Below are 56037 nucleotides of genomic sequence, written 5' to 3' on the forward strand. Positions count from 1 at the left end.
CAGTCCGCTGCTGGCCGAACTGCTCGGCGTGCTGTCCGACGCGCTCTATCAGCACATTGCCGCCAACGAGGACTACACCCTCGGCGATGTGGTCGACCGCGAACCCGTCGAGGCGCTGCTGGCGAAGATCCTGTCCATGCACGCCACCCAGGAGCGGCTGCTGGATCGTCTCAGCGAGGCGCCCACCGCGGGACCGGTCGCCGCCAAGTTCACCGATATGCTCATCGACGACATCCTCGAGGCGAACAAGAAGCTCGCGGGCAAGGTGCCGGGGGTGAACTCGCTGATGACCCTCGGGCAGTCCGCGGTGAAGACGGCGCGCAAGGCCGCCGAGGGCAGCCGGGTCGGCGACCTCGCCGCCAAGGGCACGCTGTATGCGCTCAAACGAGTGACCAACGCGATCCGCGAAACCCTGCGCGAGGCGCCCGTACACGGTGCGGCCATGGAGTTCTGGGATCTGCACTCCGGGGAGCCGGTCGCCGGACTGCGCGACTACCTCACCCAGGCCGAGCTGCGCGAGCTGGTGCTGCTGGTCCACGAGATCGTCCGGACCACCCGCAACAAGGAATACGTCGGCCTGCTGCTCGACGAGTCGGTGGAGGTCTTCTTCACCAAGTACGGCGACCACACCCTCGCCGCCCTGCTGCCCGAACTGGCGATCACTCCCGACGACATCGCCGAGGAGATCCTGCGCTACGGCCCGGCCGTCGTCGAGGCCGCCAAGCGAAACGGCGTGCTGGCCAAGCTGATCCGCGAGCGGCTCGAGCCGTTCTACACCTCGGAGCAGGTGCTGGGAATTCTCGCCGACGCCTGAGCGAAGCGCTCAGTCCGCTATCGCGAGCGCGTCGATCTCCACCAGCATCTCCTCGCGGGGCAATCCGGTGAAAACCGTGGTGCGGCTGGGCAGGACGCCACTGGCGGTATAGGCCTCGACGAATTTGCCGTAGGCCTCGTTCATGATCGGGAAGTCCTCGCGCTTGGTGAGGTAGACGCGCAGCATCACCACGTCCTCGAAGCTGGCCCCGGCCGCCTCGACGATGGCCTTGACATTCTCGAGGGTGCGGGTGGTCTGGGCGGCGACGTCGCCGGGGTGGAGGTATTCGCCGGTGGCCGGGTCGACCGGGCCCTGGCCGGAGACCTGGATGAACGGGCCCTTGCGGACGCCCTGGGAGAAGGTGTGGGCGGGCGCGGGGGCGTCGGAGGTGCGGACGGCGATCTTCTCAGTCATGGAATGCCTTTCGGGGATCGGGGGCCGGGCTCCAGCCCAGCGCGGTGGAGATGGCCTCGGTGGTGGCGCGCAGGCGGGGCAGCAGAGCCAGGACCTGCTCGTGGTCGAGGAGCATGTCGGGGACCGAGACCGATACGGCCGCGACGACCGTGCCGGTGCCGTTGCGGACGGGTACGGCGACGCAGTTGACGAAGCTCTCGTGTTCCTCGTGGTCCTCGGCGAAGCCCTGGGCGGCAACGGTTTCCAGCTCGGCCACATAGCGTTCGGGACCGCGGATGGTGCGCTCGGTGAAGGGGTGGTAGTCGATCTTCTCGGCGATGGTGCGCCATTGCCCGCGCGGCTGCGCGGCGACCAGCACCTTGCCGACGGCGGTGCAGTGCAGCGGCGCGGGCCGCCCGACGCGCGAGTACATCCGTACGCTCTGGGTGGCGTCGAGCTTGTCGATGTAGACGGCCTCGCCGGATTCGTAGGTGGCCAGGTGGACGGTCTGCCCGGTGGCGGCGTTGAGCGCCTCGAGGTGCGGGCGGGCGACGGTGCGCACGTCGCGCCGCTCCAGCGAGCGGTTGGCCAGCTCGAACAGCCGGGCGCCGAGGGTGTATCGATGATCGTTGCCGTGGGTGACGAACCGCTGCGCCTCCATGGTCTGCAACAGGCGCAGCACGGTCGACTTGTGCACGCCCAGCCGGGTGGCCAACTGATCGAGTGTTCTGGCGTCCTCGCCGAGTTCGGTGAGGATGATCAAGGCCCGCTGCAGGCTCTGACTCATGCTGTTCCCTTCACGACGCGGCGACCGCGCCGTAGTGTATCCGCGCCCATGCCGAAGCCGTTGCGGCGGCATGGGATTCGAGCCGGTCCAGCGGCGGCAGGTCGGCGACGTCGCCGGTGCCGGTGAGCGCGGCGGCCGCGCACAGGTGGCCGAAGCGCAGCAGTTGTTCGTGCGGGCGGCCGTGCAGCAGCGCGGCCAGATAGCCACCGGCGAACGCGTCGCCCGCGCCGATCGCCTCGGTGACCTCCAGTCGCAGCGCCGGAACCTCCACCCGGGCGTCGCCGAGGAAGCCGGTGACCGAATGGCCGCTGTTCTTGACCACCAGATGCCGTGGCTGCGGGAACATCTCGCGCAGCCGGGCCGGATCGCCGGTGCCGAACACCTCCTCGGCCTCGTCGGCGCCGACGAACACCACATCGGCGCGGCGCACATGGGCGGCCAGGATGTCGGCCGCCGACTCGGTGCGCCGAATCCACAGCGCCGGACGGTAATTCAGGTCGAAGCCGATGATCCGGCCGCGCCGGGGCAGCGTCAGCAGCGCCTCGGTGAGCTCGGTGGCCGAGGGCGACAGGGCGGTCGTGATGCCGGTGAAATGGATCAGCTCGCAGCGATCCAGCAGACCCGACGCCGCGGTCAGATCGGCGGGGGACAGCGCGCTGGCCGCCGATCCGGCGCGGTAGTACAGCATGCGGCTCGCCCCCGCCGCCAGATCGGTGGGTCGTCCGGAGCCGCCGCCGCGTTCCTTGACATACAGCCCGGTCGGCCGGACCGGATCGGTGCGGACCGCGCGCGTGTCCACGCCGCGCTCGTCCAGATGTCGCACCAGATAGCGGCCGAAGCCGTCGTCGCCGACGCGTGAGATCCAGGCGGTGTCGATGCCGAGCTGGGTGAGCACGGTCGCCACATTGGCCTCCGCGCCGCCCGCGGTGCGCTCGAAGGCCGCGGAGTCCTCGAGCGGGCCCGGATGCGCCACCAGGACGGCCAGCCCCTCGCCGACGGTCACCGCACGCGGATGGGTCGGCGTAGGACGGGTCACACGAATCTCCTTGGAATGCTTGCGGGTACCGGTGGTCCTGTGCAGAATAACCACCGTAAACACGTTATGCAATAAGAGTTGCGAAATACGCAATAGCCGAAATGTATGGCGGCAGTGCGCGAGAGGAGTGCCGTGACCATCGAAAGTGGCAGCGCCCAGCCGGGTTGTATTGATACCGGCGCGGTGGCGGCGCTCGGCGATATGGTCATCGGGCCCGAACACAAGGCGCTGCCGCCCGCCGCGTGGGGGCGCACCGTGCGGGAGTTCGTTTCCGGCGCACCGCATCTGGACGAGCTGCAGACGCCGGTGTTCACGTTGGACCGCGCCGCGCTGGATACCAATATCGCCGTCATGGCCGACTGGGCGGCGACGGCGGGGGTGCGGCTGGCTCCGCATGGCAAGACCACGATGGCGCCGCGGCTGTGGGCCGAGCAGCTCGCCGCGGGCGCGTGGGCGATCACCGTGGCCACCGGCTGGCAGGCGCAGGTGGCGCGGTCGTTCGGGGTGAACCGGATCGTGCTGGCCAACGCGTTTCTCGATCCGATCGGATTGCGTTGGGCCGCAAGTGAATCGGCGCTCGATCCGGACTTCGAACTGATCAGCTGGGTCGACGGTGTCGATGCGGTCGCGCTGATGGAGCGCGCGCTGGCCGACGCGCCGGACGGGGTGCGGCTGCCGGTGCTGGTCGAACTCGGTGGGCCGCACGGGCGTACGGGGGCCCGGAGCGTCGAGGAGGCGCTGGCGGTGGCCGCGGCGGTACGGAGCTCGACGCGGTTGGAGCTGACCGGGGTCGGCGGTTACGAGGGGGTGTTCGCGCACGACCGGGCCGTGGAATCGCTGAGCGCCGTGGACGATTATCTGGAGAATCTGGCGCGGCTGCATCGCGCGCTGGCCGGGAGCTATGCGCGCCGGGCCATCGTCTCCGCGGGTGGCAGCGCGTTCCCGGATCTGGCGGTCGAACACCTCGCGCCGCTGGCGGACGAGCACGGGGTACATGGGGTGCCGACCTCGGTCGTGCTGCGGTCGGGGGCCTACGTCATTCACGACGACGGCTACTACGCCGGGATCTCACCGTTGTCCGAGGGCCGGGGGCTGCGCTCGGCCATGCACGCCTGGGCGCGGGTGCTGTCGCGGCCCGAGCCCGGCCTGGCGCTGCTGGACGCGGGTAAGCGGGATATGCCCTTCGATGAGGGACTGCCGGTGCCGCAACGGCTTTCGGATGCGCACGTCTCGGCGCTGGCCGATCAGCACGCCTTCCTGCGACTGTCCGGCGACAGCGCGCTCGCGGTCGGCGATGTGGTGCGGCTGGGACTGTCGCATCCGTGTACGGCCATGGACAAGTGGCGGCTCATTCCCGTCGTCGACGATGCGGACGCCGAGCGGCCCCGGGTCGTCGATCTGGTGCACACCTTCTTCTGAGCGTACGGAATACCATGAGTTACTTGCTGTTCCGGAACGTCGACATCGTCGACGGCACCGGGGATCCGCGCTACCGCGGCGATGTCGCGGTGCGCGACGGGCGCATCGCCGAGATCGCCACACCCGGCACGCTCGCCGCGCCCGATCGCGTCGTCGACGGTGAAAATCTGGTGCTGGCACCGGGTTTCATCGATATGCACGCGCATTCGGATCTGCATCTGCTCACCGAGCCGGAGCATCTGCCGAAGATCAGCCAGGGCGTCACCACCGAGGTGATCGGGCAGGACGGGCTGTCCTACGCGCCCGTCGACGACGCCACGCTGGCCGTGCTGCGCCGCCAGATCGCCGGGTGGAACGGCAATCCCGTCGAGCTGGACTTCACCTGGCGCACCGTCGGCGAGTACCTGGATCGGCTCGACAAGGGCATCGCGCCCAACGCCGCCTATCTGGTCCCCCAGGGCACGCTGCGGCTGCTGGTCGTCGGTTCCGAGCGGCGCCCGGCGACCGCGGCCGAGATCGACCGCATGTGCGAGCTGTTGGCGGCGGGTCTGGCCGAGGGCGCGGTCGGCATGTCGAGCGGGCTGACCTATCCGCCCGGAATGTATGCCGACACCGCCGAACTGGCGGCGCTGTGCGAGGTGGTCGCCGAGGCGGGCGGGTTCTACGCGCCGCACACCCGCTCCTACGGCGCGGGCGCGCTCGAGGCCTATGCGGAGATGATCGAGCTGTCGCGTCGGACCGGTTGCGCGCTGCATCTGACCCACGCCACCATGAATTTCGGCGTGAACCGCGGCCGCGCACCGGAACTGCTCGCGCTGATCGACGCCGCGCTGGCCGACGGCTGCGATATCAGCCTGGACACCTATCCGTATCTGCCCGGCGCGACGACGCTGTCGGCGCTGCTGCCGAGCTGGGCGATGTCGGGCGGACCGGACGCCGCGCTGGCACGGCTGGCCGATCCCGGTGAGCGCGCGCGAATCGCGTTGGACGTCAACGTGAACGGCTCGGACGGCTGCCACGGGGTGACCGTGGAGTGGGACACCATTCAGATCAGTGGTGTCGCGAACCGCGACCTGGACCGGCACGTCGGGCGCACGGTCGCCGAGATCGCCGCCGCGGACGGCCTGGCTCCCGAGGAGGTGTTCTTCGAACTGCTGCGGCGCGACGAACTGGCCACCACGATCCTGCAGCACGTCGGGCACGAGGAGAACGTGCGCGCCATCATGCGGCACCGCCGGCATATGGGCGGCAGCGACGCGTTGCTGGTCGGTGAGCGGCCGCATCCGCGGGCGTGGGGCACCTTCCCGCGCTATCTCGGCCATTACGTGCGCGAACTCGGGGTGCTCGGACTCGAGGAGTGCGTCCATCACCTGACCGGCCGCCCCGCGCGGCGGCTGCGGCTGCGCGGGCGGGGGCTGGTACTGCCGGGGTACGCGGCGGATCTGGTGCTGTTCGATCCGGCCACCGTCGCCGACACCGCGACCTTCGAGCACCCGAAACAGCAGGCGCGCGGCATCGTGCACGTGCTGGTCAACGGGGAATTCGCGATCTTCGACGGCAGACCGACGGGTCGACTGGCCGGGCGGGCGCTGCGGATGGACCCGGAACGGAAGGAGACCCGGTGACCACCGCCCTGGAGGTGATCCGCGCCGACCGCGTGCTGACCGTGGTGCGCGCCCCGCGCATTCCGGACCCGCACGCCCTGGCCGACGCGCTGGCGGGAGCCGGAATCCGGGCCGTGGAGCTGACATTCACCACCCCGGACGTACTCGACGCGCTGCGCGAGGCGAGCGCGTGCGAGCGGGCGGTGATCGGCGCCGGAACGGTGCTGACCGGTGCGCAGGCCGCCGCGGCCATCGACAGCGGCGCCCGGTTCCTGGTCACCCCCGGTCTTCGGGAGGAGGTCGCGCGGGTGGCCGCGCGGCACGACATTCCGGTCGTCATGGGCGCGTTCACGCCGAGCGAGGTGCTGACCGCTCTGGATCTCGGCGCGGCGGCGGTGAAGATCTTCCCCGCCCGCGCCCTCGGACCCGGATATCTGCGGGACCTGCGCGGCCCGTTCCCGGATGTCGCGCTCATCCCCTCCGGCGGGGTCAACGCCGGAAATGCCGCGGAATTTCTCGCCAATGGCGCGGCCGCCGTCACGGCCGGTACCGATGTCGTGGCACCTGCCGATGTCGTCGCGGGCCGTTGGTCCGAAATCGCCTCGCGCGCGGCGTCTTTCGTTCGATCCATGGATTGAGGTACATCATGGGGTCCGCCGTCGACTGGTTGCGTACCACTACGCCGGGACTGCTGGTGCTGTGCGGGCTGGCCATCGCCGTACTGCTCGTGGCCATCATCCGGTTCAAGCTCGAGCCGTTCATCGCGTTGCTGCTCACCGGGCTGGCGTTGGCGCTGGCGGCCGGGCTACCGGTGGAGAAGATCGTCGGTACCGTGCTGAAACCCGGTGATTCACTGCTGGAGACCGGATTCGGCGGGATTCTGGGGCATATCGCGGTCATCATCGGGCTCGGCACCGTGCTGGGGGCGATTCTCGAAAGGTCCGGGGGCGCGGACGTGCTCACCGAGCGGCTGTTGAAGTTGTTCGGGCCCAAGGGGGCTCCGCTGGCCATGGGACTGCTGGGGTTGATCTTCGGAATTCCGGTGTTCTTCGATATCGGGATCTTCGTGCTGGCCCCGCTGATCTATGTGGCGGCCAAGCGGGGCGGACGTTCGCTGGTGCTGTATGTCATGCCGATGGTGGCCGGGCTGTCCATGACGCACGCGTTCCTGCCGCCGCATCCGGGACCGGTCGCGCTGGGCGGGCTGCTGGGGGTGAGCCTGGGGTGGCTGATTCTGATGGGATTGGTCTGCGGGCTGCCCGGATTCGTGGCCGCGGGCATCGTGTGGGGCAGCTTCATCGGCAGGCGAATTCATGTGGAGGTGCCCGACGAGTTCCTGGTGCGGCCCGAACCCGCGCAGCGCGGCGACGGACCCGGCACACCCGCGGAACCGGTGGTGACACTGGAGAAGTCGCGGCCGTCGGCGACGCTGATCGGGGTGATCATCGCGATCCCGCTGGTGCTGATCCTGGGCGCGACCTTCGGAAGTCAACTGCTGGCCAAGGGCTCTCGCCCGCTGCAGGTGCTGACCTTCCTGGGCACGCCCGCGGTGGCGCTGCTGATCGCCGTGCTGGTGGCGTTCTATGTGCTGGGCCTGCGCCGGGGTTCGACGGTGCAGGAGCTGAGCGTCCTCACCGCCGAATCCCTGCGCCCGGTGGGCATGCTGCTGCTGGTGGTCGGCGCGGGCGCGTTCTTCGGCAAGGTCATCTCCGCCACCGGCATCGGGAACGCCTTGGCGCAGACCATGTCCGACGCCGGTCTGCCGGTGATCGTGCTGGCCTATCTGATCAGCTGCGGCCTGCGCATCGCCCAGGGCTCGGCCACCGTCGCCATCGTCACCACCGGCGGCATCGTCTCCCCGCTGCTGGCCGGGAACGACTACTCCCAGCTCTCCCTGGCCCTGGTGGCCATGGCCATCGCCGCGGGTTCCATCATCCTCAGCCACGTCAACGACGGCGGCTTCTGGATCATCGCGAAGTTCTTCAACCTCACGGTGAAACAGACCCTGCAGACCTGGACGGTGCTCGAGACCATCCTGTCGGTGGTCAGCTTCGCGGTCGCGGCGGTGCTGTTCGCGCTCGTCACCTAGTGACGAGCGACTGAATATCTGTGTAGCTGGGCAGATTCGGCGGTAGTGGCCGCCCGTCGCGGATGGTGCGGGCGGCCTCGACCGTGGCGGCGACGGCCGCGCGGAACAGCAGCCCGCCGGTGCTGATGCGGCGCACGCCGAGGGTCGCGAGGTCGGGGACCGTGGGACCGTCGGGGAGGACCAGGACGTTGAGGGGGCGGGTGAGCGCGGCGGCGAGGGTGCGGATTTCGTCGCGGTCGCGGAGGCCGGGGATGAAAATGCCGTCGGCGCCGGCGTTTTCGTATTGCCGGGCGCGGGTGAGCGTGGTGTCGCGGTCGATGCCGAGCCAGTGGGTGTCGGTGCGGGCGTTGACGAACAGGGTGGGGGCGTGGGTCTTGATGGCGGCGATGAGGTCGGCCTGGTGGGCGGGATCGGCGAGGGCCGGGCCGGAGCGGCCGTCTTCGAGGTTGATTCCGGCCACGCCCATGGCGGACAGGGTGACGGCCAGGTCGACGATGTCGGCGGGGTCGTCGCTGAAGCCCGCCTCGATGTCGACCGTGATGGGCACGGGCAGGCGCACGAGGCGGCGGGCCAGCTGGAGGGTGTCCTCGCGGGCCAGGCCGGCCGCGTCGGGGAGGCCCGCGGCGGCCGAGACGCCCAGGCTGGTGGTCGCCACGGCGGGGAAGCCCGCGGCGGCCAGGGCGGCGGCGGAGGTGAAGTCCCAGGCATTGGGCAGAACCAGGGGACGGTCGCCGTGGTGCAGGTCGCGGAACAGTTCGCACGGGGTCATCGGGTTGCCTCCAGGACTCCGGCGGCCAGGGCCAGGGCGTGCGAGCGGCCGGGGCATTCGTGCGGGCCCGCACCGAAAGGCATTGTGGTGAGGTCGATTTCGGTGACGATACCGTCGACGAGTCGACGGGTGCGGCGTACCGGTGGGTCGGTGCGCAGGACTTCGGTGAGGGCGTCGGGAGCGTCGGCCACCCGGGCGCGCTCGATCAGGGCGGCGGTGGCGGCGCAGGCCTGGATGAGGATGCTCACCCGTGCGGCCGTCATCTCGTCGGCGGCCGGGCCGCACGCCCGGACGAGGTCGGCCACCGCGCGGTCCACGGCGGGCGTCACCGGCGCGGGCGGCAGATAACCGCTCGCGGCGATCGCGACGGTCTGCGCGGAAACAGCGGGCAGACCCATCGCCTCGGCGAGCGCCTGGACCTGCGGATGGGGCTCGCAGGCCAGCTCCCGGGCGCGCTCGCGCAGCCGGTCGAGCGAAAGCCGCCGCAGTTCGGCCAGGATCAGCGCACGCCGCCGCCGATGATCGGGCCCGTCGCAGAAGCGCGCGACGGTGGCCCGCAGCCAGGCCATGCCGAGTTCGGCCGGCGGCACGGGCGGTATCGGGGAGGTGACCAGGGCGTTCCGGGCGCGCTCGGGGTCGCTGACGGTGGTGAGCTCGGGCATGGTCGAACCATAGAAGCGGAATACTTCGGTGGTGGCCGAAGTGTTCAGCGCCGGGTCGGGTGCGCGTCATCCACCCGTCGTCCACCCAACCGTGTATGAGCTTGCACGATCGTGCATAATCATCACATGGTGGAAACCTCGAGTGGGCCCGCATTGCGGGTCGCGGTGGCCGGCGCGAGCGGATACGCGGGCGGTGAGGTGCTGCGCCTGCTGCTGCAGCATCCGGCGCACCGATCCGGGCGCCTCGAGATCGGGGCGCTGACCGCCGGATCCAATGCTGGTACCCCGCTCGGACAGTCGCAACCGCATCTGCTGCCGCTAGCGGATCGGATGCTGGTCGAGACGACCCCGCGGACCCTCGCGGGCCACGATGTGGTCTTCCTCGGGCTGCCGCACGGGCAGTCGGCGGATCTCGCGCGAGCGCTGCCCGACTCGACGGTGATCATCGACTGCGGCGCGGACTTTCGGCTCACCGACGCGACCGCCTGGGAGAAGTACTACCAGAGCCCGCACGCGGGCACCTGGCCCTACGGCCTACCGGAACTGCCCGGGGCGCGCGAGCGGCTGCGCGGGGCGACCCGGATCGCGGTGCCGGGCTGCTACCCCACGGTCGCGAGCCTGGCGCTGGCACCCGCGGTGGCCGCCGGAATCGTGGAGCCGCGCGTGCACGTCGTCGCGGTGAGCGGAACCTCGGGCGCGGGCCGCAAACTCGATGTGGGCCTGCTCGGTTCGGAGGTGATGGGTTCGGCGCGTGCCTACAACATCGCGGGCGCGCACCGACACACCCCCGAGATCGTCCAGAACCTCACGGCCGTGGGCGATTGCGAGGTGAATGTCTCCTTCACCCCGGTGCTCGCGCCGATGCCGCGCGGCATCCTCGCCACCTGCACCGCGCCGATTCGGGTGGACGCCGCCCAGGCCCGCGCGGTATACGAAAAGGCCTATGCCGACGAGCCTTTCGTGCACCTGCTGCCCGAAGGCGTCCTGCCGCAGACCGGTTCGGTGCTCGGCTCCAACGCCGTCACCCTGCAGGTGGCGGTGGACGCCGACGCGGGACTGCTGGTGGTGATCGGCGCGATCGACAATCTGACCAAGGGCACCGCGGGCGCCGCGGTGCAGTCCATGAATCTGGCGCTCGGTTTCGACGAGACCGCCGGACTTTCCACCGTAGGAGTGGCACCGTGACATCCTCCGACCCCACCGGCGGAAAACTGGTCCGTAATCAGGGCGTGACCGCACCGCTGGGCTTCCGTGCGGCCGGTATCGCCGCGGGCATCAAGGCCAGCGGAAGGCCCGATCTGGCCCTGGTTTTCAGTGAGGGGCCGGAGTATTCGGCCGCCGGTGTGTTCACCCGCAACCAGGTCAAGGCCGCGCCGGTGCTGTGGTCGCAGCAGGTGCTGAAGGGCGGCCGGGTGCGCGCGGTCATCCTCAATTCCGGTGGCGCCAACGCCTGTACGGGGCCGGGTGGATTCCAGGACACTCACACCACCGCCGAGGAATTGGCGAAGGCGTTGAGCAACTGGGGAACCGAGACCGGCGCGGGCGAGATCGCGGTCTGCTCCACGGGTTTGATCGGCGATCGGCTGCCGATGGACAAGCTGCTGCCCGCGGTCACCGAGATCGTGCACGAGATGGGCGGCGGCCTGTCCGGCGGCACCGACGCCGCGCACGCCATCATGACCACCGACACCGTGCCCAAGGAGGCCGCGTTCCACCACCGCGACAAGTGGAACGTCGGTGGCATGGCCAAGGGCGCGGGCATGCTGGCCCCGTCGCTGGCGACCATGCTGGTGGTGCTCACCACCGATGCCGTGGCCACGCCGGAACAGCTGGATCGGGCGCTGCGCAATGCCACCCGGCGCACCTTCGACCGGCTCGACGTGGACGGTTCCTGCTCCACCAACGACACGGTGCTGCTGCTGGCCAACGGCGCCAGCGAGGTGGTGCCCACCCAGGAGGAGCTGGACGCGGCCGTGCTCGCGGTATGCGACGATCTGGCCGCCCAGCTGATGGCCGACGCCGAGGGCGTCACCAAGCGGGTGCTGGTCACCGTCACCGGCGCGGTCGACGAGGATCAGGCGCTGGTGGGAGCCCGTGCGGTGGCGCGTGATTCGCTGGTCAAGACGGCGTTCTTCGGTTCGGATCCGAACTGGGGACGGGTGCTGGCGGCCATCGGCATCGCGCCGATCACCCTGGATCCGGATCGGATCTCGGTGTCGTTCAACGGCAGTCCGGTGTGCGTGAACGGCATGGGCGCGCCCGGGGCGCGGGAGGTCGACCTGTCCGGGGCCGATATCCACGTCGTGATCGATCTGGGCCTGGGCGAGGGGAGTGCGACCATTCGCACCACCGACCTGTCGCACGGCTACGTCGAAGAGAATTCGGCCTACAGCTCATGAACCTGACCGCCCTGGACAAGGCCCACGTGCTGGCCGACGCGCTGCCGTGGCTGCAGAAGTTCCGCGACAAGGTCGTGGTCGTCAAATACGGCGGCAACGCCATGGTCGACGAGCAGCTCAAGCGCGCCTTCGCCGCCGATATGGCGTTCCTGCGCACCGTCGGCGTGCATCCGGTGGTCGTGCACGGCGGCGGGCCGCAGATCACCTCGATGCTGACCCGGCTCGGCTTGCAGGGAGAATTCCGCGGCGGCTTCCGCGTCACCACGCCCGAGGTGATGGAGGTCGTGCGGATGGTGCTGTTCGGCCAGGTCGGCCGGGAACTGGTGGGCCTGATCAATGCGCACGGCCCGTACGCGGTCGGCATCTCCGGTGAGGACGCGCATCTGTTCACCGCCACTCGCCGCAATGTCATCGTGGACGGCGAGGCGATCGATATCGGCCTGGTCGGCGACGTCACCACCGTGAATCCCGAAGCGGTGCACGACCTCATCGCCGCCGGGCGCATCCCGGTCGTCTCGACCATCGCGCCCGACGCCGAGGGCGTGGTGCACAACATCAACGCCGACACCGCCGCCGCGGCGCTGGCCGAGGGCATCGGCGCGGAGAAGCTGGTGGTGCTCACCGATGTCGAGGGCCTCTACACCGACTGGCCCGACCGTTCGTCGCTGACCACCCGCATCGATACCGACGAGCTGGCGAAGCTGCTGCCGCGTCTGGACGCGGGCATGGTGCCGAAGATGGAGGCCTGTATGCGGGCGGTGGAGGGCGGCGTGCCCACCGCCCACGTCATCGACGGGCGAGTGCCGCACGCGGTGCTGCTGGAAATGTTCACCGGGGAGGGCATCGGAACGATGGTCACCCCACCGGAATCAGGAAGTGCCTCATGAGTACCGAACAACTGCGGCAGCGGTGGTCGGCCGCGCTGATGAACAACTACGGCACCCCGAAGGTGGCGCTGGTGCGCGGCGAGGGCGCGGTGGTCTTCGACGCCGACGGCAAGCGCTACCTCGACTTCCTCGGCGGCATCGCCGTCAACATCCTGGGCCACGCCCATCCGGCGATCATCGAGGCGGTCACCCAGCAGCTGGGCACCCTCGGGCACACCTCGAATCTGTATGCCAACGAACGGACCATCGAGCTCGCCGAACGCCTGCTGGCCCAGTTCGGCGACGGGCACGGGCGGGCGTTCTTCTGTAATTCGGGCACCGAGGCCAACGAGGCGGCGTTCAAGATCTCGCGGCTGACCGGGCGTACCAAATTGGTCGCGTGCGAGGAGGCGTTCCACGGCCGAACGATGGGCTCGCTCGCGCTGACCGGGCAGCCGTCGAAGCGGGAGCCGTTCGACCCCATGCCGCCGGGTGTGGTGCACGTGCCCTACGGCGACGCCGACGCACTCGCCGCGGCGGTCGACGACGAGACGGCCGCGGTATTCCTCGAGCCGATCATGGGCGAGAGCGGGGTGGTCGTGCCGCCCGCGGACTATCTGGCCCGGGCCCGGGAGATCACCGCCGAACACGGCGCGCTGCTGATCCTCGACGAGGTGCAGACCGGCATCGGCCGCACCGGCCACTTCTACGCCCATCAGGCCGCCGGGATCGTGCCCGATGTCATCACGCTGGCCAAGGGCCTGGGCGGCGGGCTGCCGATCGGCGCGGTGCTGGCCCAGGGCCGGGCCGCCGAGCTGCTCACCCCGGGCCTGCACGGCACCACCTTCGGCGGCAATCCGGTGTGCGCGGCCGCGGCGCTCGCGGTGCTACGGACCATCGACGAGACCGAACTGCTGGCGCATGTGCAGGCTCTCGGCAAGACGCTGGTCGACGGCATCGCCGAACTCGGCCACCCCCTCGTCGACCAGGTGCGCGGCGCGGGCCTGCTCATCGGAATCCAACTGACGCAAGAGGTTTCGACGCGCGTGGAGGAGGCCGCCCGGGAGGCCGGATACCTGGTGAATCCGGCCAAGCCGAATGTGATCCGGCTGGCCCCGCCGCTGATCCTCACCGAGGAGCAGGCGCACGGCTTCGTGACCGACCTACCGGGCATCCTGGATGCCGCCCTGGCGAAGGGAGACCAGTGACCATTCGGCACTTTCTGCGAGACGACGATCTGTCCCCGGCCGAGCAGCTCGAAGTCCTCACGCTCGCTGCGGAATTGAAGGCCGCGCCGTTTTCGCACCGGCCGCTGGAGGGGCCGCGCGGGGTCGGGGTGATCTTCGAGAAGAACTCCACTCGCACCCGCTTCTCCTTCGAGATGGGTATCGCCCAGCTCGGCGGGCACGCGGTCGTGGTGGACGGGCGCGACACCCAGCTCGGGCGCGAGGAGACCCTCGCCGACACCGGGCGGGTGCTGTCGCGATATGTCGACGCGGTGGTGTGGCGCACCTTCGAGCAGTACCGGCTCGACGAGATGGCCACGGCCGCAACGGTTCCGTTGGTCAACGCGCTGTCCAACGAATTCCACCCATGCCAAGTGCTGGCGGATCTGCTGACGCTGCGCGAGCGCAAGGGCGAGCTGCGCGGGCGCAGCCTGACCTACCTCGGCGACGGCGCCAACAATATGGCGCATTCGCTGCTGCTGGGCGGGGTGACGGCCGGACTGAACGTGACCATCGCCGCGCCTTCGGGTTTCGAGCCCTACGAGTGGGTGGTGGAGGCCGCGCGCAAGCGTGCGGCCGAGACCGGCGCGAGCGTGTGCGTGACCGACGATCCGATCGCCGCGGCCACCGGCGCCGACGCGCTGGTCACCGACGCGTGGACGTCCATGGGGCAGGAGAACGACGGCCGGGACCGGGTGAGCCCGTTCCGCCCGTACCAGGTGAACGAGCGGCTGCTGGCGCATGCCGCACCGGATGCCGTTGTGCTGCACTGCCTTCCGGCGCATCGCGGCGAGGAGATCACCGACGAGGTGATCGACGGGCCGCACAGTGTGGTGTGGGACGAGGCGGAGAACCGCCTGCACGCGCAGAAGGCGTTGCTGGTGTGGTTGTTGGCCAAACGGGCGGAGGCGGCGTGAGCGCTGCGGGTAGATCCGACCCAGCCAAGTCCGGCCCGGCCATCGCACGCACCCGAGCGGGCCGCCAGCAGCGCATCGTCGAGCTGCTGTCCGCCCATGCCGTGCGCAGCCAGACCGAGCTGGCCGCCCTGTTGGCCGCCGAGGGCATCGAGACCACCCAGGCGACGCTCTCGCGCGATCTGGACGAGCTGGGCGCGGTGAAGCTGCGCGCGGCCGACGGCGGCGCGGGCATCTATGTGGTGCCCGAGGACGGCAGTCCCGTGCGCGGGGTCACCGGCGGCACCGCCCGGTTGTCCAAACTCCTGGGCGATCTGCTGGTCTCGACCGACCACAGCGGCAATATCGCGGTGCTGCGTACCCCGCCCGGCGCCGCGCACTTCCTGGCCAGTGCGCTGGACCGCGCGGCTCTGCCGGAGATCGTCGGGACGATCGCGGGCGACGACACGATCGCGGTGATCGCCCGCGAACCGCTCACCGGGGCCGAATTGGCCGCCAAGATCGAGGAGTTGGCTTAGCCGCGGCACTTGGACCGTGACTACCATGCGGAGGAGCGCGGCAGCACGCCTGCCGCGGACGAGTCCCAGGAGGAGGCCGGTGCCGCCGTGGTGAATCGCCGTATGCCCAGACCTCGGGAGCTGGCTCCGCTGGTGCGATTCGAGCGGCCGTTCCCGGGCCTCGCGCGCAGACTCGCCCGGGCGCAGACGATCTGGGATCTGCGCGAGCTGGCGCGCAAGCGGACGCCGCGGGTGGCGTTCGACTACACCGATGGGGCCGCGGACGAGGAGATCACCTTGCGGCGGGCGCGCCAGGCCTTCGAGGATATCGAGTTCCGGCCCGCGATTCTGCGCAATGTGGCCGAGACCGACACCACGACAACGGTTCTGGGCAAGCCCGCCGCGCTGCCGTTCGGCATCGCGCCGACCGGGTTCACCCGCATGATGCGGACCGAGGGCGAGATCGCGGGAGCGCGGGCGGCCGAGCGGGCCGGAATTCCGTTCGCGCTGTCGACCATGGCGACGACGGCGATCGAAGATCTCGCCGCCGCAACGGGTCCGGGGGCGCGCAATTGGTTCCAGCTGTACATGTGGAAGGACCGCGAGCGCTCGCTGGCGCTGGTCGATCGCGCGGCGCGGGCGGGTTTCGACACGCTGCTGGTGACCGTGGATGTGCCGGTCGGCGGCGCCCGGCTGCGCGATGCCCGCAACGGTATGACGGTGCCGCCCTCGATCACCCTCGGCGGCGCGCTGGACGCCCTGCGCAAACCGCGCTGGTGGTGGGACTTCCTGACCACCGAACCGCTCGCCTTCGCCTCCCTGGACCGCTGGTCGGGCACCGTCGGACAGATGCTCGACGCCATGTTCGACCCGACCGTGGGCTTCGACGATCTGGTCTGGCTGCGCGAGCGCTGGCCGGGCCGGGTCGTGGTCAAGGGCGTGCAGACCGTCGCCGACGCCAAACGCCTGGCGGGCCTGGGCGTCGACGGCATCGTGCTGTCCAATCACGGTGGCCGCCAACTGGATCGAGCGCCGGTGCCGCTGCAACTGCTGCCCGCGGTGCGGGCCGAGGTGGGCGACGACCTGGAGATCCATCTCGACACCGGCATCATGCACGGCGGCGATATCGTCGCGGCCCTGGCCCTGGGCGCACGGTTCACCCTGATCGGGCGCGCGTACCTGTACGGGCTGATGGCCGGGGGCGAGCCCGGCGTGGACCGCGCCATCGAAATCCTGCGCTCCCAGCTGATCCGCACGATGAAGCTGCTGGGCGTGAGCGCGATCGAGGAGCTCGGGCCCGCGCACGTGCGCCTGCTCGACCGGGCGCGTTCGGGGTAGCGGGGAGGCGATGACGACCGGCTCGGATCACCACCATGCGGTGCGGCGGGCGACGCCCGGGGATGCCGCGCTCGTCGCGCGGCTGCTGGACGACTTCAATCGCGAATTCGACACGCCGACACCGGGTCCCGAGGCGCTCGCGGCGAATCTGCGACGGCTGCTCGCCGTTGACGAGCTGTGCGTGTTGATCACCGGGGAACCGGCCGCCGGGATCGCGGTGGTGACCTTTCGGCCCGCGGTGTGGTACGAGGGTCCGGTCGCGCTGCTCGACGAGCTGTATGTGCGACCGCATCTGCGTAACAACGGATTCGGGCACGCGCTGCTGGAGGCGGCCTGCGCGCTGGCGCGCTCGCGCGGAGCGGAATCGCTCGAGGTCAATGTCGACGGCGTGGATTTCGATGCCCGGCGCTTCTACGAGGCGCACGGCTTCCGCAATATCGAACCCGGTGCGCCGGAACCGATGTACTACTACTACCGCGACCTCGGCTGAGACTCAGAACGCGTAGCGGTGGTACTGGGACAGTCCGCGCAGCGCGGGAAGCAGTGACATGAGCTTGCCCATCAGCCGATAGCCGCCGGACAGTCGCCGCAGCGTCGCCGAATCGGACCACGGCTGCACCGCCAGCGGGCGGGTCCCCGGTAGGTCAATGGCGTACGGCGCCCGATGTCGGCTCGCAACCCCCTATTGCGCTGTGCGGGCATTGCCCAGTGCGTCTTCCAAATCGAACCGCTCGCGGGCGTGCCCGTTGTACCTTGAGTCCGGCCTTGCGGTGTTTCGAAAAGGCTTGTCACGCACTGAGGTTGGAGGTAGTCGGTCATGACGGTACGACGCTTGTGGGGTGTGCTCGCGGCCGCGTCGATCGGCGCGGCGCTGCTGGTGCTGCCCGCCGCGCCGGTGCGGGCCGCCGATGGGGATCTGGCCTGCTCGGCGAATCTCGAATTCGCCTTCGAACCGGCCTTGAAGGCGGGCGCCTCGGCCGAGATGACCGTCACCGGCACGCTGCGGGACTGCACCTCGCTCAACGGGCGGCACGGCGATCTGAGCTCGGCCACGGTCAAGGCCACCGCTCAGGCGACCGCGATCGCCGCCGAGGATGCGCGGTGCGGGCTGGCGATTTCCGCCGCGGGCACGGGAACCATCGGCTGGGTCGAGGGTGCGACCAGTGCGATCGAGATGAAGATCGCGCCGAATTCCTCCTCGGGCATGGTGCTGAAGGCCACCGTCACCGACGGCGAGCCGAAGGGTGATGAGATCTCGTTGCTGTCGGTGGGCACGCAGAAGAACCCGAAGTGTGGCACCAAGGGTTTGTCCACCCTCGCGGTGCAGGGTGTGGTGCGGTTCGACTGAGCCGGTTCAGGCCAGCGGATACTGCCCCGGCGGATAGGTGTTGCCGCCGCCGTAGCCCGCGCCGCCGAGGTCGATGAGGTCGGCGATGAGCCGGATCGCGGCCTGCCCGATCGCCAGAATGTCGGTGCCGATCTCGTAGAAGGAGGTACCCCAGTTCGAAAGCATCGCCCGATCCTTCCCGCGCCTGGATAGTGCCTCTTCCAGGCTCTCCCATCTCGGGTCGGGACGAGGGCGTTATCGCCCAGGTGGTGGGCGGCTGCACCCCCGATTATGAATGAGCTTGCATCATCATGCATAATCATTTGCAAGCGGGGGCAAGCTTTGCACACGAAACCTGAGGAGCTACTGACATGGCCGATCGCGTCGTACTCGCCTACTCCGGCGGGTTGGACACCTCCGTCGCCATCAGCTGGATCGGCAAGGAGACCGGCTCGGAGGTGGTCGCCGTCGCGATCGACCTGGGCCAGGGCGGCGAGGACATGAACGTCGTGCGCCAGCGCGCGCTGGACTGCGGCGCGGTCGAGGCGATCGTGGTCGACGCGCGCGACGAGTTCGCCGACGAGTACTGCCTGCCGACGATTCAGGCCAACGCCCTCTACATGGGCCGCTATCCGCTGGTCTCGGCGATCAGCCGCCCGCTCATCGTGAAGCATCTGGTCGAGGCGGCCGAGTACCACGGCGCGTCCACGGTCGCGCACGGCTGCACCGGTAAGGGCAACGATCAGGTCCGCTTCGAGGTCGGCATCGGCGCGCTCGCACCGGATCTGAACGTGATCGCGCCGGTGCGCGACTACGCCTGGACCCGGGAGAAGGCCATCGCCTTCGCCGAGGAGAACGACCTGCCGATCACGGTGACCAAGAAGTCGCCGTTCTCCATCGACCAGAACCTGTGGGGTCGCGCGGTCGAGACCGGCTTCCTCGAGGATCTGTGGAACGCCCCGACCAAGGACGTCTACGACTACACCGTCGACCCGACGATCAACTTCGAGGCACCCGACGAGCTGATCGTCACCTTCGACAAGGGTGTGCCGGTGGCCATCGACGGCCGCCCGGTCAGCGTCTACGAGGCCATCACCGAGCTCAACACCCGCGCGGGCCGCCAGGGTGTGGGCCGTCTGGACATGGTTGAGGACCGGTTGGTGGGCATCAAGAGCCGCGAGATCTACGAGGCCCCGGGCGCGATCGCGCTGATCACCGCGCATCAGGAGCTCGAGGCGGTCACCATCGAGCGTGAGCTGGGCCGCTACAAGCGTCAGGTCGAGCAGCGCTGGGGCGAGCTGGTGTACGACGGCCTGTGGTTCTCCCCCCTCAAGCGCGCGCTGGACGCGTTCGTGGCCAGCACCCAGCAGCACGTCTCCGGCGAGGTGCGGATGGTGCTGCACGGCGGGAACGTCGTGGTGAACGGCCGCCGCAGCGAGGAGTCGCTCTACGACTTCAATCTGGCCACCTATGACGAGGGCGACACCTTCGACCAGTCGCTGGCCAAGGGCTTCGTGCAGATCCACGGCCTGTCGTCCAAGGTCGCGGCGCGGCGGGATCTCAGCAGGAAGTAGTAGCCTGCGCCCATGCGGAGCGACGACGACAGCTGGGATATCAGCGAGAGCGTGGGTGCCACGGCTGTCGGCGTCGCGGCCCTGCGGGCGGCCGAATCCCGGCGGCCGGACGCGCTGTTTCACGACCCGTACGCGGCCCTGCTGGTGGACGCGGTCGGTCCCGGCTGGAGTCGGCTGCTGCGCGACGGGGAGCCGATCGATCCGGAGCTCGACCGCAAGTACGGGCCGATGGCCGCGTTCGTGACCGCCCGCACGGTCTACTTCGACGATTATTTCGCCGCCGCGGTGGCGGCGGGTATCCGGCAGATCGTGATCCTGGCCTCGGGTCTGGACGCACGGGCCTATCGGCTCGAATGGGCCGCTGGCACGGTCATTTTCGAGCTGGATCAGCCGAAGGTGCTGCAGTTCAAGGCGAAGGCGCTCGCCGGTGAGCGACCGGGTGCACAGCTACGCGAGGTGGCGGTGGATCTGCGTCAGGACTGGCCGAAGATATTGCGGGACAGCGGCTTCGATCCGGCGGCGCCAACCGCATGGCTGGCGGAGGGGCTGCTGCGTTATCTACCCGCCGAGGCGCAGGACCGGCTGTTCGACAATATCGCCGCGCTCAGCGCACCGGGCAGCCGGATCGCCCTGAACACCGGTCGGGGCGCGCGGCCGCTCACGGCGGACGGCGATGCGCAGGAACCGGTTTCGGCGATTCCGGACCAGGTCGAGAGGCTCTGGTACTCGATGGAGGACCGCTCCGACCCGCGCGACTGGTTCGCCGAGCACGGGTGGACGGTGTCCGACCGCCCCGCCGCCGATGTCCTGGCCGGCCGCGGCCGCGAGGTGCACGACACGGCCCTGCCGGAACTCGACCGGCACATATTGATGACCGCGATACGACCGCGAGGAGACGACACGCAATGAGCGGCAGCACGAACCAGGGTGCGCTGTGGGGCGGACGGTTCGCGTCCGGGCCCGCCGAGGCGATGGCCGCGCTGAGCAAGTCGACCCACTTCGACTGGGCGCTGGCCCCCTACGACATTCGCGCCTCCAAGGCGCACGCGCGCGTGCTGCACAAGGCCGGGCTGCTCTCGGAGGGCGATCTGGCCGACATGCTGGCCGGACTGGATCGCCTTGCCGCCGATGTGGATTCCGGTGCGTTCGGTCCGGCGGAGTCGGACGAGGACGTGCACGGCGCGCTGGAACGCGGGCTGATCGAGCGGGTCGGCGCGGAGCTGGGCGGTCGATTGCGGGCGGGCCGGTCACGAAACGATCAGGTGGCCACGCTGTTCCGGATGTGGCTGCGCGACGGGGTGCGCCGGGTCGCGGCCGGGGTGCTGGACGTGGTGGACGCGCTGGTCGCGCAGGCGGCCGCGCATCCGGACGCGGTGATGCCGGGCAAGACGCATCTGCAGGCGGCCCAGCCGGTGCTGCTGGCCCATCACCTGCTCGCGCACGCGCATCCGCTGCTGCGCGATATCGATCGGCTGCGCGATTTCGACAAGCGCGCCGCGGTGTCCCCGTACGGTTCCGGCGCGCTGGCCGGATCCTCGCTCGGGCTGGACCCCGAGGCCATCGCCGCCGAACTGGATTTCGACGCGGCCGCGGCCAATTCGATCGACGCCACCTCCGCCCGCGACTTCGCCGCCGAGGCGGCCTTCGTCCTGGCCATGATCGCGGTCGATCTGTCGCGCATGGCCGAGGAGGTGATCATCTGGAGCACACCGGAATTCGGCTATGTCACCCTCGCCGACGCCTGGTCCACCGGCTCGTCGATCATGCCGCAGAAGAAGAATCCGGACGTCTCCGAGCTGACCCGGGGCAAGGCGGGCCGACTGATCGGCAACCTGACCGGTCTGCTCGCCACCCTCAAGGCGCAGCCGCTGGCCTACAACCGGGACCTGCAGGAGGACAAGGAGCCGCTGTTCGACTCGGTGGCCCAGTTGGAACTGCTGCTGCCCGCGATCGCGGGCCTGGTCGCCACCCTGACCTTCCACACCGACCGCATGGCCGAACTCGCCCCCGCGGGCTACACGCTTGCCACCGACATCGCCGAATGGCTTGTCCGCCAGGGTGTTCCGTTCCGCATTGCGCACGAGGCGGCGGGGGCGTGCGTGCGCGCGGCCGAGACGCGCGGCGTCGGCCTGGACGAGCTGACCGACGAGGAGTTCGCCGCGATCGATCCGGCGCTCACCCCGAAGGTCCGCGAGGTGCTCACCGTGCAGGGTTCGATCGCGTCCCGCGATGCGCGGGGCGGCACGGCCGGTGCGCAGGTGGCGCGCCAGCTCGAGGAGGTCGGGCAGGCCGCGGCCGCGGCCCGGAATTGGCTGGGCTGAGTTCTCGCGTCATGCCGCGGGGTGGGCCTGGAAGAAGTCCCACGCCAGGTCGGTGGCGTTCACCCCGGCCTCGGGATCGGAGTGGCTGCTGCGCGCGCCACCGGGCCAGGCGTGACCCATATCCGGCAGGCGGTAGACCGCGACGTCGCTGCCGTCGCCGCAGCGGGCGGTGCTGACGGTGATGCCGTGTGTCCGCTGCTGCGGCGGGCCGTCGGGGGCGCAGGCCAGCCGCTGCTGCCACTGTGCGATGCCGGCGTCGAATTGGCCGTAGTAGCGGTCCTTTCCGCCGAGGAAGGTGATCACCGAGACCGGCCGCGCGGGGCGGTAGGCCGGATCCGCCGCGGCGGGGCCGATGAATCCGCCGCTGACGGGCGCGATGGCGGCGAAGGTGCCGGGCAGTTCCACGGCGAGTTTGAACGACATATCGCCGCCGTTGGACATTCCCGTGGCGTACACGCGTTTTCGATCGATCTTCCACTCGTCGACCACCTGGCCCACGACCGTCCGGATGAATCCGACATCGTCCTCGGATCCGCAGCAGATCAGCGCGTTGAAGGCCGAGCTGTAGCCCTCGGGGTAGACGACGATGAAATTCTCCTTGTCCGCCTTGGCGTTCCACTGCGAGGTCGTGGCGATGCCGGCCGCATCGCCCGGAAAGTAGTGCATCACGACGACCAGCGGTACCGCGGTCGTGCCGTCGTGGCCGGGCGGCAGGTGCACCAGATAACTACGCTGCTTGCCGCCGAAATCCAGGGTGATCTTCCGGTCGTCGAGACCGAGTCCGGTTGTCGGCGTGACGGTTTCGGCCGGGGGTGGCTGCGCTGGTTCCCCACCCTGACAGGCCGCGATGAACAGGGTGCACACTGCGATGGCGACAACGCCGTGAAGCCGGGCCACAGGGATCACTATCCCATCGATGGCCCGGCCGGTCCGGCGAAATCGTCACCGGCGCAAAGCGATCACGAGTTGACAGCGGCCGCGGCGTCGACGATGCCGAAGCCGTAGACGGGGTTGTAAATTCCGCGCACCACGAGGCCGAGGACGTTCGGGGTGCGTGCCGTGCTGAGAATCGCGTGGTAGATCTCGGCCCGGCCGCGGCCCTGGGCGGCCAGCAGCGCCGCGACGCCGGAGACGTGCGGGGCCGCCAGCGAGGTGCCGGACTGCGCGTCGTAATCGGGCTGGCCGCAGGACGCGACGCCGGTGCCCTGGGCGGTGGTGGACCACACGTTCTCGTCGCAGAGCCCCGGCAGTCCCAGGCCGCCGGGCGCCGAGACCAGTTTCAAATCGGCCTTGAGGCCGAACTGCGAGTACCAGGCCTTGAGCTCGAAGCGGTCGGTGGCGATCACGCAGATCACATTGCGGGTGAACGCCGGATCCGAGCAGATCGGCAGCGAGAAGTTGCCCGCCGCCGCCACGACCGCGATGTCCCTGTTCACCGCGTACTCGATCGCGTCGCGCAGCCGTGTCTCGAGGCCGAGCATCGTCAGCAGCTGGTCGTTGGGCAGGCCCGCCAGGCTCAGGTTGATCACGTCGGCGCCGTGGTCGGCGGCCCAGCGGACCCCGTCGGCGACATCCTCGTAGGTGCCGGTGTCCTCCAGCACCTTCACCGGCATGATCTTGGCGTCGGGCGCGACCCCGGCGATGCCGATGCCATTGCCGGTCGCCGCGGCCGCCACACCCGAGACGAGCGTGCCGTGCACGTCGGTGGCCGACCCGATGCCGTCGGTGCCCCGCCAATCACCGTCGCCGCACGGCCGCTGCCCCTGCGGGCAATTGACGAACGTGGCGCCGGGAACGAGTTTGCCCTGCAGGTCCGGATGGCTCAGATCGACTCCGGTATCGACAATCGCAATGACGGCACCGGCGCCGGTGCTTTTCGCCCATGCCTGTTCCGCGTTTATCTGCGTGAGCCCCCATTGCTTGGCATACAGCGGATCGTTGGTGGCCGCGTTCGCCGAGGTCGTCAGGGCCACGACCGCGGCGGCGACAAACAATCCCACCGTGCATATCCGGGTGCGTGTACTACGCATCGCTGTGCTCCTAGAACGGCGCCCAGCCGCCGATGCTGGGCGGTGTGCCGTATTCATCCGGATTCTGCACGAGGGCGTTACTGGGATATTGCTGGTTTCTTGTATTCGTTATGTTTTCGGCATGCTTCGGTCAAGGCTCGTCGACGCCCCGGGCCGAACACCGCCGCCGCGAGTGCCCACCCGAAGACCGATTCCAGGGCGAGGCGTTCGGTGAGTCCGATGGGCCCGTATCCGATCACCGCGAAGCAGAAGGCCACGAATCCCACGGCCGTGACCGCGGCGGCGACCGCAGCGGCCGCGGCGAAGCGGGGCGCGCGGTTTCGCATCGCCCAGGCGGTCAACGGGAGCACGGCCAGTTGGCCGAAGAATTGCGGCAGGGCGACCAGCACGTGCAGGCCGAGGTCGACATCGCCCGGCACCGCGGAGACCGCTACCGCGCTCGCCGCGCATACGATCCACAGCCCGATGTAAACGTAGCGCGCCCAATGGGATTCGATCGCGGCGCGCAGACCGATCGCGGCCGCCGCCAGCAGGACCAGGCCGACCGCGCTGCCGATATTGAACAGCGCGTACCGCGGCGAACACGTTTCCAGCACACCCGCCGGACGCTGCTGCACCGTGCATGTGGTGAAGCCGAGATCGCTGATGGTGTGGTCCAGGAACCGGTACGGTACGGGCCAAGCGGCCACGACCACCAGCTGAACCACCACATACGCGCAGGTGGCGAGGACGAACATCACCCGCGCTCCGCGAAATCGCCTGTGCTCCATGCGTATCTCCCCCCGTGGTGACGCCTATGCGGGATGCAGACCCGGCCTGCGGTCCTCGATGACGAAGCTCGCCTTGGTCTGCACCGGTGCGCCGGGCCGCGAAACATACGGTACCGCACGGAAATCCGCGTGCATCCGGTCGGCGGTCATCCGGGTGCGGACGTAGCCGCGGCGGTTGTTGAAGTAGCGGATGTGCGGATTCTCCAGGCGGATGATCTCGGTGTCGCCGCGGAATTCCGAGCCGTCACCGCCGCTAGTGATCGAGGTGGCCACGAGTTCGGAGCCGACGATCGGGGATGCGGGGTCCTCCCAGCGCTGTTTGATATCGGCGGCCCAGGCGGTGTGCACGTCGCCGGTCAGCACGACCGGGTTGCGCACCTTGGCGTCGACCCAGCCGCGCACGACGCGATCGCGGTTGGCGGCGTAGCCGTCCCAGGCGTCCATATTGTTCGTCTCCCCGGGGCCGGGCTGGACGTCGAGCTGGGCGAAGAACACCTGCTGGCCCAGCAGATCCCAGCGCGCCCGCGACTCGCGGAATCCATCCAGCAGCCAGCGTTCCTGATCGGCGCCGACGATGGTCCGGTTGGCGGCGCGGCGCTCCGGGCAGGTCTTCAGCCCGTCGCCGCAGGCCTGGTCGTCGCGGTACTGGCGGGTGTCGAGCATGTGGAAGGTGGCCAGCGCGCCCCAGTGGATGCGCCGGTACAGTTGGATGGTCGTCGCACGTGGCCGCGCGGACGCGCGCAGCGGCATGTTCTCGTAGTACGCCTGGAAGGCAGCGGCGCGGCGGGCCGCGAAATTCGGCTGGGGACGTTCGGGTCTCTCGGGAACCATATTCGCCCAGTTGTTGTCGAGCTCGTGATCGTCGAAGACCGGCGCCCACGGCGCGATCGCGTGCGCGGCCTGCAGATCCGGATCGGTCTTGTACTGGGCGTGGCGCTGGCGGTAGTTGGCCAGCGTCTCGGTCTCCGGACCGGCGTGGTCGCGCGGATTGCCGCCGGGGACCTGGTAGTCGCCCGCCTTGTACTCGTAGATGTAGTCGCCCAGATGCAGCACCAGGTCCGGGTGGTCCTCGGCGAGGCGTCGATAGGCGGTGAAGTAGCCGTGCTCGTACTGCGAGCACGAGACGAAGCACATGGTCAGCTCGAGACCGTCGAGTGCGCCCGGCGCGGGCGCGGTGCGTGTGCGCCCCGCGGGGGAGAGGTGACCCTCGGTCCGGAAGCGGTAGAAGTATTCCGCACCCGGCCGCAACCCGGCGAGCTCCACGTGCACGCTGTGCCCCAATTCCGGTGCCGCATCAGCGGTTCCGCGCTGCACGATGGTGCGGAAGCCCTCGTCCGCGGCCACCTCCCAGTCCACCCGCACCACCCGATTCGGCATTCCGCCCATGCCGTCCTCGGCCAGCGGCTGCGGCGCCAGCCGCGTCCACAGCACCACCCCGTCGGCCGAGGGATCCCCCGACGCCACACCGAGGGTGAACGGATTGGGTAATCCGGTGGGCGCGGCCTGCGACACCCGGTGGCCGAGCACGCCGGACAGCACTCCGGCGGCCGCCGCCCCACCGATCAGAACGCTGCGACGAGAAATATTGCCGGACATGACGTTTCCTCCTGGCGTGGCGTGGTCTCTCATGGCACCGTGGCCGGGTTACCGGCCCCCGACTTCCCGATGAACGTCCGGCAAGGGCGAAACCAGTTGATGCGGAAGATATTTCGGCGCTCCACCGGATCGTGTCGAGTATACGGCCGAAGGTGCGGATCTCGGCCCGCGTCCGCCGCGACCCGGGACGCAGTTGCTGTTACGTCCAGCGCGCAGCAGAGCCACCTCGTCGCGGCCGAGGGTGTGGGCCGGAGCGGCATCTCCGCCGAGTGACGGGCGCCGCCGCCGGTGCCGATACCCTCGGCACACCGACAGAAAGGGAACCGCGGGTGAGCCGACCCAGCCTGGCCGACACCATCCGGCAACGTCTCGGAGATTTCCCGCCGTCGGCTCGGATTCACCGGATTCCCCGAATTCGAGCAGGCCCTGGGCACCGAACCCGAGCAGCGCGACGCCTCGCCACTGACCCTCTACAGCGCCCCCGCCTCGGAGGGCGAGGCCCTGCTGGCCGAGCTGGGGGAGGCCGCCCACCAGCGGATGCTCGCCTGCGAGGCCGCGGCCAAGCGCACCGATCTGTACCGAAATCCAGTCCATCGCCGTCAGGGAGGACGTCAACCGTGCCCGACACCGCCTACTTCCGAGGCCTGTCCGAAGCGTATTCCGCGCACAACTACCATCCGCTGCCCGTGGTCGTCACCGAGGCGCAGGGCGCCTGGGTGACCGATGTGGCGGGTAACCGCTATCTGGATATGCTCTCTGCCTACGGGGCGGTGAACTTCGGTCATCGCCATCCCCGGCTGATCGCCGCGGCCAAGCGGCAACTGGACCGCGTCACGCTGGTGAGCAGGGCGTTCGATCACGACCAGTTCGGACCGTTCATGCGGGAACTGGCCCAGCTGTGCGGCAAGGACATGGTGCTGCCGATGAATTCGGGGGCCGAGGCGGTGGAGACCGCCCTCAAGACCGCGCGCAAATGGGGTTACGAGGTCAAGGGCGTGCCCGCCGACGAGGCGGTGATCATCACCTTCCAGGGCAACTTTCACGGCCGGACCACCACGATCGTCTCGTTCTCCGACGATCCGGTCGCGCGAAACTCCTTCGGCCCCTTCACACCCGGCTTCCGGACGGTGCCCTACGGCGATATCGAGGCGCTGCGCGCCGCCGTCGACGATCGCACCGTCGCGGTGCTGCTCGAACCGATCCAGGGTGAGGCGGGCGTCAACGTGCCGCCGAGCGGTTTTCTGACCGCGGTGCGCCGATTGTGCACCGCGGCCGGAATTTTGATGATCGATGACGAGATCCAGGCCGGACTCGGCCGCACGGGCGCCACCTTCGCCGCCGACCACGAGAACGTCGTCCCCGACATCTACCTGCTCGGCAAGGCGCTCGGCGGCGGTATCGTGCCGGTGTCCGCCGTCGTCGCCGACGCCGACATCCTCGGGGTGTTCCGCCCCGGCCAGCACGGGTCGACCTTCGGCGGCAATCCGCTGGCCTGCGCGGTCGGCCGCGAGGTGGTCGCCATGCTGCGCACCGGCGAATTCCAGGACCGCGCCCGCGAACTCGGCGCGCATCTGCACGCCCGGCTGGGCGCCCTGCCCGATGTCAAGGCCGTCACCGGCCGCGGGCTGTGGGCCGGGCTGCAACTGGACGGCGACGCCCGCCGGGTGAGCGAACGCCTGCTGACCCGCGGCGTACTGGCCAAGGAGACCCACGGCACGATCATCCGGCTCGCGCCGCCGCTGGTCATCGACCGCGACGAGATCGACACCGCCCTCGAGCAGCTGGCGGCGGCGATGGCCGAGCGGGACCGGTGAGGTGCGCGGTGACTATCCTGCGGCCATGACCTTCCTGCTCCTCGCATTGGCCATCGTGTCCGAGGTCTCGGCGACCGTCTCGCTCAAACTGTCCGAGGGATTCAGCAAGCTCGTGCCCTCGATCGTCGTGGTCATCGGATATGTGGCGGCGTTCTTCTTCCTGTCGCAGGCGCTGAAGCGGGGCATGTCGATCGGGGTCGCCTATGGGGTGTGGTCGGCGATCGGGGTGGCCGCGGTCGCCACGATCGGGGTGCTGTTCTTGAACGAGACGCTGACCGCGATTCAGGTGGGCGGCATCGCGCTGGTGATCCTCGGGGTGCTGGCACTCGAGCTCGGCGGGGCGCACTGAGCCCCCGGAACTGGGGTCTCGATGATCTTCCTCGATTCCGCCGTGGGACCCGTTGGGCGTCACTACCATCGGGCGGGCGGGCCGGTGGTCCGCGTGGTCGATGTCGACGGGGTGATCCGCGGTGTTGGAAGCCGAGGGCTTGGTCAAACGCTATGGCGGTGTGGAGGCGTTGCGGGGAGCCGACTTTCGGGTGGACGCCGGTGAGGTGGTCGCGCTCATCGGCGACAATGGTGCGGGCAAATCCACTCTGGTGAAATGCCTTTCGGGCGCCGAACAGCCCGATGAGGGGCGCATCCTGCTGGACGGGGAGCCCGTGCGGATGCCCTCACCCACGGCCGCGCGCCGCCTCGGCGTGGAGACCGTGTACCAGGATCTGGCCGTCGCACCGGATCTGGACCCGGCGGCGAATCTGTTTCTCGGTCGCGAACTGCTCCGCCGCGGCGTGCCGGGCAGGCTCGGCATGCTCGACCGCAGGGCCATGAAAACCCAGGCGGCCGAGCACTTCCAGCGTCTGGGCGTCACGCTGCCGCGCGCGGACGTGCCGATCGGCGCGCTGTCGGGCGGTCAGCGCCAGACCGTCGCGGTGGCCCGCGCGGTCATGTGGGCCAGCAAGGTGGTGTTCATGGACGAACCGACCGCGGCGCTGGGTGTGGTGCAGCGCGAGCGGGTGCTCGAGGTGATCCGCCGGGTGCGCGATCAGGGCATCGCGGTCGTGCTCATCAGCCACAACATGCCCGAGGTGCTGGCGGTGGCCGACCGGATCGAGGTGCTGCGGCTGGGGCGGCGGGTCGCGCGGTTCGGCTCCGACGCCACGCTCGAGCAGTTGGTCGGGGCGATGACGGGTGCGGTGCGAAACGAGGACGAGGCATGAGCAACGGTGCCGAGACGGCCCAGTTACCGGAACGCACCCGATGGCAACGACTCACGGGCGCGAGCACCCTGTGGATCGGTCTGGTGCTGATCGCGCTCTACACCGCCTTCTCGATCCTGCGGCCCGACGAGTTCCCGACCCGATTCACCCTGCAGACGCTGCTAATCGAGACCGCGGTGCTGCTGGTGCTGTCGATCGGCATGACGTTCGTGATCATTACCGCCGGTATCGACCTGTCGGTCGGCATGGTGCTGATCTTCTCCGGCGTGATCGGGTCGAAGCTCATGGAATGGCTCAGCCCCGGTCAGGACGCCACGCACGCGGGCTGGGGCATCGTGGCGGCCGGACTGGTGGGTTCGCTTGCGGGCGGGGCGTTCTGGGGCCTACTGAACGGAATTCTGGTGGCCAAGGCCAAGATTCCGCCCTTGATCGTGACGCTCGGCTCGTTCGGCGCGGCGCTGGGCGCGGCGCAGCTGATCACCGGCGGCGTCGATACCCGCACGGTGCCCGGGAAGCTGCGCGACTCACTGGGATTCGGCACGCTGCTGGGCGGAGTGCCGATCCTGGTGCTGGTGGCCGCGGCGGTCACGCTGTTCGGCGCATGGCTGCTGCACACCACGCGTTTCGGCCGTTACACCTACGCCATCGGCTCCAACGCCGAGGCCGCGCGCCGGGCGGGTGTCGGCGTGACCCGGCATCTGGTGCTGGTGTATCTGCTGACCGGAACACTGGCAGGGCTGGCCGGTTTCATGAATCTGGCCTACTTCGGCACCACCACCATCGGCGGGCACGGCACCGACAATCTCGACGCCATCGCGGGTGTGGTGATCGGCGGCACCAGCCTGTTCGGCGGCGTGGGATCGGTGCTGGGCACCGTCATCGGGGTGTTCATCCCGTCGGTGCTGCGCAAGGGCTTCGTCATCGCCCAGGTGCCGGTGTTCTGGCAGCCGATCGCGGTCAGCGTGGTGCTGGTGGCGGCCGTGTGGTTCGACCAGGTTCGCAGGCGGTCGCGAGACCGGAAGTAGCACAACACATCCCGAAGGTGAGGCGCAGATGAGGACCGGAACGGTGTTGGCCGCGGTGGTGATGACCGTGGCGGCGGTGCTGGCGGGCTGCGGCGGCCAGATCGGCGACTCGGGTGGCCTCGACGCCAAGAAGATCGTGCTCATCCCCGGCAAGGCCGATGAGCCGTTCTACCTCTCGCTGCAATGCGGTGCGCAGGATCGGGCAAAAGAGCTCGGCTACCAGCTGAATACGCAGGCGCCCACGCAGTTCGACGCCGCGGCGCAGACCCCGATCGTCACCGGCGCGATCGCTGGGAAACCCGGGGCCCTGCTGATCGCCCCCACCCACGCGACCGCGATGGCCAGCCCGATGAAACAGGCCAGGGACGCCGGAATCAAGGTGATCGAGGTCGACACCGCCCTCGACGACACCTCGATCGCGTTGTCGTCGGTCTCCTCCGACAACCGCAAGGGCGGTCAGCTGGCGGCCCAGACGCTGGCAAAGCTGGTGGGGGGCAAGGGGCCCGTGCTGGTGATCAACACCAAGGCGGGCACCTCGACCACCGACGCGCGAGCGCAGGGCTTCACCGACGAGCTGAAGAATCATCCGGGCATGAGCTCACTCGGCGTCCAGTACAACAACAACGAGGCCGCCCAGGCCGCCTCCATCGTCACCGCCACCCTGGCCGCGCATCCGGATCTCGCGGGTATCTTCGCCACCAATCTCAGCTCGACCGAGGGCGCGGCGACCGGCCTGCGCAATGCGGGCAAGCTCGGCGCGGTCAAGCTGGTCGGCTTCGACGCCAGCCCGAAGCAGGTCGAGGATCTGCGGGCCGGGACCGTGCAGGCGCTCATCGCGCAGGACCCGGCCACCATCGGGGCCGACGGCGTCGATCAGGCGGTGGCCGCCCTCGAGGGCAAGCCGGTCGAGCGCACCGTCAAGACCGATATGATCGCCCTCACCCAGGCCGATATGGACGCCAACTCGAAGTATTTCTACAAGAGCAGGTGCTGAACTCAATCCTGTACGCGCACCGCGTATTCGGCGTCGGCCAGCGCCTCGAGGACGTCGCCGCGGTGGGACGGGCCGCGGGTCTCGAGGGTGAGCAGCACCTCGACCTCGTCGATGGCCAGCCACGATCCGGTGCGCAGGTGGACCACGTCGACGACGCTGGCGCCGGTCTTGGCGACCGTCGCCAGCAGGCGGCCGAGGCTGCCCGGCCGATCCGAGAGCGTCACGCGCACACCCAGATAGCGGCCCGCGGCGCTGAGACCGTGGCCGATCATTCGGGTCAGCAGCAGCGGGTCGACATTGCCGCCGGACAGGATCGCGCAGACCGGGCCCTCGAGGCCCAATTCCTCGGTGCTACAGGCCATCAGCGCGGCCACGGCCGCCGCGCCCGCGGGTTCGACGATCAGCTTGGCCCGCTCCATGCACAACAGCAGCGCACTCGACAGCGCATCCTCGTCGACGGTGACGACGGGGGTGGCGAACTCGGCGACGTGCGCGAACGGCACCTCGCCGGGCAGACCCACGGCGATACCGTCGGCCATGGTCGACATGCGTTCCAGCGCAACGGGCTTACCCGCCGACAGCGATTCCGGCCAGGCGGCGGCCTGGGCCGCCTGCACGCCGACGACCCGCACCCGCGGGGCGAGGTGGTGCAGCGCGATCGCGACCCCCGCCAGCAGGCCGCCGCCTCCGGTGGGCACCAGGACCGTGCCCACGTCGGGCAGCTGCTCCAACAGTTCCACCGCGACGGTGGCCTGTCCGGCGACGATATCGGCGTGATCGAACGGGTGGATCAGCGTCGCACCGGTCTGCTCGGCGAAATCCAGTGCGGCCGAGAGGGATTTCTCGATGGTGTCGCCGACCTGATGGACGGTCGCGCCGTAGGCCCGGGTGGCCACAAGTTTGGGCAGTGACGCGCCCACCGGCATGAAGACCGTCGAGTCGATGCCCAAAGTCGTTGCCGACCAAGCGACTCCCTGGGCGTGATTACCGGCGCTGGCCGCCACCACGCCGCGGGCCCGGTCGGCCTCGGGCAGATTCGCGATCCGGTTGTAGGCGCCCCGCGGTTTGAACGACCCAGTGCGCTGCAGATTCTCGCATTTGAGCCGCACCTCGAAACCGGTCCGCTCGGACAACACGCGCGAGGCGACCACCGGTGTGCGGCGGATGACCGGCTCCAGCACCTTCGCCGCGGCCTCGATGCGATCCAACCCGATCAAGTCCATGGCGGCCATGCTGCCAGACCGCGGCCGCGGGGGCAGACGGTCCGGCCGAGAACGACCGGACTGCTCAGCACGCCCAGTGCGGTCCCCTGGGAACTGGGCAACTCGAGCAGTCGCGGTGGGTTTCGCGACACGCGTGCGGACGGGAGTTTCCGGCGCGCGCCCGCGGTGGGGGTCACCATCGCAGCTGTGCGGATATTCGGGAAGGTCGCCGTGGCCGGGTCGGTGTGGGCGCTGGCGATGTCCCTGTCGGCCGGGCCCGGCGCGGCGACGATCGGGCCGATCGGGTCGTGCGGATCGGGCGAGTTCCGCTGGACCGCGGTCGAGGAGGGGATCGGTCTCTCGCCGCGGTATCTGACGTTCACCTCGGTGGGCGCGCTGCGTGATTGTGTGGGAACGGTGCCCGCAATCACCGGCGGCACCTTCACCGGGGTGCACACGGCCTGGTCGGACTGTATGCGCCCGGCCGACGGGCCGATCACCGTGACGATCGTGTGGTCCGACGGGCAGACCAGCGTGCTGTCGGGGCCGTGGCCGGTCGCGATGAGCCAGCCGACGGTCGGCGTGCTCGCGGTGACCGAGGGGCTCGGGCGCGGCGAGCGGGTGCGGATCGTGGCCCACTACGACATCGCGACCGTGGACAATGTGGTCGGATGCCTGGGCGCGGGAGTGCGCACCGGCACCGGCAGGGTGCTCGAGGCCGCGTCGAGCGGATGATCGCCGCGGGTCAGTTCGACCGTTCGGCGAGCGTCAGCACCCCGCTGAGCCAGGGCGTATAGCGCTGCGGATCCGCCTCGATGGCCGCGGCCAGCGCCTCCGGGCGCACCCATGCGAAATCGGCGACCTCGGCCGGATCCGGCTGCGGCGGTTCGCCGTCGAAGCGGCCGATGAGCACGTGGTCCCATTCGAATTCGACCCGCCCGGTCACCGTATCGCCCGCCCGATAGCGGAAGGTGCCGACCTCGTGCACCGGGGTCTGGATGCCCAGCTCCTCGGTCAACCGGGTCCGTGCCGCCGCGACGACCGATTCGCCCGGGGCCGGATGCCCGCAGCAGGTGTTGGCCCACTGCAGCGGGAACCGGGTCTTCACCGCGGCGCGCTGCTGCAGCAACACCCGCCCGGCCGCGTCGAACAGCAGCACCGAGAACGCGCGATGCAGTCGGCCCGGTGCGGTGTGCGCCTCGGCCACCGGGCAGGCGCCGGTCGCGCGGCCCTGCTCGTCCACCAACTCGACGAGCAGCGCCTCACGATCGGTCGTCTCGGACGGTAAGCTCACCGCCCCACCTTATCGGCGGCGATCAGCAGGTATTGAAAGCTCCCCTCGCGATAGGCGGTGAGGAACGGCTTCTCCACCCCCGTCGCCAGCTCCGACTGCGTGCGCAGTTCCCAGTATGGAATGGTCGCCGCGGTCAGATCGACCACATTGACCGGCACCAGGTTGTGCGCCGCCAGCGCCCGGAAGTATTCGCCACGCGGATGGATCATGCAGCCGTAGTGGGCGTCGATCCAGCTCACCGACGACGACCGGCCGCCGGTGACGTCGTTGGAGCAGCCGGTGATGCACACATAGCGCCCGCCCGGCCGCAACAGCCGCGCGAACTCGGCGAACAGCTCCGACAGGTCGACGTACATCGTGGTCTCGTTGGTCCAGATGCCGCGCATGCTGCCGGACTCGAAGCCGGTGTCGAGCATGTTGCGCAGATGGAAGCGCACCCGCTCGGCCACGCCGCGCTCGACCGCCTGATCGTTGGCGAACCCGGCCTGGTACTCCGAGATCGTCACGCCGTCCACCTGGCAGCCGAAGCGCTGGTGCGCCATGAAACTGGTGCCGCCGCGCCCGGATCCGGCGTCCAGCAGCCGGTCCTCCGGCAGCACGGCGCCGAGATGGTCCAGCAGCAGATCGGCCTGGGCGGTCTCGAGTCGGTGCAGTTCGCGCACGATGCGGTCCTGGCGGGTGTCCTCGGGACCCTCGAGCACCGAGGGGTCGGGCGCGCCGATGCCGTAGTGATGGTGGTAGAGGCCGTCGACCTCGCCGAGCCTGGTGTTGACACGATCGTCGTTGGGGTTGTTGTTCCAGTACGCGGCGACCGACCGCTGATAGGGGCTCAGTAGCACACTGTCGGCCCCGGGTTCGAGCATGGTCATGGTGGATCATCCTCTCGATCGGTGGAAATCGCGGCAGATCGACAGCGACGTGGTGCCGATTCCGCTGGGGCCGAACGTGTTTCGTTTCGGTTCCGGCGGTGGTTGTGCGGCGGGCGTCGCCGCCCGCGGCGGTGGCTGGAGCAGGGTCGGCGCGCCGATACCGGTCGGTCCGAGCAGTCGGTACGGCGTCACCCCCGTCACCATCTCCGCCAGCGCCGCCGAAAGCCGTTGGACCGCAGGGTTTTCGGTCTCACCCGGCATCGCGGCTCACCCCGTCACTCGGACTGCCGGGCGACCAGCACATTGTCGAGAACGCCGAGCGCGTCGGGGACCAGCACCGCCGCCGAGTAATAACAGCTGACCAGATAGGAGATGATCGACTGATCGTCGATGCCCTTGAAACGCACGTTCAGGCTCGGCTCGAATTCATCGGGTATGCCGGTCTGGTGCAGCCCGATGACACCCTGATCCTTCTCGCCGGTGCGCATGGCCAGAATCGAGGTGGTCTGGGTGTCGCTCACCGGAATCTTCCCGCACGGGAATATCGGCACTCCGCGCCAGGCCGGTACTCGATGGCCATCGACCTCCACCGGATCCGGGTACAGACCGCGCTTGTTGCACTCGCGCCCGAATGCCGCGATCGCCTTGGGATGGGCCAGGAACAATTTGGTGCTGCGCCGCATGCTCAGCAGCTCGTCCATATCGTCGGGCGTCGGCGGGCCGGATTCGCTGTAGATGCGCTGGTTGAGATCGCAGTTGTGCAGCAGGCCGAAGTCGGAGTTGTTCACCAGATCGTATTCGCGGCGCTCGTAGAGGGCCTCGACGGTCAGCCGCAGCTGCTGTTCGATCTGATTGTGCGGATCGTTGAACAGATCCGCGACGCGGGTGTGCACCCGCAGCACGCTCTGGGCCAGACTCAGCTCGTATTCGCGGGGGGTGGCGTCGTAATCGACGAAGGTGCCCTCCAGCAGCGGCTCACCGGAGTGGCCCGAGTGGATTTCGATATTCGCCTCACCGGCCCGGTTCTTCGGGCGTTCGATCACCGCCGCGGCGCGGGACAATTGCTCGCGCAATGCGGGATGGTCCTCGAGGACCCGATCGAAAGCGGTGCGTGAGAGCGTCAGCACGGTCGTCGGGGTGATGGTCTTGACCGTGGCGGGCCAGATGGCATCGCGGTCGAGCATCATCTCCTCGCCGACGTGGTCGCCGCCGGAGAGAATGCCCAGCCGGGTGGTCTCGCCGAATTCCCCGGTGCCGTATTTACCCACCTTGCCGTGCACGATCAGAATTACCTGATCCATCGGATTGCCGAATTCGGTCACCACGCTGTCGGGCGTCAGATCGCGCTGTTCGAAGCGTTCGCCGAGGGCAGTGAGCACCTGCTCGTCGCCAAATCCGCGCAGCGGCGCCAGCTCGCACAGCTCGCCGGGAATGGCCCGGGCCCGACCGCCGTCGACGTCGAATTCGACCTTGCCGTTGCCCAGGGTGTGGGTCAACCGCCTGTTCACCCGGTAGACGCCGCCGTGTACGTCGACCCACGGCAGCGCGCGGGTCAGCCAGCGGGAGCTGATGCCCTGCATCTGCGGTTCGGATTTGGTGGTGTGCGCCAGCAGATGGGCGGCGCCGGTGGACAGGCTCTTTTGCGTCTGATTTTCGGTCGTCTCGATCGGCAAATCGATGGTCATGCCTGGTGTCCTCACCTCGAGATGGCCATCCGGCGCTGCGGATGGTTTTTATCCATGGCGAACAAGGCAGGCTGAGATCACCTGCGAAAGCGGTGGCGCGAGTGAGTTTTTGTGTGCGACAGTGCGTTCCGGGGATGTCGCGACTCTGCGGCCCGGCAGTTCGATGGTAGGACCTGTGCGGCGGTGTTCGCGGCGAAATCGCTCGATACCTCCCGAAAGGTGTTGCGCGATAACGAATCGGCGTCGATTCCGCGCCGTGACGGCACCGGAACCGGCCCGGCGACGAAGTACCTTCGCCGCGGGTTCGCGACCGGCCGTCGGGGGTTCGGGCCCCACATGCACCTCGTCACACCGCACGCGCAGTAGGCTCGGGATGTGGCAAGCTCAACAGGACACGCAGGGGTCTGTGATGGGTGTCACGCGCAGGGTAAGGGCTGGGAGCAACCGTGAAGTTCACAACGAGGTCGGTCGTCGAGTCGGTGCAGCGGTTGATGGCGACCGCACAGAACGGACTCGAGGTGATCCGTTTCGGTGGGCTGACCCATGACGTCGAATCGTCGCCGTACGAGGTCACCGAGCGCAAGCGGATGTACCGGCTGCGTCATTACTTCCCCGACGACAACACCCCGGGCCGCCCGGTGGTGGTGCTGGTGCCGCCGCTGATGGTCAATGCCGACATCTACGATGTGAACCTCGAGGGCGGGGCGGTCGGTATTCTTCATCGCGCCGGAATCGATTGCTGGGTGGTGGATTTCGGATCCCCGGCGGTGGAGGAGGGCGGCTGGCAGCGCGACCTCGCCGACCATGTGCTGGCCCTGTCGAGCGCCATCGATACCGTCAACGAGCTGACCGGCCACAGCGTGCATCTGATGGGCTACTCCCAGGGCGGCATGTTCGCCTATCAGACCGCCGCCTACCGCTACGGCAAGGGCGTGGAGAGCATCGTCACCTTCGGCAGCCCCGTCGATGTGGTGGCCGGGCTGCCGTTCGGCCTGCCGCACGGGCTGGTGTCGGAGGTCGCCGACTTCGTGGCCGACCATGTGCTGACCCGGCTGCCCATCACCGACGCCATGGTCCGGGTCGGCTTCCAGATGCTCGATCCGGTCAAGACCGCCAAGGCGCGCCTGGACTTCCTGCGCCAACTGCACGACCGCGAGGCGCTGCTGCCCAAGGAGCGCCAGCGCCGCTTCCTGGAGCGGGAGGGCTGGGTCGGATATGCCGGACCGGCGGCGGCGGATCTGCTCAAGCAGTTCGTCGTGCACAACCGATTGATGCTGGGCGGCTTCGTGATTCGCGATCAGCCGATCTCGCTGGCGGAGCTGAAGTGCCCGATCCTGGCGTTCGTCGGCGAGGTCGACGACATCGGCCAGCCCGCGGCCGTGCGCGGCATCCTGCGGGCCGCGCCGAACGCCGATGTCTACGAGGCGGCACTGGTGGCCGGGCACTTCGGGCTGGTCGCGGGCAGTATGGCCACCAATCACACCTGGCCGCTGGTGCGCGACTGGGTGAACTGGCTCAGCGGCCTCGGCGAGCTGCCCGAGCAGATCGTGCCCATGACCGAGCACGAGCCCGCCACTCGGCAGCGCTCGGCGGCCACCCGAATGGTGCACACCGCGGCCTCGCTGGCCGAGACGGGCGCGGGCCTGGGCAGTGCGCTCGGCGGCATCGCGACCAATGCCGTGCGCGGATCGCTGGAGTTGAGCGGGGAGGCGGCGCGGGCACTGCCGCGGCTGACCCGGCTGGGCACCATCCAGCCGCACACCCGGATCTCGCTGGGGCGCTTGCTGTCCGAGCAGGCCCGACGGGCGCCGCTGCGGGATCTGTTCCTGTTCGACGACCGCGCGCACTCCAATTCCGCCGTCAACACCCGCATCGACAATGTGGTGCGCGGGCTGATCTCGATGGGCGTGCGCCCGGCCGCGCGGGTCGGGGTGCTGATGGAGACTCGGCCGAGCGCACTTGCCGCGGTGGCGGCGCTGTCGCGGATCGGTGCGGTGGCCGTGCTGCTGGCGCCGGGCAGCGAGCTGGCGCGGGCGGTCGAGCTCACCGGTGTGCGCACGATCATCGCCGATCCGGAGAATCTGCGCGACGCCTACGCCACCGACTCGCAGGTGCTGGTGCTCGGCGGTGGCACCGCGCGCGAGCTGGACGTGCCGCTGGACGCCGACGTGGTCGACCTCGAGCAGATCGATCCGTCGAAGGTGGTGCTGCCCGGCTGGTTCCGGCCGAATCCGGGGCTGGCGCGCGAGCTGGCCTTCGTCCTGGTCACCGGCACAGGGGACAAGCTGGAGATCAAGTACATCACCAACCACCGCTGGGCGCTGTCGGCGTTCGGCACCGCGACCTCCGCCGATCTGGACCGCCGCGACACCGTCTACTGCCTTGCGCCGCTGCATCATTCGTCGGGTCTGCTGGTGAGCCTGGGTGGCGCGGTGGCGGGCGGCAGCCGGATCGCGCTGGCGCGCTCGCTCGATCCCACCCGGTTCGGCGAGGAGGTGCACCGCTACGGGGTCACCGTCGTCACCTACACCTGGACGATGATGCGCGACATCCTCGACGCCGACACCTTCCCCAACGGTCATTCGCATCCGATCCGGTTGTTCATCGGCTCCGGCATGCCCTCGGGGCTGTGGCGGCGCACCACCGAAAGATTCTCCCCCGCACGGGTTCTGGAGTTCTACGCCTCCATCGAGGGCGATGTGGTGCTGGCCAATGTGGCCGGGGTCAAGGTCGGCTGCAAGGGCCGCCCGGTGCCCGGCACGGCGCGGGTGGAGCTGATCTCCTACAATTCCGAGACCGGCGAGATCGTCACCGACGCACAGGGTTTCGCACGCCGCACCGCCGACAACGAGGTGGGCCTGCTGATCGGCAAGGCCGCGGAGACGGTCGACATCTCCCAGGGCGGCCTGCGCGGAGTGTTCGCGCCCGGCGACGCGTGGATGCCCACGGAGAACCTGTTCCGCCGCGACGGCGACGGCGACTACTGGCTGATGGATCGCCGCGACACGGTGATTCGCACCGCACGCGGCCCGGTCTACACCCAGCCGATCGTGGACGCGCTCAACGACATCACCCCGGTCGATATGGAGGTCGCCTTCGGCCTACACGTCGGCGGGAAGACGCTGGCGGTCGCGGCGGTGAGCATCCGGGACGAGCACACCCTGCGGCCCAAGGATGTCACCGAATGCCTGCGCACCCTGGACGCCGCCCAGCGGCCCGATCTGATCTTCGTCGTCGACGAGATTCCGCGCAGCTCCACCTATCGGCCCTCGACCCGAGCAGTGCAGGCCGCGGTGAAGTTGGAACCCGGCGAGCACATCTGGTACTACGACCGGGACGCGGAGTCCTACGAGATCCTCACCCAGCAGGCGCTCGACACGCTCCTCGACTGAACCGAATTCGCCCGGACAGGGTACGGTCGCACGCGGCGACGTCGGCTGCTCGGAGGAGCTTCTTGAAAACGAGCTTGATCTACCGCAACGGGCGCATCTACGAACTGTTGATGCGTGGGCTCTACGGATCGCATTACGGGGCACGGTTTCGCGCCATCGCGGAGCTGATTCCCGAGGGGGCGAGCGTGGTCGACGTGTGCTGCGGTCCGGCCACGCTCTACACCCGCCACCTGCGTGCGCGTGCGGTCGACTACACCGGCCTGGATCTCAACGCGGGCTTCATCACCCGGCTTATCGCGGCCGGGGGGCACGGCCAGGTGTGGAATGTGCGCGCCGACGCCGCGTTACCCCCGGCCGACTTCGTGGTGATGCAGGCCAGCCTGTATCACTTCCTCCCCGACGCCGCGCCGGTCGTGGATCGGATGCTGGCGGCGGCGCGGGAACGGGTGATTCTCGCCGAGCCGGTCCGCAACCTGGCCACCAGCGACAATCCCGTGCTCGCCGCCATCGGCCGCCGCTACACCGATGCGGGCGACGGAGCGCAGACCCGCAGATTCACCGAGGCCACCCTCGACGAACTGTTCCGCGCCTACGAAAACCGCGTCGTGGCAAGGTCGTTGATCGCGGGCGGGCGGGAGAAGCTCTACGTCCTCGACGCACGAGGATGAGCGCGCTCAGACCGTGAACGCGGTGACGCCGTCGATGACGCGACGCACCTGCTCGTCGGTCAGATCCGGCCACATCGGCAGGCGCACAACGGTTTCGGAGAATTCGGCGCTGCGCACACAGGGCCGCGGCGTGCGGCCCAGCTTCGCCCCGGCCGGACTGGAATCCAGCGGCACATAGTGGAACGGCGCGACGATACCGCGCGCGGCCAGATGGGCGATCAGATCGTCGCGGCGCTGCTCGGTCGGCACACGCAGGTAGTACAGGTGCGCGGTGTGCTGCCGATCCGCGGGCACCGTCATGAGCCGAACGTCGTTGCGGCGCGCCCAATCCGGCAGTGCGGCGGCATAGGCGTTCCATACCCGGTGCCGCCCGGCCTGAATGGTCTCGAACTCCGCGAGCTGCGCGTCCAGCACCGCCGCGTTCAATTCGCTGGGCAGATAACTGGATCCGATGTCCTGCCACGAATACTTGTCCACCGCGCCGCGCAGGAATCGGGCCCGGTCGGTGCCCTTCTCCCGGATGATCTCCGCGCGCGCCATCAGGATCTCGTCGGTGAGCAGCAGCGCCCCGCCCTCGCCGCAGTGCACGTTCTTCGTGTCGTGGAAGCTGAGCGCGCCCATCGTGCCGATGGTGCCCAGCGGCCGATCGCGCCAGCGCCCGCCCAGCCCGTGCGCGTTGTCCTCGATGATGGCGATGCCGTGCGCGTTCGCCAGGGCGAGTAGGCCTTCCATATCGGCGGCCACACCGCCGTAGTGGATGACCATGATGGCCTTGGTTCGCGCGGTGAGCACCGCGGCCACGGCCTCGGGGTCCAGATTGCCCGTCTCGCTGTCGATATCGGCGAAGACACAGGTGGCCCCGCGCAGGGCCATGGCGGTCGCGGTCGAGGTGAAGGCGAAGCTGGGGACGATCACCTCGTCGTCGGGGCCGAGTTCGAGCAGTAGGCCCGCCATCTCCATGGCCGAGGTGCACGAGGTGGTCAACAGCGCGTGCGGCGCCTCGGTGATGGCCTTCAGCTTCTCGGTGGCCGACCGGGTGAACGGCCCGTCGCCGTGGCTGTGATCCGAGGACAGCACGGCCTCCAGATTGGCCAGCTCGCGGCGGGCCCGGTAGGGGCGGCTGAAGATGATGCGGTCAGTGGTCAACCCGATCGATCCCCTTGATGGTCGTAGTCAGCTCCCGATTCTCTACCACGTCCGCCCCGTCGCGCACCGGGCGCGGGGTCGGCGAGTCGACGGTGAGATAGAGGGGCTTGCCCACGAGCACATGCAGCGCCACCCCGAGGTATTCGGCGATGAGCCCGAGCGAGAACAGGATCGCGCCCGAACACAGCAGCAGCACCACGATGGTGGAGGCCCAGCCCTCCGGCGCCCAATCCGAGCGGGTCAGCGCCTCGTAGACGATCAGCGCGGCCATCGCGACGCCGCCGAGGGCGAGGGTGATGCCGAGCATGCTGACCAGGCGCAGGCCGCGAGTTCCGCTGCACAGCACCATCTTCCAGAACAACGAGAACAACCGGCGATAGTTGTAGCCGGACTCCTCGCGGCCCTCCGCACGCAGCGCCACCGGCACCTGGGCGACGGTGTCCACCACCCAGGTCAGCGCGACATCCAGATAGACGCCGTTGGACGCGACCCCGGCGAGCTGGCGGCCGATATCGCCGCGGATCAGCCGGAAGCTCTCGAACCGGGTGGAGTCCGGAAACGCGAAGACGGTGGCCAGCACGAGCTTCGCGCCGCGCGAGGTGAGGTTGCGCAGGAAGCCGTGCGGGCGGGTATTGCTGGGCTTGGAGTAGACCAGGTCGGCGCGCTGGGACAACGCCGCGTCGAGGAAGGCGCCGATGAAGCCGGGATCGTGCTGGCCATCCTCGTCCATGGTGACGATCCAGTCACCGCGCGCGGCCGACATTCCCGCGATGGTGGCGGCGTCCTGGCCGAAGTTGCGGCTGAGCCAGATCGGCCGCACGTTGTCGTAGCGTCCGGCCAGCTCCTGCAGCACCACATCCGAGCGGTCCGGACCGTGATCGTGGACCAGGATGATCTCGTCGACGAGGAAGCTCGCACCACCGGGGCTCGTGGACGGGCTCGCGTAGCCCGCCAGTTCGGCCACCAGGCCCGCGATGGTCTGCTCGCCGCGGTAGACCGGGACGACGACGGAGACGGTGTGCACCCGCGGGTGGGGTTCGGAGGGAATCGGCATCAGCTGGATCAACTTTCGATGACGGTGCGTGCCGGTACTCCTCGCTGGTCAACAGAGCCCGAGCCGCTGTGAACTGTAGCACGGTGGCCGAGGGGCCTCGAGCGTAGCTCATCGCATGCCGGCGGGCGTGACGCAGGCCATGCCGGACACCGAAATCGCCTGTATGGTTGGGAACTCGTGACGGACAGTGCAGTGTCGAGGACGGCACTCGCCCAGCCCGCGCGGGTTGTTCGGGAGGACGATCCCGCGACCGGCTCGCGGCGGCAGATTCAACGGTGGGGACTGATCACGGCGCTCGGGGTCGTCGTGGGCTATGGCGCGGTGCTACTCGGCAATGTCCGCCACTTCTTCACCGACGACACCGAATCCCAGTACACCGGATTATGGGTGGCGCTGGGCCGCGCGCTGCGCGACGGGCAGTTCCCGGTGATGTGGCCGGACCAGTGGATGACCGGCAACAACACCATGGACGATGCCGGCCTGTTCAATCCGCCGCAACTGCTGATCGATCTGATAGCGCCCTCGGTCGACAACGTGGCGCTCTACGCCACCGTGGTGAAGCTGATCTTCTCGATCATCGCCGCGCTCGGGGTGTATCGGGTGTGCCTGGTCTACGGCGGGCGCCCGGCGTGGTCGGCGGTGGCCGGGGTGGCGTTCCCGTTCAGCGGCTGGTTCCTGTTCTTCGACGAGGCCAGCTGGATGACCTCGCTGACGGGTACGGCGTGGATGCTGCACGCGTGGGCGGCGTCGGTGCGCTACTGCCGCGGCCGGGGTGGGCCGATCCCGGTATTCGTCTACCTCTATCTGACCATCTCGACCCAGTACATCTTCCCGGCCGTGGAGGCCATGCTGATGCTGGCGGCCGTGGCGGTCGGGGAGATCCTGTTCCAGCGCGCGTGGCGGCCGGTGCTCCGGCTGACGATCGCGGCCGCGTGCGCCGGCCTGGCCGGACTGCTGACCTTCCTGCCGAGCATGCTCTCGGCCAAGGTGACCTGGCGCGGCACCGCGCAGATCATCAACGATCAGTTCCTCACGGTGCCCTGGTCGGAATCGCTGAACGCCAGCCTGCCCAGTACGCTGCCCGCGCTGACCTCCTGGTGGGGTTACGTGCAGCCGCTGCCGATGACCTATATCGCCTGGTTCCTGATTCCGGGGCTGGCGTTCATCGACTGGCGACGGGCGCGCGATGCGTGGCGGGAGCTGAGCGCGGTCGCGCTGTTCGCGGCCATGATGCTGATGTGGACCGCCGGGCCGGGGTCGATCGGCCCGCTGCGCTGGCCCGCCCGGGTGCTGCCGATGCTGGCGATCGGGCTGCTGGTGCTGGTGTGCGTGCTGCTCGGGCGCTTCGGCACGGTGCGGGACTGGAAGCCGCGCGCGATCGCCGCCGCGGTGCTGATCCTGGCGCTGTGGGTGCGGTCGTTCTCCGCCGATCCACACGCCGCGATCTGGCATGTGGTGGCCGCGCTGGCCATCGCCGCCCTGGGCGCGGGCGTGGTCTGGCTGGCCCGCCATCGGGGCACGGCCGCGGCGTGCGCGCTGACCATCGTCGCGATGTTCCCCATCGCCTACTTCCAGGTCAGCTCGGTCCAGCCGACGCCGATGAGCTGGCAGCTGCCCGCGAATCGCGCCGAGGCGCGGGCGGTGTTCCCGGACTTTCCCGGCAAGACTCTGCAGCTCGGCGAGCGCGGCCTGCTGCAGCCGGGCGACAAGAGTCTGCAGGGCGCCTATGGCTCACTGGTTTTCGGCAACTACGCCAAGAACCTGGAGCTGAACTACGTCAACGGCTACACCCCGACCGGCTACTTTTACTTCGGTGAGCTGCTGTGCATGCGGTGGGACGCGAGCGTCTGCCCGGATGCCTATCGCCGGGTGTTCACCCCGGAGCCGACGATCGGGCGGACGCTGGTCGACCTCATGAAGGTGGATCGGGTGGTGTTGCAGCGCGCGCTGTTCCCGGACGCGGGCAGGCAGGATCCGCCGGAGGGCTGGAAGTGGGTCGACTATCCCGGCCACGAGCGCTACATCGCGGTGCTGGAGCGGGTGGACGGCCCGGTGTCGGGTGTGAACGGCCGGATCGCCGTGGCCAAGGACGTGACCGCGACCTCGCTGGCGGAATCCGACACCGACAGCCGGGTGCGGGTGAGCTCGCCGAACGGCGGCCGCGTGGTGTTCGCGCGGATCGGCTGGCCCGGTTACCGCGCGACCCTGGACGGTAAGCCCGTCCCGTTCACCACCGTCGCGAAAACCTTTGTCGCCGTGGACATTCCCGCCGGTACCAACAACGCCGAGCTGGAGCTGACCTGGCGGCCGCCGGGCTGGAAGATCGGCATCGCGACCATGCTGGCCGGGCTGGCCGGAATCGGCGTGTTGCAGTGGCTGTTCGTGCGCGCGCGCCGCCGCGACGAGCCCGCGCCGACCGACGACCACAACACCGGGGAACCGGAACGCGAGCTGGCGGATATCGTTTCGTGACGGCCCGCCCGCCCGCCGGGTGACCGCCCTGTAGGGTCTGGTTCTCGTGGTGGAAAGTGCTGCTGTGTCGACCGCGGGGGCGGACGAGCGCAAGACCGTCTACAGATGGGGCGCGATCACCGCGCTCGGCGTGGTCCTCGGCTATGCCGCGGTCCTGCTGGCCAACGCGCGCCACTTCTACACCGACGACACCGAATCCCAGTACGCCCCGCTGTGGGTGATGCTGGGCCGCCATCTGCGCGACGGCCACCTGCCGCTGCTGATTCCCGAGCAGTGGATGACCGGCAACTACACGATGGAAGAGGCGGGGCTGTTCAATCCGCCGCAGCTGCTGATCGATCTGCTCGCGCCCTCGGTGGACAACCTCGCGGTGTACGCGACGGTGGTGAAGCTGATCTTCTCGATCATCGCCGCGCTCGGGGTGTACCGGGTGTGCCTGGTCTACGGTGGCCGCGCCCCGTGGGCCGCGGTGGCGGGCATCGCCTTTCCGCTCACCGGCTGGTTCCTGTTCTTCGACGAGGCCAGCTGGATGACCTCGCTGACGGGTACGGCGTGGATGCTGCACGCGTGGGCGGCGTCGGTGCGGTACTGCCGCGGCGGGAGCGACGGACCCGAAGGCGGCAGCTTGCGTAACCACGGTGGGATCCGCGGACGCCGCCATCAACACGGCCGGGGTGGGCCGATTCCGGTGTTCGTCTATCTGTATCTGGCGATCTCGGTCGAATACGTGTTCCCGGCCGTGGAATCGGCGCTGATGCTGATCGCGGTCGCGGTGGGGGAGTTGGTCTACCAGCGCAAATGGCAGCCGGTCGGCCGGCTGACGGCGGTGGCGGTATGCGCGGGGCTGGCGGGGCTGCTGACCTATCTGCCGAGCATGCTCTCGGCGAAGGTGAGCTGGCGCGGTACGGCGCAGATCAACAACGACCAGTTCCTCACCGTGCCGTGGTCGGAATCGCTGAATGCCGGTCTGCCGTCCGCGCTGCCCGCGTTCAACTCCTGGTGGGGCTACATCCAGCCGATGCCGGTGACCTATATCGCCTGGTTCCTGATCCCGGCGCTGGCCTTCGTCGATTGGGGCCGGGCGCGCGCGGCGTGGCGGGAGCTGGCCGCGGTGGCGCTGTTCGCGATCATGTTCCTGATGTGGACCGCGGGCCCGGGCACGGTCGGCCCGCTGCGCTGGCCCGCCCGCGTGCTGCCCATGGTCGCGATCGGGCTGCTGGTGCTGGTGTGCGTGCTGCTGGGCCGGTTCGGCACCGGCGCGAACTGGCGCACCCGGGGCGTCGCGGCGCTGGTGCTGATCGGATTGCTCTGGGTGCGGACGTTTTCCGCCGATCCGCATCACGCGCTGTGGCATGTGCTGTCGGCGCTGGTGGTCGCCGCGCTCGGGGCGGGCGCGGTGTGGCTGGCCCGCAACCGGGGCGGGGCCGCCGCGGCCGCGCTGACGATCGCGGCCATGTTCCCCATCGCTTTCGTGCAGGTGTATGCCGCGCAGCCGACCCCGATGGGCTGGAATCTGCCGGTGAGCCGGTCGGCGGCGAAGGCGGCGTTCCCGGACTTCCCCGGGGTCACGCTGCAACTGGGCGATCGGGGCCTGGTACAGCCGGGGGAGCGAAGTCTGCAGGGCGCGTACGGTTCGCTGGTGTTCGGCAACTACGCCAAGGATCTGGAGCTGAACTACGTCAACGGCTATACGCCCAACGGCCACTACTGGTTCGGCGAGATGCTGTGCATGCGTTGGGATTCCAGCGTCTGCCCGGACGCGTTCCGGCGCCTGTTCACCCCGGAGCCGACCACCGGCCGCACCCTGGCCGATCTGATGAAACTCGATCGAGTGGTGTTGCAGCGGGCGATGTTCCCCGATGCCGGTGCGCATCCCGCCCCGGAGGGCTGGACATGGGTCGACCAGCCGGGGCACGAGCGCTACATCTGGGTGCTCGAGCGCGCGGGCGGGCCGGTGTCGACGGTCGGCGGCCGGGTGGCCGACGCGCACGATGTCACCGCCACTTCGATCGCCGAATCCGATACCTCCAGCACCGTGCGGGTGTCCTCGGCGACCGGCGGCCGGGTGGTGTTCGCGCGGCTGGGTTGGCCCGGTTACCGGGCGCATCTGAACGGTCGCGAGCTACCGGTCACCACGGTCGCGAAGTCCTTCGTGGCCGTGGACATCCCGGCCGGGACACAGAACGCCGAGCTGGAGGTGACGTGGCGACCGCCGGGCTGGACCATCGGCATCGCGACGGCCGTCGTCGGCCTGCTCGGACTGGGCGTGCTGCAGTGGGCACACCTGCGGTCGCGTCGGCCCGAGGACGACGACGACCCCGCCGCGACCGACGCGGCGGCGGATCGTGAACCGGCGGAAGCGCTCTCGTGAGCGGCATGGACGACACCGCGGCCGGGGCGACATCGCTAGCCCGGCCCGGCCCACTGCTGCGGCTGCTGCGACGCCAGGAGATCGCCTTCGCCGTCGTCGGTGTCGGCAATACCGCACTGGGCATGGTGCTGACGGTGCTGTGGCTGAAGGTGCTCGGCCCCGGCTGGCCGCCCGCGGCCGCGGTGGTGCTGGCCTACTGCGTGAGCATCGTGTTCGCTTTCCTCGCCCACCGCACCCTGGTGTTCCGGGTGCGTGGACATGTGTTGCGCGACTTCGTGCGGTTCGTGCTGGTGAATTCCGGTGGGCTGCTGCTGAACGCGGCGGGTGTGCAGCTGGCGGTCGGCGTGTGGCGGCTGCCGGAGACCCCGGCGACCGTGGTGGTGATGGGTCTGGTGGCGGTGGTCAGCTTCTTCGGCCACCGGCACTTCTCGTTCCGCCGGGCGCCGCGAACACCGGTGTCGGAGGACCGGTAGGTTATCGATCATGGCGGAGCAAACCTTGGATACCACGCTGTTGAGCCTGCTGGCCTGCCCACAGGACAAGGGCCCGCTGTCGCTGGTTCACGACGCGAACGGCGAGAGCCTGCTGTACAACCCGCGCCTGCGCCGGGCCTACCGCATCGACAACGGCATTCCCGTGCTGCTGATCGACGAGGCCCGCGACGTGAGCGACGCCGAACACGAGGCGTTCACCGCGCAGGGCTGAGTCCTACCGCCCCAGATCACCGGTGAGATAGCGCTGCAGCGTCGGCCCGACCAGCCGCGCGACCTCGTCGGGCGGCATCGAGGCCAGCGGCTCGATCCCGACGATCTTGCGGCCCACCAGCAGTCCGATCATCTGCGAGGCCGCCAGCACGACGCGCGTATCACCGCTGCCCGGCGGCGAATCCACCCGCCGCCGAACATCTTTGAGCACCACCTCGAGCAGGAACTGCCGCGCCAGCGCCCCGTCGCCGCCGAGCATGGTGCGAAAGGCCGCCACCGCCTGTACCCCGATGGGCGAGTCCCACACCGCGACCACATGCCGCACGATGGTCTCCCCGAGCTCCTCGACGGGCGCGGCCGCGATCTTGGCGACGATGATTCGCGGATCCAGCGGCAAGTGCAGCGCGGCCGCGAGCAGATCGGCCTTGGTCCCGAAATAGTGGTGCACCAGTGCCGGATCCACCCCCGCCGCCGCGGCGATCGAGCGAATGGACGCCTTGTCGAAACCGACCTCGGCGAACCGAGCACGAGCCGCGTCGAGAATCGCCTCGCGCGTCCCGGACCGGCCGGGTCGCCGCCCGCTGCGCGCGGGCGAAGTGGCCATGGGTTCGTGGTCGGATGGGGCGTGCTCGCGGGGAGGTTCTCGGTCGTGGCTATTCGGGGGTTCGTGATCTGGGGGTGTGATGTCGTTGTGCTGGGTGACTTGGTCGTGGTTGGTCGTGGGTTTGCGGACTGCGGGTGGGGCGTCGTCGCGATGCCCCCCGCGGTCCCGGTTGGTCCTGGATTTTCGTGCGGCAGGGGTGGTATTGCCGCGACGAACCCCCCGCCCTTTGCCGGTCGCGGTCATGCCGTGCGCCTGCGTAGCGTGGCCGCGCCCAAACCCAGTGCGACGGTGGCGAATCCGGCCACGACCACCAGATCCCACCACATGCGCCCGGTCGCACCGGTGTGGCGCGAGACCTGCTGCAGCGCGTCGACGGCGTAACTGAGCGGCAGCACATCGCTGATGATCTCCAGCCAGCGCGGCAGTTGATCGCGGGGCACCAGCAGCCCGCACAGGAAGAACTGCGGTCCGACGATCACCGGCATGAACTGGACCGCCTGAAATTCGGTGCGCGCGAACGCGCTCGCCAGCAGCCCCAGCGCCACCCCGAGCACGGCGTCGAGCACCGCGATCAGCAACACCAGCCATACGCTGCCGCGCGCGGTGAGCCCCAGCAGGCCGAACGACACCGCACACGCCAACCCCGCCTGCGCCGCGGCGGCCACCGAGAACGCGGTGCCGTAACCCGCCAGCAGATCCGGTTTGGACAACGGCGTGGTCATCAGCCGCTCCAGCGTGCCGGAGGTCCGCTCACGCTGCATGGCGATGGCGGTGATCAGGAACATCACGATGAAAGGCAGGATGCCCAGCATGCTGATGCCGACCCGGTCGAACAGCCGCGGCAGACCCGGCGCGGCCGGGGTGTCGTGATAGACGAAATACAGCAGGGTCATCAGCAGCGTGGGAATCAGCAGCAACATGGCCACGGTGCGGTGATCGGCGCGCAGCTGGCGCAGGATGCGCACGGTGGTGGCGGTATAGCAGCGCAGGGGAGCGGAAACCGTTGTCATTGCGGCTGTTCCATTCTGATCAGGGCGAGAAAGGCGTTCTCCAAACTGGTTTGGCCGGTTCGATCGCGTAGTTCGTCTGGGCTGAGCTGGGCGAGCAGCCGACCCTCGCGCATCAGCAGCAGCCGGTCGCAGTGTTCGGCCTCGTCCATCACATGGCTCGAGACCAGCAGGGTGCGGCCCTGCTCGGCGAGGGCGTGGAACTGCTTCCACAGTTCCACGCGCAGCACCGGGTCCAGGCCCACGGTGGGCTCGTCGAGCACCAGCACCTCCGGGTCGGCGACCAGTGCACAGGCCAGTGACGCGCGGGTGCGCTGGCCGCCGGAGAGTTGATTGCCGCGCTGCCCGGCATGCTCGCCCAGCCCCACGGCCTCGATCGCCGCGTTCACCTCGGCGCGCGAACGTCCGTACAGCGCGGCGAAATACGAGACGTTGTCGGTGACCGAGAGATCGTCGTAGATACTCGGCGCCTGGGTGACGTACCCGACGCGGGCCCGCAGCCCCGGGCTGCCCGCCTCCTCGCCCAGCACCCGCACGCTGCCCGCCGCTACCAGCTGGGTGCCGACGATGCTGCGCATGAGCGTGGTCTTACCGCAGCCCGACGGTCCCAGCAGACCGGTAATGCTGCCGCGCGGCACCGTCAGCGAAATATCGTGCAGTACTTCGCGAGCACCGCGCCGCACCCGCAGGTGCGCGATCTCGATCGCGGAATCGGGCGCCGCCATGGTCACCTCTATTCATCGAGTGTTGAATTCACTACGTGATGAATTCTGCGCCCGATCGCCGGCCCGTGCAAGACCCGCAGTAGCCCGCGCGGTATTCCGGCGGCCTCGCCCGGCACCACGACCCACGAAACCGCCCGTCCTTCCCTGGTCCTTGTCGGAGGAGGTGACCATCGCGGTCTCGGTGTGCCACGGGCGAACGCAGCGAACCGACCCTGGAGACAGCAGGGGACAACCAGCGGACCGGTCGGGCTGTTCCGGCGCGCGAACCAGTCTGTGATGCAGGTCACTTCATTCGCTGTCACGTTTGCTCGCCCGGATTTGTCCCATGGCCGATCCACAATCCACGGGAGGACACCATGAGCACCACCGCAACCCACCGGGTCGTCGTTCTCGGCGCGGGCTACACCGGCATGCTGGCCACGATCCAGCTGGCCCATCGGACCCGCCGGCACGATGTGCGCATCATCCTGGTCAACCCCTCGGACCGGTTCACCGAGCGGCTGCGGATGCACCAGCTCGCGGCCGGGCAGACGCTGGGCGATCACCGCATCCCCGAACTGCTCGCGGGCACCGGCGTCGAATTCCGCCGGGCCGCCGCCACCGTGATCGACCCGGCAACACGCCTGGTCACACTCGACGACGGCGCGACCCTGGCCTACGACACCCTGATCTACGCCCTCGGCAGCAAGGCCGACACCGATCTGGTGCCGGGTGCGAGCGACCATGCCTGGATCCTCGACGACCCGCGGTCGGCACACCGATTCGGGCAGCGTCTGGCCGAACTGGACGCCACCGGCGGCGCGGTTACGGTCGTCGGCGGCGGGCTCACCGGAATCGAAGCGGCCACCGAAATCGCCGAGAGCCACCCGAAGTTGGCGGTCACCCTGATTGCAACGGCCGAACCCGGTTCGATGATGGGTCCGCGGGCCCGGGCGCATCTCGAGCGGGCGCTCGATCGGCTCGCCGTGGTGCGCAAGGTCGGCGTGCGCGCCACCAAGGTGCTGCCCGATGCCGTGCGGCTGGATACGGGCGAGGTGGTGCGGTCGGATATTACGCTGTGGACCGCGGGCACCCGGGTGCCGGAACTGGCCGCCGCGGCCGGAATCGACACGGATGCAACCGGTTCGGTCGTCACCGATGCCACACTGCGCTCGGTGTCGCATCCGGACGTCTACGCCGTCGGTGACGCCGCGGCGATCCAACAGCCCTGGGGCCGGATCCACGGCACCTGCCAAAGCGGGTTGCCCACCGCCGCGTATGTGGCCGCCGCCATCGCGCGACGACTGCGGGGAAAGAGTGTGCGCCCATTCCGGTTCAACTACTTCCACCAACCGGTGAGCCTGGGCCGCGCGGATGCCGTCATCCAGTTCACCCACGGCGACGACACACCGGCGCGGTGGTACCTGAAGGGCCGGGCGGCGGTGTTCTACAAGGCGACCGTCAGCGCCAGCCCCTTGCCGATCTTCGGACTCAGCCGCCGGGTTACCGTGCCGGTGAAGCTGCGCCCATGAGGAAGTGTGGACATATGCCGGACGATCCGTTCGTCGAACATCGGAGACTGCTGTTCGGCACCGCCTACCAGATGCTGGGTAGCGTCTCCGATGCCGAGGATGTGCTGCAGGACGCCTGGCTGAAATGGCATGCGGCCGATCAGGGTTCGATCGAGAATCCGCGCGCGTACCTGGTGCGCACGGTCACCAATCTGTCGCTGAACCGGCTCACCTCGGCGCGGGCCACCCGCGAGACCTACATCGGCCCCTGGCTTCCCGAACCACTGCTCTCCGCACCGACCGCCGATCAGGAGGCCGAGTTGGCCGACAATGTCTCGACCGCGATGCTGGTCGTGCTCGAAACTCTCGCGCCCGTCGAGCGTGCGGTGTTCGTCCTGCGCGAGGTCTTCGGATTCTCGCATGGCGAGATCGCCGGATTCATCGACCGACCCGAGGCCTCGGTGCGCCAGACCGCCCATCGCGCACGTAATCACGTGCAGTCCCGGCGGCCGCGTTACGACGCCGAAGAGTCCATCCGAGAGGAGGTCACCCAGAAATTCCTCGCCGCCGCGAACGGCGGCGACGTCAACGCCCTGATGGAACTGCTCGCTCCCGACGTCACGCTGTGGAACGACGGCGGCGGCAAGGTGACCGCGGCGCGGCGCCCACTGCACGGCCCCGACCATGTGGCCCGCTGGATCGTCGGCACCATGGCGAAGCCGGTATCCGCGGGTGTGGAACTCGAGGCCGCGCGTATCAATGGTGAACTGGGCCTGCTGGTTTCGATGGCCGGGCACCCGATCGGAGCGCTGAGCTTCGAAATCGTGGACGTCCGAATCCACAACGTCTACTTCCAGGTGAACCCCGACAAATTGAAAGGGCTGCGGAAATAGCACTCATCGGACCTCCGGTTCGATCGGCCGCAGCAGGCGAGACACGGTCGCGCGCACGAGCGGGCGTGGATCATGCGGACGAGCCGGGTCGGCATTGAGGAAGGTGGCGTCGACGATCGCGAGAATCCACCGCGCCACCTCCTCGGGCGGGAAGCCGGAATCGAACTCGCCGCGTTCGGCACCGCGGCGCAGCAGGATGGTCAGCGCCTCCGCGCTGCGGTGGCTGTCGCTCGCTATCGCCGCTGTCAGTTCCGGGTCGTGCTCCATCCGGCGCAGTAGTTCGATCATGAACCCCGGTGTAGTGGGATCGCGCACCTCGGCCGTCAGCCCCTCGGCGATGGCGAGAATCCCCGCGAGACAGTCGGTTCGGCCGACATGGCGGGAGATCAGTTCGGCGTGCTCGGGTAACGACAGTTCGGCCGCCGCTCGGAAGAGCGCGGGCTTGTCCTGGAAGTAGTAGAAGACGGCGGCCGAGCTCAGGCCCGCGGCCTTGGCGATCTGCGCGACGGAGGTGCGCTCGTATCCGTGCGTCGCGAACAGCTTCGTAGCGGCGCGGATGATCGCCGTGCGCCGCTCGGCAACACGTTGCGGGTCAACGGTTCTGGCCACGTCGGCAGACTATCATTGACTGATCAGACAGTTAAAGAAATGCTCGGAAGGCCATGTTCAGGGGGTGGGGATTGCTTCCGTTACGAAATCGCTTGTGGCCGTTGCTGGCCGTGTTCTTCGGTGCGCCGGTGTGTGCCGAGTATCTGTACGCCTACCTGTCGTTCACCGGAGATGCCCTCCGGATGCTGGGCGGCGTGCTGTTCCTCGGTCCGCTCTACGGTGGCGCGGCGCTGCTCATCCGCGAAATAGTCGTGCGCACCCACCGGGGCTGGGGCGCGACACTACTGCTGGCCGCCGGATTCGGTATTGCGATGCCGGGCGTGGTGGACCTGTCATTGTTCGCCGAACACAGCAGCGAGGTCGCCTATTGGGACGAGTTGAGGCTGCCCACCCTCGTCGAGCCGCTCGGCATCAGCATGTACAACACCGTCATGTACGTGACTCTGCACGTACTGATGAGCATCGGCGCCCCACTGGCGCTGCTGGCCGTCCTGGCCCCCGACCACCGTGGCCGACCGCTGGTCGGCCGCACCGGAATCGCCGTCCTCCTGGCTCTGTGGCTGACCACCGCCACCATGGTGCATTTCCACGGTCGACGCAGCTATGGCTACACCCCGAATCTCCTACAGGTCGCGAGCATTCTGACAGCTGTCGCGATCCTCATCGCACTCGCCCGCACACCGCTGGGACGCCCAGCCCGGAGCCAGGCCACCACTCGCCGTATCCCACCGGCGGTCCCCCTGTCGATAGGTGTGATCGCCATGGTTCTCCTCGCCCTGGTGCCGCCGACCTGGCTCGGCCTGGTCGCCATGCTGACCCTGCTGCTCACCGCCTCCGGCGTGATCGCATGGCTGTCCCGAACGCGAAGCTGGACGAACTACGAGATCGGTGCCCTCGCCGCGGGTTCGCTTGTCGGACAAACAATCATGGGCTTCCTCACCCCCATCCCCGAGGGCGTCTCCGCGGCAGCGAAATACACCTCGAGCACCGTGCTACTCACCCTGGCCATCGCCCTGACCTGGGCAGTACTACATCCCAGGCGGCAACCACCCGCCAATGCCGCGCGGCCCGCACCAATCTGATCGGCGACAAGCCCTACGAAGCCGCACCCGCCGTCCCCGAGCTCTAATGAATAGGTCTCGCACTGGCCCACGAGATAGCTTGTGTTCCATGCAGATTCGTGAATACATTCCGGCCGACTGGCCGCAAGTCTGGCCCATCGTTCGCGACATCGTGCGAGCCGGCGACACGTTCACCTACGACCCGGCCATGACCGAGGAACAGGCGCACGACATTTGGGTAATGCGACCGCCCGCAATCACCGTCGTGGCCTCGACCGAGAATCGGGTGGTGGGTACCGCCAACGCGTATGCCAATCGGCCGGGTCCGGGATCACACGTATCGACCGCAAGTTTCATGGTCGCCGCCGATGCCCGCGGCCGGGGCGTCGGCACGGCCCTGTGCCGGTATGTGATGAGGTGGGCCGAGGAAAACCGCTTCGTCGGCATGCAGTTCAACGCCGTAGCGGAATCCAATCATCGCGCCGTGGATGTCTACGAACGTCTGGGCTTCGACATCGTGGGAACCGTACCCGGAGCTTTTCGTCATCCCACGCTCGGCCGTGTCGGCCTACATGTCATGTACTGCGAGCTCTGAACGTTCACTCGTCGGCCTTAGCGCAGCATGCGACTTCCCAGCTGCGTTACGGCTCACCCATCTACCACACCGCAACTCGGCCTTCTTTCGCTGCGCCCAGCTCCCGCTCTTTTGCTACACCGCGATGCCCAGTTTCCCTGTCGAGCCGGAACGTGGCCCTATTGGCCGTGCTCGGCTGCGGCGTTCTCTGCTGGACCGCGACGTCTGTGCCCTTGCCGCGCCGCAATGTGGCCCTTTTGGCTGCGCCCGACTGCATCGTGCTTGCTGCACCGCGACTTCAATATCCTCGCACCGGTGCCCCGGGCGCCGGTGCGAGGATCACTCACTCGGTGCGCTCGGATTCGGCCGAAATGGCCCGCGCGCCGCGTACCTCGACCTTGCGCGGCTCCGGCTTGGGGGCCGCCACATCGCGGACTCGGATTCGCAGCAGGCCGTCGGCGTGCTCGGCCTCGACCGCATCGGCGGTCACATGGTCGGGCAGCGCGAATTCGCGGCGGAACGATCCACTGCGGATCTCGCGGATCACGACGCCGTCCCGGTCCTCGGAGCGCTCGTCGCGCCGCTGCCCACTGATGCGCAGAGTGTGGTCGGCGACCTCCACGTCGACATCCTCGGCCGGAACACCGGCCAGCTCGAGAGTGACGATCACGTCGTTGCCGTCCCGGGTGACATCGGCGGCGGGGACGAATCCGGTGCGCGCGGGGGCGGACCC

56 protein-coding genes (2 of these 56 only partly in view) are annotated in these 56037 nt (G+C 69.1%); 33 read left to right on the forward strand and 23 right to left on the reverse strand.

Annotation, left to right across the window (positions count from 1 at the left end; genetic code table 11):
- Positions 1-814 carry the 3' portion of a hypothetical protein gene (locus NDR87_RS33225; RefSeq protein WP_251917858.1) on the forward strand. The gene continues 209 nt to the left of window position 1, outside the view, so the window shows 814 of its 1023 coding nt (coding positions 210-1023); the start codon falls outside the window, past its left edge; it ends in the stop codon at positions 812-814.
- Positions 815-823: 9 nt separating this feature from the next.
- On the opposite strand, the gene NDR87_RS33230 is transcribed toward NDR87_RS33225, so the two are convergent.
- The 3 genes from NDR87_RS33230 to NDR87_RS33240 are packed head-to-tail and all read right to left on the reverse strand — an operon-like array spanning position 824 to position 3030.
- Positions 824-1228 (reverse strand): RidA family protein, encoded by a 405-nt coding sequence (locus NDR87_RS33230; RefSeq protein WP_251917856.1) that lies wholly within the window; start codon positions 1226-1228, stop codon positions 824-826.
- Entirely contained in the window at positions 1221-1994 is a 774-nt protein-coding gene (locus NDR87_RS33235; protein ID WP_251917854.1) for an IclR family transcriptional regulator, read from the reverse strand. Before NDR87_RS33235 ends, NDR87_RS33230 begins: the two co-directional genes overlap by 8 nt.
- Positions 1995-2004: 10 nt before the next feature.
- On the reverse strand, positions 2005-3030 hold the full coding sequence (locus tag NDR87_RS33240; RefSeq protein ID WP_251917853.1) for a sugar kinase: 1026 nt from the start codon (positions 3028-3030) through the stop codon (positions 2005-2007).
- Positions 3031-3231: 201 nt separating this feature from the next.
- Here NDR87_RS33240 and NDR87_RS33245 point away from each other — a divergent pair, with 201 nt between their 5' ends.
- Genes NDR87_RS33245 through NDR87_RS33260 form a run of 4 tightly spaced genes read left to right on the forward strand, consistent with a single transcriptional unit; the run spans position 3232 to position 8142 of the window.
- The gene (locus NDR87_RS33245) at positions 3232-4449 is read left to right on the forward strand and encodes an alanine racemase (RefSeq protein ID WP_286014341.1); all 1218 of its coding nucleotides are present in this window, start codon (positions 3232-3234) and stop codon (positions 4447-4449) included.
- 14 nt (positions 4450-4463) lie between these two features.
- Positions 4464-6074: an amidohydrolase family protein gene (locus NDR87_RS33250; RefSeq protein WP_251917850.1), complete on the forward strand. Its 1611-nt coding sequence runs from the start codon at positions 4464-4466 to the stop codon at positions 6072-6074.
- Positions 6071-6691, forward strand: coding sequence for a bifunctional 4-hydroxy-2-oxoglutarate aldolase/2-dehydro-3-deoxy-phosphogluconate aldolase (locus NDR87_RS33255; protein WP_251917848.1), 621 nt, complete (start codon positions 6071-6073; stop codon positions 6689-6691). The genes NDR87_RS33250 and NDR87_RS33255 overlap by 4 nt, the downstream gene beginning before the upstream one ends.
- Positions 6692-6699: 8 nt before the next feature.
- Positions 6700-8142, forward strand: coding sequence for a GntP family permease (locus NDR87_RS33260; RefSeq protein WP_251917847.1), 1443 nt, complete (start codon positions 6700-6702; stop codon positions 8140-8142).
- On the opposite strand, the gene NDR87_RS33265 is transcribed toward NDR87_RS33260, so the two are convergent.
- Positions 8135-8911 carry an isocitrate lyase/phosphoenolpyruvate mutase family protein gene (locus NDR87_RS33265; protein ID WP_251917846.1) on the reverse strand — a complete coding sequence of 259 codons (777 nt, stop codon included), beginning with the start codon at positions 8909-8911 and terminating at the stop codon, positions 8135-8137. The genes NDR87_RS33260 and NDR87_RS33265 overlap by 8 nt on opposite strands.
- Positions 8908-9573 (reverse strand): hypothetical protein, encoded by a 666-nt coding sequence (locus tag NDR87_RS33270; protein WP_251917845.1) that lies wholly within the window; start codon positions 9571-9573, stop codon positions 8908-8910. The genes NDR87_RS33265 and NDR87_RS33270 overlap by 4 nt, the downstream gene beginning before the upstream one ends.
- Before the next feature lie 126 nt (positions 9574-9699).
- Here NDR87_RS33270 and argC point away from each other — a divergent pair, with 126 nt between their 5' ends.
- The 8 genes from argC to NDR87_RS33310 all read left to right on the forward strand — a co-directional run bounded on the left by argC (position 9700) and on the right by NDR87_RS33310 (position 17303).
- Positions 9700-10758: an N-acetyl-gamma-glutamyl-phosphate reductase gene (gene argC / locus NDR87_RS33275; protein WP_251917844.1), complete on the forward strand. Its 1059-nt coding sequence runs from the start codon at positions 9700-9702 to the stop codon at positions 10756-10758.
- Positions 10755-11972 carry a bifunctional glutamate N-acetyltransferase/amino-acid acetyltransferase ArgJ gene (gene argJ / locus NDR87_RS33280; protein WP_251917843.1) on the forward strand — a complete coding sequence of 406 codons (1218 nt, stop codon included), beginning with the start codon at positions 10755-10757 and terminating at the stop codon, positions 11970-11972. Before argC ends, argJ begins: the two co-directional genes overlap by 4 nt.
- The gene (argB, locus tag NDR87_RS33285; protein ID WP_251917842.1) at positions 11969-12859 is read left to right on the forward strand and encodes an acetylglutamate kinase; all 891 of its coding nucleotides are present in this window, start codon (positions 11969-11971) and stop codon (positions 12857-12859) included. Before argJ ends, argB begins: the two co-directional genes overlap by 4 nt.
- Positions 12856-14046 carry an acetylornithine transaminase gene (locus NDR87_RS33290; RefSeq protein ID WP_251917841.1) on the forward strand — a complete coding sequence of 397 codons (1191 nt, stop codon included), beginning with the start codon at positions 12856-12858 and terminating at the stop codon, positions 14044-14046. Before argB ends, NDR87_RS33290 begins: the two co-directional genes overlap by 4 nt.
- On the forward strand, positions 14043-14981 hold the full coding sequence (gene argF, locus NDR87_RS33295; protein WP_251917840.1) for an ornithine carbamoyltransferase: 939 nt from the start codon (positions 14043-14045) through the stop codon (positions 14979-14981). The genes NDR87_RS33290 and argF overlap by 4 nt, the downstream gene beginning before the upstream one ends.
- Positions 14978-15496, forward strand: coding sequence for an arginine repressor (locus tag NDR87_RS33300; protein WP_308212181.1), 519 nt, complete (start codon positions 14978-14980; stop codon positions 15494-15496). The genes argF and NDR87_RS33300 overlap by 4 nt, the downstream gene beginning before the upstream one ends.
- A 102-nt stretch (positions 15497-15598) precedes the next feature.
- Positions 15599-16813, forward strand: a complete 1215-nt coding sequence (locus NDR87_RS33305; protein WP_251917924.1) for an alpha-hydroxy acid oxidase — start codon at positions 15599-15601, stop codon at positions 16811-16813.
- A gap of 10 nt (positions 16814-16823) precedes the next feature.
- Positions 16824-17303 (forward strand): GNAT family N-acetyltransferase, encoded by a 480-nt coding sequence (locus NDR87_RS33310; RefSeq protein WP_251917839.1) that lies wholly within the window; start codon positions 16824-16826, stop codon positions 17301-17303.
- Positions 17304-17306: 3 nt separating this feature from the next.
- Here NDR87_RS33310 and NDR87_RS37510 read toward each other — a convergent pair whose 3' ends face one another.
- On the reverse strand, positions 17307-17432 hold the full coding sequence (locus tag NDR87_RS37510; protein ID WP_286014335.1) for a hypothetical protein: 126 nt from the start codon (positions 17430-17432) through the stop codon (positions 17307-17309).
- A gap of 198 nt (positions 17433-17630) precedes the next feature.
- On the opposite strand from NDR87_RS37510, the gene NDR87_RS33315 reads away from it, so the two are divergent.
- On the forward strand, positions 17631-18161 hold the full coding sequence (locus NDR87_RS33315) for a hypothetical protein (RefSeq protein ID WP_251917838.1): 531 nt from the start codon (positions 17631-17633) through the stop codon (positions 18159-18161).
- Between the two features lie 6 nt (positions 18162-18167).
- Here NDR87_RS33315 and NDR87_RS33320 read toward each other — a convergent pair whose 3' ends face one another.
- Positions 18168-18326: a hypothetical protein gene (locus tag NDR87_RS33320; RefSeq protein WP_251917837.1), complete on the reverse strand. Its 159-nt coding sequence runs from the start codon at positions 18324-18326 to the stop codon at positions 18168-18170.
- Between the two features lie 185 nt (positions 18327-18511).
- Here NDR87_RS33320 and NDR87_RS33325 point away from each other — a divergent pair, with 185 nt between their 5' ends.
- The 3 genes from NDR87_RS33325 to argH are packed head-to-tail and all read left to right on the forward strand — an operon-like array spanning position 18512 to position 22035.
- Positions 18512-19714 (forward strand): argininosuccinate synthase, encoded by a 1203-nt coding sequence (locus NDR87_RS33325; RefSeq protein WP_251917836.1) that lies wholly within the window; start codon positions 18512-18514, stop codon positions 19712-19714.
- A gap of 12 nt (positions 19715-19726) precedes the next feature.
- Positions 19727-20623 (forward strand): class I SAM-dependent methyltransferase, encoded by an 897-nt coding sequence (locus NDR87_RS33330; protein ID WP_251917835.1) that lies wholly within the window; start codon positions 19727-19729, stop codon positions 20621-20623.
- Positions 20620-22035, forward strand: coding sequence for an argininosuccinate lyase (gene argH / locus NDR87_RS33335; RefSeq protein ID WP_251917834.1), 1416 nt, complete (start codon positions 20620-20622; stop codon positions 22033-22035). Before NDR87_RS33330 ends, argH begins: the two co-directional genes overlap by 4 nt.
- 9 nt (positions 22036-22044) lie before the next feature.
- Here the strand turns inward: argH and NDR87_RS33340 are convergent, their stop codons facing one another.
- The 4 genes from NDR87_RS33340 to NDR87_RS33355 form a co-directional block, all read right to left on the reverse strand.
- The gene (locus tag NDR87_RS33340; RefSeq protein WP_251917833.1) at positions 22045-22932 is read right to left on the reverse strand and encodes a PHB depolymerase family esterase; all 888 of its coding nucleotides are present in this window, start codon (positions 22930-22932) and stop codon (positions 22045-22047) included.
- Between the two features lie 62 nt (positions 22933-22994).
- Positions 22995-24065 carry a S8 family serine peptidase gene (locus NDR87_RS33345; RefSeq protein WP_251917832.1) on the reverse strand — a complete coding sequence of 357 codons (1071 nt, stop codon included), beginning with the start codon at positions 24063-24065 and terminating at the stop codon, positions 22995-22997.
- A 77-nt stretch (positions 24066-24142) separates the two neighbouring features.
- Positions 24143-24835 (reverse strand): DUF998 domain-containing protein, encoded by a 693-nt coding sequence (locus tag NDR87_RS33350; protein ID WP_251917831.1) that lies wholly within the window; start codon positions 24833-24835, stop codon positions 24143-24145.
- A 24-nt stretch (positions 24836-24859) separates the two neighbouring features.
- Positions 24860-26431, reverse strand: a complete 1572-nt coding sequence (locus NDR87_RS33355; RefSeq protein WP_251917830.1) for an alkaline phosphatase — start codon at positions 26429-26431, stop codon at positions 24860-24862.
- Between the two features lie 617 nt (positions 26432-27048).
- Here NDR87_RS33355 and rocD point away from each other — a divergent pair.
- From rocD to NDR87_RS33380, 5 genes are all read left to right on the forward strand, one after another.
- A complete protein-coding gene (gene rocD / locus NDR87_RS33360) occupies positions 27049-28245 on the forward strand; it encodes an ornithine--oxo-acid transaminase (protein ID WP_251917829.1) in 1197 nt (398 codons plus the stop codon).
- Between the two features lie 25 nt (positions 28246-28270).
- The gene (locus tag NDR87_RS33365; RefSeq protein WP_251917828.1) at positions 28271-28594 is read left to right on the forward strand and encodes a multidrug efflux SMR transporter; all 324 of its coding nucleotides are present in this window, start codon (positions 28271-28273) and stop codon (positions 28592-28594) included.
- Positions 28595-28715: 121 nt separating this feature from the next.
- Complete coding sequence (locus tag NDR87_RS33370) at positions 28716-29465, forward strand: ATP-binding cassette domain-containing protein (protein ID WP_251917827.1); 750 nt, start codon at positions 28716-28718, stop codon at positions 29463-29465.
- Positions 29462-30490 carry an ABC transporter permease gene (locus NDR87_RS33375; protein WP_251917826.1) on the forward strand — a complete coding sequence of 343 codons (1029 nt, stop codon included), beginning with the start codon at positions 29462-29464 and terminating at the stop codon, positions 30488-30490. The genes NDR87_RS33370 and NDR87_RS33375 overlap by 4 nt, the downstream gene beginning before the upstream one ends.
- Before the next feature lie 28 nt (positions 30491-30518).
- Positions 30519-31484: an ABC transporter substrate-binding protein gene (locus tag NDR87_RS33380; protein WP_251917824.1), complete on the forward strand. Its 966-nt coding sequence runs from the start codon at positions 30519-30521 to the stop codon at positions 31482-31484.
- Positions 31485-31486: 2 nt separating this feature from the next.
- Here the strand turns inward: NDR87_RS33380 and ilvA are convergent, their stop codons facing one another.
- Positions 31487-32707 carry a threonine ammonia-lyase gene (ilvA, locus tag NDR87_RS33385; protein ID WP_372494369.1) on the reverse strand — a complete coding sequence of 407 codons (1221 nt, stop codon included), beginning with the start codon at positions 32705-32707 and terminating at the stop codon, positions 31487-31489.
- Between the two features lie 186 nt (positions 32708-32893).
- On the opposite strand from ilvA, the gene NDR87_RS33390 reads away from it, so the two are divergent.
- The gene (locus NDR87_RS33390) at positions 32894-33421 is read left to right on the forward strand and encodes a hypothetical protein (RefSeq protein ID WP_251917821.1); all 528 of its coding nucleotides are present in this window, start codon (positions 32894-32896) and stop codon (positions 33419-33421) included.
- Positions 33422-33431: 10 nt separating this feature from the next.
- On the opposite strand, the gene idi is transcribed toward NDR87_RS33390, so the two are convergent.
- From idi to NDR87_RS33410, 4 genes are read right to left on the reverse strand one after another with little or no spacing between them, the layout of a single operon-like run.
- Positions 33432-33980, reverse strand: a complete 549-nt coding sequence (gene idi, locus NDR87_RS33395; RefSeq protein WP_251917820.1) for an isopentenyl-diphosphate Delta-isomerase — start codon at positions 33978-33980, stop codon at positions 33432-33434.
- Complete coding sequence (locus NDR87_RS33400) at positions 33977-34849, reverse strand: geranyl diphosphate 2-C-methyltransferase (protein ID WP_251917818.1); 873 nt, start codon at positions 34847-34849, stop codon at positions 33977-33979. Before NDR87_RS33400 ends, idi begins: the two co-directional genes overlap by 4 nt.
- 6 nt (positions 34850-34855) lie before the next feature.
- Positions 34856-35110: a hypothetical protein gene (locus NDR87_RS33405; protein ID WP_251917816.1), complete on the reverse strand. Its 255-nt coding sequence runs from the start codon at positions 35108-35110 to the stop codon at positions 34856-34858.
- Positions 35111-35124: 14 nt separating this feature from the next.
- Positions 35125-36534: a family 2B encapsulin nanocompartment shell protein gene (locus NDR87_RS33410; protein WP_251917815.1), complete on the reverse strand. Its 1410-nt coding sequence runs from the start codon at positions 36532-36534 to the stop codon at positions 35125-35127.
- A gap of 491 nt (positions 36535-37025) precedes the next feature.
- On the opposite strand from NDR87_RS33410, the gene NDR87_RS33415 reads away from it, so the two are divergent.
- Together NDR87_RS33415 and NDR87_RS33420 are read left to right on the forward strand one after the other, a co-directional pair.
- Positions 37026-39926, forward strand: a complete 2901-nt coding sequence (locus NDR87_RS33415) for an AMP-binding protein (RefSeq protein ID WP_251917923.1) — start codon at positions 37026-37028, stop codon at positions 39924-39926.
- A gap of 62 nt (positions 39927-39988) precedes the next feature.
- Positions 39989-40594, forward strand: coding sequence for a bifunctional 2-polyprenyl-6-hydroxyphenol methylase/3-demethylubiquinol 3-O-methyltransferase UbiG (locus NDR87_RS33420; protein WP_251917814.1), 606 nt, complete (start codon positions 39989-39991; stop codon positions 40592-40594).
- 6 nt (positions 40595-40600) lie between these two features.
- Here the strand turns inward: NDR87_RS33420 and rffA are convergent, their stop codons facing one another.
- On the reverse strand, positions 40601-41740 hold the full coding sequence (gene rffA / locus NDR87_RS33425; RefSeq protein ID WP_251917813.1) for a dTDP-4-amino-4,6-dideoxygalactose transaminase: 1140 nt from the start codon (positions 41738-41740) through the stop codon (positions 40601-40603).
- Complete coding sequence (locus NDR87_RS33430) at positions 41730-42794, reverse strand: glycosyltransferase (protein ID WP_251917811.1); 1065 nt, start codon at positions 42792-42794, stop codon at positions 41730-41732. The genes rffA and NDR87_RS33430 overlap by 11 nt, the downstream gene beginning before the upstream one ends.
- 267 nt (positions 42795-43061) lie before the next feature.
- On the opposite strand from NDR87_RS33430, the gene NDR87_RS33435 reads away from it, so the two are divergent.
- From NDR87_RS33435 to NDR87_RS33450, 4 genes are all read left to right on the forward strand, one after another.
- Entirely contained in the window at positions 43062-45266 is a 2205-nt protein-coding gene (locus NDR87_RS33435) for a hypothetical protein (protein ID WP_251917922.1), read from the forward strand.
- Between the two features lie 64 nt (positions 45267-45330).
- On the forward strand, positions 45331-47637 hold the full coding sequence (locus NDR87_RS33440; RefSeq protein WP_251917810.1) for a hypothetical protein: 2307 nt from the start codon (positions 45331-45333) through the stop codon (positions 47635-47637).
- 5 nt (positions 47638-47642) lie between these two features.
- Positions 47643-48110: a GtrA family protein gene (locus NDR87_RS33445; RefSeq protein WP_251917809.1), complete on the forward strand. Its 468-nt coding sequence runs from the start codon at positions 47643-47645 to the stop codon at positions 48108-48110.
- A gap of 10 nt (positions 48111-48120) precedes the next feature.
- Positions 48121-48342 (forward strand): Trm112 family protein, encoded by a 222-nt coding sequence (locus tag NDR87_RS33450; protein WP_251917807.1) that lies wholly within the window; start codon positions 48121-48123, stop codon positions 48340-48342.
- 3 nt (positions 48343-48345) lie between these two features.
- Here NDR87_RS33450 and NDR87_RS33455 read toward each other — a convergent pair whose 3' ends face one another.
- The 3 genes from NDR87_RS33455 to NDR87_RS33465 form a co-directional block, all read right to left on the reverse strand.
- Positions 48346-48945: a TetR family transcriptional regulator gene (locus NDR87_RS33455; protein ID WP_251917804.1), complete on the reverse strand. Its 600-nt coding sequence runs from the start codon at positions 48943-48945 to the stop codon at positions 48346-48348.
- Between the two features lie 239 nt (positions 48946-49184).
- The gene (locus tag NDR87_RS33460; protein ID WP_251917803.1) at positions 49185-49955 is read right to left on the reverse strand and encodes an ABC transporter permease; all 771 of its coding nucleotides are present in this window, start codon (positions 49953-49955) and stop codon (positions 49185-49187) included.
- Positions 49952-50677: an ABC transporter ATP-binding protein gene (locus NDR87_RS33465; protein WP_251917802.1), complete on the reverse strand. Its 726-nt coding sequence runs from the start codon at positions 50675-50677 to the stop codon at positions 49952-49954. Before NDR87_RS33465 ends, NDR87_RS33460 begins: the two co-directional genes overlap by 4 nt.
- Before the next feature lie 356 nt (positions 50678-51033).
- Between NDR87_RS33465 and NDR87_RS33470 the strand changes: the two genes are divergently transcribed.
- Together NDR87_RS33470 and NDR87_RS33475 are read left to right on the forward strand one after the other, a co-directional pair.
- Positions 51034-52188 (forward strand): NAD(P)/FAD-dependent oxidoreductase, encoded by a 1155-nt coding sequence (locus NDR87_RS33470; RefSeq protein ID WP_251917801.1) that lies wholly within the window; start codon positions 51034-51036, stop codon positions 52186-52188.
- The gene (locus NDR87_RS33475; protein WP_251917800.1) at positions 52185-53060 is read left to right on the forward strand and encodes an RNA polymerase sigma-70 factor; all 876 of its coding nucleotides are present in this window, start codon (positions 52185-52187) and stop codon (positions 53058-53060) included. The genes NDR87_RS33470 and NDR87_RS33475 overlap by 4 nt, the downstream gene beginning before the upstream one ends.
- Positions 53061-53063: 3 nt before the next feature.
- Here NDR87_RS33475 and NDR87_RS37790 read toward each other — a convergent pair whose 3' ends face one another.
- Positions 53064-53669, reverse strand: a complete 606-nt coding sequence (locus NDR87_RS37790; protein ID WP_251917799.1) for a TetR/AcrR family transcriptional regulator — start codon at positions 53667-53669, stop codon at positions 53064-53066.
- A 101-nt stretch (positions 53670-53770) separates the two neighbouring features.
- On the opposite strand from NDR87_RS37790, the gene NDR87_RS33485 reads away from it, so the two are divergent.
- On the forward strand, positions 53771-54751 hold the full coding sequence (locus NDR87_RS33485; protein WP_251941286.1) for a hypothetical protein: 981 nt from the start codon (positions 53771-53773) through the stop codon (positions 54749-54751).
- A gap of 88 nt (positions 54752-54839) precedes the next feature.
- Positions 54840-55325, forward strand: a complete 486-nt coding sequence (locus NDR87_RS33490; protein ID WP_251917795.1) for a GNAT family N-acetyltransferase — start codon at positions 54840-54842, stop codon at positions 55323-55325.
- 322 nt (positions 55326-55647) lie between these two features.
- On the opposite strand, the gene NDR87_RS33495 is transcribed toward NDR87_RS33490, so the two are convergent.
- On the reverse strand, positions 55648-56037 hold the 3' portion of the coding sequence (locus NDR87_RS33495) for an Hsp20/alpha crystallin family protein (protein WP_251917794.1). The gene runs 96 nt beyond the window's last position; the window shows 390 of its 486 coding nt (coding positions 97-486); its start codon lies off the right edge, out of view — the gene reads right to left on this strand; it ends in the stop codon at positions 55648-55650.

The organism is Nocardia sp. CDC159 (assembly GCF_023740735.1).
Lineage (GTDB): Bacteria > Actinomycetota > Actinomycetes > Mycobacteriales > Mycobacteriaceae > Nocardia > Nocardia pulmonis.

Excerpts from the sequence above, each read along its gene's own strand:
- argC (WP_251917844.1), top strand. The coding sequence starts at position 9,700 with ATGGTGGAAACCTCGAGTGGGCCCGCATTGCGGGTCGCGGTGGCCGGC.
- NDR87_RS33415 (WP_251917923.1), top strand. The coding sequence starts at position 37,026 with ATGGCGACCGCACAGAACGGACTCGAGGTGATCCGTTTCGGTGGGCTG.
- argH (WP_251917834.1), top strand. The coding sequence starts at position 20,620 with ATGAGCGGCAGCACGAACCAGGGTGCGCTGTGGGGCGGACGGTTCGCG.
- NDR87_RS33470 (WP_251917801.1), top strand. The coding sequence starts at position 51,034 with ATGAGCACCACCGCAACCCACCGGGTCGTCGTTCTCGGCGCGGGCTAC.
- NDR87_RS33260 (WP_251917847.1), top strand. The coding sequence starts at position 6,700 with ATGGGGTCCGCCGTCGACTGGTTGCGTACCACTACGCCGGGACTGCTG.
- NDR87_RS33290 (WP_251917841.1), top strand. The coding sequence starts at position 12,856 with ATGAGTACCGAACAACTGCGGCAGCGGTGGTCGGCCGCGCTGATGAAC.
- argB (WP_251917842.1), top strand. The coding sequence starts at position 11,969 with ATGAACCTGACCGCCCTGGACAAGGCCCACGTGCTGGCCGACGCGCTG.
- NDR87_RS33460 (WP_251917803.1), bottom strand. The coding sequence starts at position 49,955 with ATGACAACGGTTTCCGCTCCCCTGCGCTGCTATACCGCCACCACCGTG.
- NDR87_RS33450 (WP_251917807.1), top strand. The coding sequence starts at position 48,121 with ATGGCGGAGCAAACCTTGGATACCACGCTGTTGAGCCTGCTGGCCTGC.
- NDR87_RS33375 (WP_251917826.1), top strand. The coding sequence starts at position 29,462 with ATGAGCAACGGTGCCGAGACGGCCCAGTTACCGGAACGCACCCGATGG.
- NDR87_RS33325 (WP_251917836.1), top strand. The coding sequence starts at position 18,512 with ATGGCCGATCGCGTCGTACTCGCCTACTCCGGCGGGTTGGACACCTCC.
- NDR87_RS33345 (WP_251917832.1), bottom strand. The coding sequence starts at position 24,065 with ATGCGTAGTACACGCACCCGGATATGCACGGTGGGATTGTTTGTCGCC.
- NDR87_RS33315 (WP_251917838.1), top strand. The coding sequence starts at position 17,631 with ATGACGGTACGACGCTTGTGGGGTGTGCTCGCGGCCGCGTCGATCGGC.
- NDR87_RS33310 (WP_251917839.1), top strand. The coding sequence starts at position 16,824 with ATGACGACCGGCTCGGATCACCACCATGCGGTGCGGCGGGCGACGCCC.
- NDR87_RS33270 (WP_251917845.1), bottom strand. The coding sequence starts at position 9,573 with ATGCCCGAGCTCACCACCGTCAGCGACCCCGAGCGCGCCCGGAACGCC.
- NDR87_RS33235 (WP_251917854.1), bottom strand. The coding sequence starts at position 1,994 with ATGAGTCAGAGCCTGCAGCGGGCCTTGATCATCCTCACCGAACTCGGC.
- NDR87_RS33330 (WP_251917835.1), top strand. The coding sequence starts at position 19,727 with ATGCGGAGCGACGACGACAGCTGGGATATCAGCGAGAGCGTGGGTGCC.
- NDR87_RS33455 (WP_251917804.1), bottom strand. The coding sequence starts at position 48,945 with ATGGCCACTTCGCCCGCGCGCAGCGGGCGGCGACCCGGCCGGTCCGGG.
- NDR87_RS33350 (WP_251917831.1), bottom strand. The coding sequence starts at position 24,835 with ATGGAGCACAGGCGATTTCGCGGAGCGCGGGTGATGTTCGTCCTCGCC.
- NDR87_RS33355 (WP_251917830.1), bottom strand. The coding sequence starts at position 26,431 with ATGTCCGGCAATATTTCTCGTCGCAGCGTTCTGATCGGTGGGGCGGCG.
- NDR87_RS33430 (WP_251917811.1), bottom strand. The coding sequence starts at position 42,794 with ATGCCGATTCCCTCCGAACCCCACCCGCGGGTGCACACCGTCTCCGTC.
- NDR87_RS33475 (WP_251917800.1), top strand. The coding sequence starts at position 52,185 with ATGAGGAAGTGTGGACATATGCCGGACGATCCGTTCGTCGAACATCGG.
- NDR87_RS33230 (WP_251917856.1), bottom strand. The coding sequence starts at position 1,228 with ATGACTGAGAAGATCGCCGTCCGCACCTCCGACGCCCCCGCGCCCGCC.
- NDR87_RS33245 (WP_286014341.1), top strand. The coding sequence starts at position 3,232 with ATGGTCATCGGGCCCGAACACAAGGCGCTGCCGCCCGCCGCGTGGGGG.
- NDR87_RS33490 (WP_251917795.1), top strand. The coding sequence starts at position 54,840 with ATGCAGATTCGTGAATACATTCCGGCCGACTGGCCGCAAGTCTGGCCC.
- NDR87_RS33445 (WP_251917809.1), top strand. The coding sequence starts at position 47,643 with ATGGACGACACCGCGGCCGGGGCGACATCGCTAGCCCGGCCCGGCCCA.
- ilvA (WP_372494369.1), bottom strand. The coding sequence starts at position 32,707 with ATGGACTTGATCGGGTTGGATCGCATCGAGGCCGCGGCGAAGGTGCTG.
- NDR87_RS33365 (WP_251917828.1), top strand. The coding sequence starts at position 28,271 with ATGACCTTCCTGCTCCTCGCATTGGCCATCGTGTCCGAGGTCTCGGCG.
- NDR87_RS33305 (WP_251917924.1), top strand. The coding sequence starts at position 15,599 with ATGCCCAGACCTCGGGAGCTGGCTCCGCTGGTGCGATTCGAGCGGCCG.
- NDR87_RS33410 (WP_251917815.1), bottom strand. The coding sequence starts at position 36,534 with ATGACCATCGATTTGCCGATCGAGACGACCGAAAATCAGACGCAAAAG.
- NDR87_RS33320 (WP_251917837.1), bottom strand. The coding sequence starts at position 18,326 with ATGCTTTCGAACTGGGGTACCTCCTTCTACGAGATCGGCACCGACATT.
- NDR87_RS33250 (WP_251917850.1), top strand. The coding sequence starts at position 4,464 with ATGAGTTACTTGCTGTTCCGGAACGTCGACATCGTCGACGGCACCGGG.
- NDR87_RS33465 (WP_251917802.1), bottom strand. The coding sequence starts at position 50,677 with ATGGCGGCGCCCGATTCCGCGATCGAGATCGCGCACCTGCGGGTGCGG.
- NDR87_RS33380 (WP_251917824.1), top strand. The coding sequence starts at position 30,519 with ATGAGGACCGGAACGGTGTTGGCCGCGGTGGTGATGACCGTGGCGGCG.
- NDR87_RS33265 (WP_251917846.1), bottom strand. The coding sequence starts at position 8,911 with ATGACCCCGTGCGAACTGTTCCGCGACCTGCACCACGGCGACCGTCCC.
- NDR87_RS33405 (WP_251917816.1), bottom strand. The coding sequence starts at position 35,110 with ATGCCGGGTGAGACCGAAAACCCTGCGGTCCAACGGCTTTCGGCGGCG.
- NDR87_RS33400 (WP_251917818.1), bottom strand. The coding sequence starts at position 34,849 with ATGACCATGCTCGAACCCGGGGCCGACAGTGTGCTACTGAGCCCCTAT.